The following is a 56944-nucleotide window of genomic DNA, read 5'->3' on the forward strand; positions in this document are numbered from 1 at the left end:
GCCCACCATAGAAAAGCTGTCCGCATCCGGCAGTGCCAGCGGTTCGCGGAAGATCGCTTTGCGGGTTTTGAAACTGTTGATGATGATGATGAACACCGGGAACAGCGCGATCAGCATATAGATGATCAATGCACCATGCATGGCGAACAGGTTAAAGCGGTTGGAGCGTGCCTTGTTCATATCGCGGCCCTCACATCTGGTAGCGGCGCATCCGGGTCTGGATGCCAAAGAGGTAGATACAGACGCCGATCAGGATGATCACGAACATGGCCGAGGCAATGGCAGAGCCCATATGTGGGTCCCCCAGTTGCAGCTGGAAGCCAAAGAACGTCCGGTACATAAACGTGCCGAGGATATCGGTGGAGAAATCCGGCCCCGCCAGCGCGCCCTGTGAGGCGTAGATCAGGTCGAAGGCGTTGAAATTGCCCACAAACGTCAGGATTGAGATGATCCCGATCGAGGGCAGGATCAGCGGCAGCTTGATCTTCAGGAAGGCGGACATGCCGGTGATACCGTCAATTTCGCCGGCCTCCAGCACCTCTTCGGGGATCGACAGCAGCGCGGCGTAGATCAGCATCATCGGGATACCCACAAACTGCCAGACCGAGATCAGCGCCAGCGTGGTCAACGCGTATTCTTCTTTGCCCAGCCAGGGGGCGAAGAGGGATTTCAGGCCAACTGCATCCAACATTGAGGGGGCAATGCCCCAGATCGGCGACAGGATCAGTTTCCAGGCAAAGCCCACGATCACGAAGCTTAGAATGGTCGGGATAAAGATAGCCGAGCGATAGAGCGCAGCAAACCGCAGGCGCGGGTGGCTCAATATCGCGGCAAGCACGATCCCGATGGGGTTCTGCACCAGCATGTGGATGATGAAGAACCAGAAGTTATTGCCAAGCGCGTTCCAGAACTGTTCCGACCAGATCGGGTCCAGAAACAGGGTCTGAAAATTCTGCATACCGACATAGATGCGTTCCTGATCCACCCGGCTGTAAAGCGCCAGTCGCAGCGTGTTGAACAGCGGGAAAATCATCACCGCAGTGTAGACGAGGACGGCAGGGGCGAGGAAAACAATGATGTGCCAGGGAAAGCGGCGCTTTTGCATGGGAAATCTCCGGCTGGGGGGATCCGGGCGACAGCGGCGCCGCCCGGATCAATGGGTCACTTGAGATCAGCTTACTGCTGCGGGGCGTACCATGAGGCCAGGCCAGCCTGCAGTTTCGCGCCCAGAGCTTCGGGGGTCTCGGTGCCTTTGATAGCTGCAACCGAGGCGCCCCAGGTGTCGTTTTCCAGGTTCGGAGTGCCACGCGACAGGATCTGGTAGGTCGAACGGATGGTCGACTCACACTCACCACGCCAGGACACGAACTCTTTGGCCAGTGGATCGTTCAGCTCAACCGGGGTGTTCGACAGCGGGAAGAAGCCCGGCAGCGCGTTGCCGAAGATCGCCGCGAACTCAGGCGAGGCTACCCAGTTCAGGAAGGCTTTGGCCGCTTCGGGGTTGGCGCTCTTGGCGTTCATGCCGATGCCGATGTCGGTGTGATCCGAGATGTAGCAGGTGTCACCAGCGTTCATAACCGGCGGCTTGAAGGCGCCCATTTCGAAGTCAGCCTGGGTGTTGAAGCCGGCAATTTCCCAGCTGCCTGCCGGATAGATCGCGGCGCGGCCCAGGGTGAACAGGTTCTGGCTGTCAGGGTAGGTCTGGGCTTCGTAGCCGTCACCCAGATAGGCGCCCCATTTGGCCAGGGTGGCGTAGGGGGCAACCCACTGCTCATCGGTCAGCTTCTGCTCACCGGCGATCAGCGCACGACGGCCTTCTTCACCTTTCCAGTAGTTCGGGCCGATGTTGTTGTAGCCCATGGTGGCCGCTTCCCACTGGTCATTGGTGCCCATGGCCATCGGGATGTAGCTGCCGTCTGCTTTGAACGCTTCCAGCGCGGCAAAGAACTCAGCTTCGGTGGTCGGAACCTCTACACCAACTTCGGCGAAGGCGTCTTTGTTGTAGATGAAGCCGTGGATCACCGAGGCCATCGGCACACAGAAGCTGGCCGAGCCATCGTCGCTCTGCCATGCGGACTTCGCAACATCCGAGAAGTTGCTCATGCCGTCGGCGTCGCCCAGATCGGCCAGGTGGCCCGCATCATAAAGCGCCAGCGAGGCGTCAAACGGGCGACAGGTGATCAAGTCACCGGCCGAGCCTGCTTCCAGCTTGGAGTTCAGCACGGCGTTGTATTCTGCCGGGGCGGTGGGGTTGAAGTTCAGTTTGATGCCAGGGTTTGCGGCTTCAAAGGCGGGTATGATCTTGTCCTGCCACAGGGTCAGGTCATCGGTACGCCAGCTTTCGATGTTCAGCGTTACATCGGCGGCCAGTGCGCCGGATGCAGCCAAAGCGGTGCCCGACAAGAGGGCGCCAAAAATCGTCTTTTTCATTGTGGTTCTCCCGGTTGGTTATTTGACTTTGGGTCTTGCTTCCAAATGGCGCAGCGCGGGGCGCAGATGTCCTTCGCTGCGGGAAAGCAGGTCGGCAGCTTGGGCAGGGCCCTCGGCACCGGCTGCAATGAGAATGGCGGGTTTCAGCGCGCCACCGGTCTGACGCAGGGCGTCATTGGCGGTGTCTGCGTCTGCGCCGGTGATGGTGCAGACGATGCTGCGGGCGCGGCCGTGCAGCTTGATGTTATCGGCGTGCATGTTGACCATCATCCCGTCATGGATATGGCCCAGATGCCGCGCCATCAGCGTCGACAGCATGTTCAGCGCGATTTTCTGCGCAGTGCCCGCGCCCATCCGGGTGGAGCCTGAAATGACCTCAGCCGGGGTGGGCAGCAAAATGGCGTGAACGGCTATGTTCAGCAGCGGCGTGTCGGGGTTGTTGGCAATCCCGATCACCGTGGCCCCGGCCTGGGCTGCCAAGCGTGCAGCCTCCATCGGGTAGGGGGTGGTGCCGCTGGCAGATAGGGTCAGGACCGTATCGGCGTCATTGAGATCTGCCAGTGCGGTGGCCAGACCGTCGGTGGCATCTTCGGTGTCGCCGGGCATCGAGGCTGTTGTGGGGATGCCCCCGGCCATCAGAATGCGGATGCGGCTTTCAGGTATGCCGAAGGTGCCGCCCAGTTCCATTGCGTCGGCTGCGGCCATCAGACCAGAGGATCCGGCCGCCACGTAGAACAGTCGGCCGTTGCCGCGCAGGCTGTCAGCCATGGCTTTGGCGCCGTCACAAATCGCGGGAAGGGCGCTGCGCACGGCGCCTGCGGCTTCGATCTGACCAAGCGCCAATACCTCACCCATCGCTTCCACCGGAAGCAGGTCCAGGCCCATGGCGTCCTTATGAAGCTGTTCTGTGGCTTTGGTCGTCAATCGAATCTCTCCCCTTTCCGGCAATCATACCTATACAATACCATTAGTCTACCATTTTGTGACGGTTTCGTTAAAGTCGATTGAATTGGCGTGAAATTTTCGAAATTTACGGTATTTGGTCTTAGTTGGGTATTCAAATTGGAATGCGGTTATTATAAAGGTGTCACTATGGTTGAGCTGAGACATGATTCCATTCTGGCGGTTGATGGCGGCGGCACGCGGTGCCGTCTGGTGTTGTGCGCAGGTGCGGCTGGGCGCTGGTCTGTTGAGATGGGCTCGGCAAATGTGTCCTCAGATTTTGATGGGGCCGCGGCGCAGATCCGCGCTGGGCTGACGGCGCTAGCCGCAGAAAGCGGCACGTCAGAAGAGGCGCTGCGCGACGTGCCCGCCTATCTGGGGCTGGCTGGGATTACCGGCCCGGCCCTAGCGGAGCGGCTGCAAAATGCCCTGCCTTTCAAACATGTGCGGATCGCGGATGATCGCCCCATTGCCCTACGTGGTGCGCTGGGCGCGCAGGATGGCGCGGTGGCCCATTGCGGCACGGGATCGTTTTTTGCCCTGCAGGCTGGCGGCGATATGCGTTTTGCCGGTGGCTGGGGGCTGGTTCTGGGTGATGAGGCCTCGGCAGCCTGGTTGGGGCGTCTTGCCTTGAGCCGGGTGTTAATCATTGTTGACGGGCTGGCCCCGGCCACAGACCTCAGCGCGGATATTCTGGCTGACTTTGGTGGGCCTGCCGAAATTGTTGCTTTCGCGGCGCGCGCGAAGCCGGTTGAGTTTGGCCGTTTGGCGCCGAAAGTCAGCGCGGCGGCTGAGGCGGGTGATGACTTGGGGCGCAGTCTGATGCAGGCGGCAGCCGATCACATCGCCACAACGCTGGCGCTTTTGGGCTGGCAGCCGGGGCAGGCGCTGTGCCTCACCGGCGGTATCGGGCCGCTTTATGGCGCTTTTCTGCCAGAGATGTTGCAAGCCGCCATTGGTGCGCCACAAGCCACCCCATTAGAGGGGGCACTGGCCCTGGCACGGCAGTTTTCAGAGGAGTTGCAGGCATGACAGTTGCGGATTTTCTGCGCCCTGACGGGTGGTTGGGTAAAGACAGCGGACCACGCTACGTGCAGCTGCGCCGCCGGCTGGAAGAGGCGATCAACACCGGTCTGTTGCAGCCCAACAGTTCGCTGCCGCCGGAACGTGAGATTGCTGATCTGACCGACCTGTCGCGCGTGACCGTGCGCAAGGCCATTCAGGAACTGGTGAAAAAGGGCGTTGTTGTTCAACGGCAAGGCTCTGGTTCCTTCGTGCGTGAAGCTGAGCCAAAGGTGGAACAATCGCTGTCGCACCTGACGTCCTTTACCGCCGACATGAAACGGCGCGGTCTCGACACCACCTCCAAATGGCTGGAGCGCGGCATCTTTTTGCCTTCGCCCGAAGAGGTGGTGGCGCTTGGCCTGGCCTCGGATGCATCGGTGGCCCGGATTTATCGCCTGCGTGAGGCGGGCGGGCGCCCGATGGCGCTGGAAAAGGCAGCGCTGCCGCTGGATATCCTGCCAAACCCGCTGGATGTGACGACATCGCTTTATGCCCTGCTGGAACAGCACGGCAACCGGCCGGTGCGCGCGGTGCAGAAAATCTCGGCGGTGAATTTGGAAAAACCCGAATGTGATCTGCTGGGCGTGCCCGAAGGCACCGCGGGCCTGTCGATCCAGCGGACCTCTTATCTGGAAAGCGGCCGCGTGGCCGAGTTCACCCAATCGCTTTACCGCGGTGACGCCTATGACTTCGTGGCGGAACTGCGTCTCTCCTCCTAACTGATCTAACTGATAAGGTTCAGACATGACCCACCCCACCCAGATGCGCCGTGAAATCGAAGAAATCCCACAGGCGGTTGAGCGCCTGTTGAGCGAAGGGGCAGGGGCGGTGACCGGTGCGGCCAAAGCCGTGCGCGATGGTGACATCCGCTATCTGATTTCGGTGGCGCGCGGCTCCTCGGATCATGCCTGCACCTATCTGAAATACGCATCTGAACTGATGCTGGGCCTGCCGATTGCCTCGGTCGGGCCCTCTGTGGCCTCAATCTACGGGGCGCCGCTGAAGGCGCAGGATGCGCTGTGCATCGCCGTCTCGCAGTCTGGTGCCAGCCCGGACATCGTGCAGCTGACCCAGCAGCTGACCGATGCCGGGGCCTATTCGGTGGCGATCACCAACAATGCGCAATCCGCGCTGGCCGGTGCCGCCTCAACCACGCTGCCCATTCACGCAGGCCCTGAACTGTCGGTCGCGGCCACCAAAACCTATGTCACCTCGCTGGTGACTGGCCTGTGGCTGCTGGCGGAGATTAAGCAGGACGCCGCATTGCTGGCGGCGATCAAGGCACTGCCCGCACAGCTGGAGGCGGCGACCAAATGTGATTGGTCGGCAGTGGTCGATACGATTTCGGGCGAATCGCTTTACACACTGGGCCGCGGGCCAAGCTGGGCGATTTCCAATGAGGCGGCGCTGAAGTTCAAAGAAACCTGCCAGATCCACGCCGAAAGCTTCTCCTCTGCTGAGGTGCTGCATGGGCCGGTGTCGATTGTTGATGCCGGGTTCCCGGTGATCGGCTTTGCCGCGGCAGATGCGGCGGAACCTTCGCTAGTTGAGGTGGCGGATACCATCGCCGGCAAAGGGGCCAAGGTCTTTGTGACCTCTGACAAGGTAAAGGCCGCCAACACGCTGGAGCATGTGCGCACCGATCACTGGCTGGCCGATCCGATCCCGCTGGTGGTCTCGTTCTATGCTATGGTGGAACAGGTGGCGGCCAAGATGGGCATCAACCCGGATGCGCCGCGCCACCTCAAGAAAGTGACGGAAACGGTATGAGCACCACCACCTATCACGGCGGGCTGATCTTTGACGGCGAGGTCCTGCATGACGGCGCAGCCGTGACGGTGCAGGATGGCACCGTCGTGGCGCTGGGGCCTGAGACTGGGGCGGACAGCAGCGGCGATCAGGTGGATCTGGCCGGTGATATCCTCAGCCCCGGATATGTCGATCTGCAGGTGAACGGCGGCGACGGCCTGATGCTGAACGACGCGCTGGAATTGGACACGCTGCGCCGGATGGGGCAGGCACATCGTCGCCTAGGGGCAACCCATATCCTGCCAACGTTGATCACCAACACGCTGGCCAAAACCGAAGCCACGATTGAGGTCACCAAAGAGGCAATCGCTGCAGGTGTGCCGGGCATTGCCGGCCTGCATCTCGAGGGGCCGCATCTGTCTGTCGCGCGCAAAGGCGCCCATGACGCCGCCCTGATCCGGCCGATGGAGGACAGCGATGTTTTGATGCTGACCGCCGCAGCGCGGGACTTGCCGGCGCTGATGCTGACGGTTGCGCCTGAAAACGTCACGGTGGATCAGGTGGCCGCACTGGTCGAGGCCGGTGCTGTCGTCTCGCTGGGCCACACGGACGCGGATTTCGCAACCTGCACGGCCTATTTTGAGGCCGGCGCGCGCTGTGTCACCCATCTGTTCAACGCGATGAGCCAGATGGGCAACCGCGAACCGGGGCTTGTGGGGGCGCTGCTGAACAGCGGCTTGGCCTCCGCCGGGTTGATCGCCGATGCGGTGCATGTGCACCCGGCCACCATCCGCAACGCCTGGGCGGCCAAACAGGGCCCGGGGGAGATTTTCCTGGTCTCAGACAGTATGGCGCCCGCAGGCACCGATCAGGCTGAATTTACCCTGGAGGGACGCCGCATTGCCCGCCGCGATGGGCGGCTGACGCTTGAGGATGGCACCCTGGCTGGGGCGGATCTGGATCTGACCACCGCGGTGCAGGTGATGTGTGATCAGGTCGGTGTGCCTCTGGCCGCAGCCCTGCGCGCCGCCACTTCGGTCCCTGCAGCCCTGATGGGGCTGGGCAATGGGATCGGGCGGCTTGAGGTCGGTGCAGCCAGTGAGCTGATCCGCATCCGCAGCGACCTTTCAGGCTGCGCTGCGGTATAGGCTCAGGACCCATTGATTTTTCCGCACCGGCGCCAAAATCTCAATGGTTTGAGGCGCGCCGGAAAGAGTGGTTCTCTTTTCAAGCGCCTCACGCCGTTGAGATGCAGCGATTTGGACGTCTTCGATTTGGCGGTTTTTCGAACTGAGCCGCGTCACATGGCCTTGAAATAGATCACTATTCCTGCGGCCTTGTTCCTTGTCCGTTCGAAAATCTGCCAAACCGGTGCGGAAAAAATTAATGGGTCCTGAGCCTAAGCGGCTTATTCGGCCACTGTCAGGATTTCCTCCAGCGGCTTTTTCATCTTGGCCACAGCGGGCACCTGCGCATCTTCGCGTGGGTGACCCACGGCCACGATCATGATGGGCTTTTCCGATTCCGGACGGCCCAGCATCCCGTTCAGAAAACGCATCGGGTTCGGCGTATGGGTCAGGCTGACCAGCCCGGCGTGGTGCAGCGCCGCCAGCAGGAAGCCCGAGGCGATGCCGGTGCTTTCCGGCACGTAGTAGTTTTTGAACCTGGTGCCATCGTCAAACTGGCCCCAGCGTTGGGCAAAGATCACGATCAGCCAGGGGGCCTCCTCCAGATGTGGTTTGTGGTCATTGGTGCCAATCGGTTCCAGCGCTTTCAGCCATTCATCGCCTGCACCCCCATCATAAAAGCGGCGCTCTTCCTCTTCGGCGGCGTCGCGAATGCGGCGCTTCATCTCGGGGTTTGAGATGGCCACGAAATGCCAGGGCTGGTGGTTGGCGCCGGAGGGCGCGGTGCCAGCGGTGCGGATACAGTCCTCAATCACCTCACGTGAGACATCCCGGTCCGAATAATCCCGCACCGTATGGCGGCGTTTCATATGTTCATAAAAGGCATGGGCCGCTGCCTGCATTTCGGCATCGGTCATCTCGGCACGGTCTGGCAGGTTGACGGGCTGGTATTCAATGTGGTCGCGGGCGAACATGCGGGCTCCTCCTCTGGGTCTTTGAGGGCGCAGGGTATGTGGCTCTGGTCGGGGTCGCATTCCTCAGCTATGAGGAAGGCCTGATTGGATCCAAACGCCACACTGCCCCAACGCGGCCGAACTGCGGCCCCTCTACGGCCCAAGTACTGCACAGGACAATTAACATGCGCGAAGACTTCGCTTTGCAAGCCCCTCTGCCAGATCTGGCAGCGCCGCTGTCGGCGGTGACCCCGTTGATCGAGGCTATTGGTCAACCGGTGTTTATTCAGGCTGCGATGCAATTTGCTAAGCAGATGACCGGCGCCGATTTCACCTCGCTCTACTGCGAAGGGGACCGGGATGCGCCGCTGCTGATGGGCACCGCTTCCCACCTGGGCCAGTTGCGCGCCGATCGTGCAGCGGTTGGTTATCAGCGCCATTGGGGCGAAGACCGCAATGCCGCGCTGTTGCTAGGGGCCGAAGGCGAGGGCGATTTTTTCAGCCATCATGAGGCGGAGGATCTGACCTCCTTCACCTATCGGCGGGATTGTTATGATCTGCCCGGGATCACCAGCCGGGTCAGTATGGTGCGGCGGCGGCCGGGCTTTGGCCTGGCGGTCAGCCTTTATAGCTCGACCGAGTTCGGCACCTTTCCGATCACGGCCCGCGATGGGTTGATCGCCACAATGGCCACGATCATGGCCGCGGCGGAGCGTCATGTTGGCTTTACCCTGAAAGAGGCTGAGGCCGGCGATCAGGATGTGCAAGCGCGCCTTGCGCTGAACCATCCGACGCTGACGAAACGTGAACGCGAAGTGGCGGCGATGACCATCAAAGGGCGCACCGCGGCGGAGATTGCTGCGATTTTGGGGGTGGCAGAGACGACGGTGATCACCCACCGCAAAAAGGCCTACAAGCGGATGAATGTCACCTCAATGCGCGAATTGCTGGCGCGGATGTGACCATCAGGCGGCGGCGTGCAGAACCTGTTCCAGCACATCTGAGGGCAGGGCAACCGGGTTCGCCTTCATCGAGGAGGAGGCCGCTGCCGCATCGGCAATCGCGGCAAAGGTTTCCGGCGATACCCCCATGGCCGCCAGCCCCGGCAGGCCGTGCTGCGCACTCCATTGTTCCAGTGTGCTGCGACGTTCGGTCAGGCTGCCATCGATCCAATCCTGCACCTCATCAAACCGGCCCAAGAGATCCGGCTGGTCTGCGCAGGCCTCTCGGTTGGCCGTTAGCACGTGGGACAGCAGCGCGCCGCAGATCGCGCCATGTGGTGCGGTGGGGGCAACGCCCCCGATCACACCGGCCAGCCCATGCACGGCGCCAAGGCCCGCGTTGGCCAGCGCCAGACCACCGCAGAGGCTGGTGAAGGCCAGATCGTCCCGCGCCGCCGGGTCTTCGTCTTGCATCAACTGCCGCAGGGCCGACAGGCCGCGGGGAATGGCGGCGCGGCACAGCGCGTCGGTCAGTGGGTTGGCGCGGGCGCTGAGGTAGGGTTCGATCACTTGCGTCACGGCATCAAGGCCCGAGGCCAGCGTCACCGCCTTGGGGGTGTTATCCGTCAGGCCAGGATCCACCAGCGCCAGATCGGCCAGCATACGGGCATCGCGCAAGGACACTTTGCGGGCATGTTCGGGCACGGTGATCACGGCGTTTTTTGTGACCTCGGCGCCGGTGCCTGCGGTGGTTGGGATGGCGACGAAGGGCAGAGGATCGGCGGTCAGCGGCTGCCCTTTGCCCACCACCTCCAGATGGTCCATCGCGCCGCCCGGGGCAGGGATCAGTGCTGCCACCGCCTTGCCCAGATCAATCGCTGCCCCGCCGCCGAGGGCGACCACGCAATCCACGCCTGCGGCCTGTGCCTCGGAAATGGCTGCGTTCAACAGGGGCAGATCGGGTTCTTTGGCGCAGGTAAAGGGCACCACCTGGACCCCCAGGGCGCTGAGCGCCGGTATCAGCGCGCCGCCGTGGCGGGCGCTGGCCCCTTGCACTAGAAAGACGCGGCGCCCAAGGGCCGCGATGGCCTCGGGCGCCTCGGCGATCACGCCGCGGCCAAAACGGATCCGTCCGGCGCTGGCGAAATCGAAGGGGCTCATACGCTAAGGGTTGCCTGAACCGCGCGCTGCCAGCCGGCGTAGCGTTCATCGCGCGCCTCAGCCGCCATGTCCGGGGTGAAGCGGTTTTCCAGCGCCCAGCTATCTGCAAAGCCTGCCATGTCAGGGTAGATCCCCGCCTGCATACCGGCCAGCCAGGCCGCACCTAGGGCTGTGGTTTCCAGAACCTCAGGCCGGTCCACCGGGGCGCCAAGAATGTCGGACAGGAACTGCATTGCCCAGTCCGAGGCACTCATGCCGCCGTCTACCCGCAGCACCTGTTCGCCGCCCTCATGACCAGCCCAGTCGGCGGTCATTGCTTCCAGCAGATCGCGGGTCTGGTAGCCGACGCTCTCCAGCGCCGCCTTGGCAAATTCCGCCGGGCCGGAGTTGCGCGTCAGCCCGTAAACCGCACCGCGACATTCGGCGTTCCAATAGGGGGCACCCAGGCCGGTGAAGGCGGGCACCATGATGACGTTCTGCGCTGGATCGGCACTTTCGGCGAGGGGCTGGGTTTCCTTGGCTTCGCGGATGATCTTCAGCCCATCCCGCAGCCATTGCACCACGGCGCCTGCGATAAAGATCGATCCTTCCAGCGCATAGGTCGGCTTGCCATCCAGCTGGTAGGCGATGGTGGTCAGCAGGCGGTTGTTTGACTGCACCGGCGTGTCGCCGGTGTTCAGCAGGGCAAAGCAGCCGGTGCCATAGGTCGATTTCAACATGCCGGGCTGGAAGCAGGCCTGACCCACCGTGGCGGCCTGCTGATCGCCAGCCACCCCGGTGATCGGGATTTCGCGCCCAAAGAGATCGGCGCGGGTGACACCGAAATCGGCGGCGCAATCCTTGACCTCGGGCAGCATCTGCATCGGGATGTTGAGCAGATCACAGATTGTCCGGCTCCAACGGCCTTTGCGGATATCGTAAAGCAGGGTGCGCGCGGCATTGGTGGCATCGGTGGCATGCACCTTGCCGCCGGTCAGTTTCCAGATCAGGAAGCTGTCCACGGTGCCAAACAGCAATTCACCCGCCTCGGCGCGGGCCCGCGCACCCTCCACATTGTCCAGCAGCCAGGCCAGTTTGGTGCCTGAGAAATACGGATCCAGCAGCAGGCCGGTGCGGTCGGTGAACATCGCCTCATGACCCGCCTCACGCAGGGCGGCGCAGGTATCGGCGGTGCGCCGGTCCTGCCAGACAATGGCGTTGTGGATCGGTTTGCCGGTGGCCTTGTCCCAGACCACGGTGGTTTCGCGCTGGTTGGTGATGCCGATGGCGGTGATGTCTTCGGGCGCGAGGCCCGCGCGTTCGATGGCGGCGCGGCAGGTGCCGGCGGTGGTGGACCACAAATCGGCCGGGTCATGTTCCACCCAGCCCGAGGCAGGGAAATGCTGCGGGAATTCTTCCTGCGCTGAGGCGGTGATCTTCAGATCTTTGTCAAACAGGATCGCCCGCGATGACGTGGTGCCCTGATCGATGGCCAATACATATGTCATGTGTCCCCCCAAGGCAGCCTATCCATCTGGCTGCCGGTAGCTGTGCACTCTCATTTCTTTGCGTTGCGCCCAAGGTCCCCGGCATTCGGGGTCTCCACCCTGTGGGGCGCAACGGGTTCTGGCCAGAGTGGCCGGAATTCTTAATCCGTTTCAAGCCGTGTTTATACGGGGCCATGACGGCCCCAATACGGCCCTAACATCTCCTGCGGCGGTTAGGCGCGGGTGGCCTGCATCCAGTCCTGCAGGGTGGCCACCTGATCCTTGTCCAGCCGCAGCCCCAGTTTGGAGCGGCGCCAGATCACATCTGCGGCCTCCACCGCAAATTCGCGATCCATCAGCCAGCGCACCTCACGTTCGGTCAGGGTGGCGCCAAAATCCTGGCCCAGATCCGCAGCGCTTTCGGCGCCGTTCAGGATCTGCGCGGCTTCGGTGCCATAGGCTTTGATCAGGCGCAGGGCCCATTTCTGGGTCAGGAACGGATAGTTGCGCTGCAGATCCTCCACCAGGAAATCGCGGTTCTTCACCTCAAAGTTCCCGCCCGGCAAAGGCACGCCTGCGGTCCAGTCGCCCTGACGGGTGGGCAGGTGTTTGTTGATCTTTTCCAGCGCGCTTTCGGCCAGTTTGCGATAGGTGGTGATCTTGCCGCCAAAGACGTTCAGCAAGGGCGCACCGCCGGTGGCATCCACCGTCAGCGTGTAGTCGCGCGTGGCTGCAGTGGCCGAGCTGGCACCGTCATCATAAAGCGGGCGCACACCGGAATAGGTCCAGACCACATCGTCGCGGCTGACCGGCTGTTTGAAGTAACGGCTGGCAAAGGCGCAGAGGTAATCCTGTTCCGCTTCGGTGCAGACCGGCGGGTTTGACGGATCCTCATGGTCCTGATCGGTGGTGCCAATCAGGGTGAAGTCATTCTCATAGGGAATGGCAAAAATGATGCGGCCGTCTTCGCCCTGGAAGAAGTAGCATTTGTCGTGATCGTAGAGCTTCTTGGTCACGATATGGCTGCCGCGCACCAGCCGGACCCCTTCGGTCGAGTTGCTGCGGATTTTCTGTCGGATGATGTCACCGACCCAGGGGCCGCCGGCATTGACCAGCATCCGGGCCTGATGGGTGATCTCTTCGCCGCTGTCGCGATCGCGGGTGGTGACGCGCCACAGATCGCCGCTGCGTTCGGCGTTCAGCACTTCGGTGCGGGTCATCACCTTGGCACCGCGCGCTTCTGCGTCGCGGGCATTCAGCACCACCAGACGGCTGTCTTCGATCCAGCAGTCCGAATATTCAAACGCTTTGGCAAAACGCTGCTGCAATGGCGCCCCTTCCGGACCATTGCTGAGGTCAACAGAACGGGTGCCGGGCAGGATTTCACGGCCACCCAGATTGTCATACATGAACAGGCCCAGACGGATCAGCCAGGCCGGGCGGCGCCCTTTCATCCACGGCATGACAAAACTCAGCAGGCGCGAGGTGGGCGTTTCAGATTCAAACCGCATATCAGGGTGATAGGGCAGCACAAACCGCATCGGCCAGGAAATGTGCGGCATGGCCTTCAGCAGGGTTTCACGCTCAATCAGCGCTTCGCGCACCAGCCGAACCTCAAAGTATTCCAGATAGCGCAGCCCGCCATGAAACAGTTTGGTTGAGGCCGAAGAGGTGGCCGAGGCCAGATCGTTCATCTCAGCCAGTTTCACGCTCAACCCGCGGCCTGCTGCGTCCCGGGCGATGCCGCACCCGTTGATGCCCCCTCCGATGACGAAAAGGTCGGTGATCTCGGGTTTGGTTTCATGCACGGACACGGGCGCTTCTCCTGACTGTCTGAAAATGGGGAATACTCTTTTGCCCAGCGGAGTCAACGTAATTTTTCGTTTGTGTTCGTTTGTGTTCGCATGTGCGTGCCGCGAAGATCCTTCTGTATCCGGCCCTATAGAGGCGCCGAGGCGTTGCGGGTGCGCTCTGGATCGGGGTGCGACTGCGCTGAAATGTTCGTTTTTTCTCTTTGCCGTTCGCCTGCTTGCACCGGCGCGCAGTTTCGCGCACTGTCGGCAAAACAGTTGGGGGCCGGATGAAACTCTCTTTTCGTCAGTCAGATATCTTGGAAATTGCCCGGGTCGAAGGGCGTGTGGTGGTGGAAAATCTGGCCGACCGGTTTGGTGTCACCGTGCAGACCATTCGCCGTGACCTGTCCGAACTGGCGGATGCCGGCAAATTGGAACGGGTGCATGGCGGGGCGGTGCTGCCCTCAGGCGTGACCAACCTGCACTATGAAGACCGGCGCGCGCTGAGTGCGGAGGCAAAAACGCGTATCGCCCGCGCCTGTGCGGCCGATATTCCCGATGGCGCGTCGCTGTTTTTGAACATCGGCACCACAACCGAAGCCGTGGCGCGGGAGTTGTTGAGCCACCGCAACCTGATGGTGGTGACCAACAATATCAACATCGCCAACATCCTCGTGGCCAATGAAAGCTGCGATATCGTGGTGACCGGCGGCAGCCTGCGCCGGGTGGACGGTGGCCTGCTGGGGGACCTGGCGGTGACCACCATTCGGCAGTTCAAGTTTGATCTGGCGGTGATCGGCTGTTCAGCGGTGGATGCCAGTGGGGACCTGCTGGATTATGATCTGCAAGAGGTCAGCACCAGCCGCGCCATCCTCGAATCAGCGCGCTCTGCCTGGCTGGTGGCCGATCACAGCAAGTTCCAAAGACAGGCCCCGGCGCGTATCGCATCCCTCAGTCAGATCGATCGTTTTTATACTGACGTTGCGTTGCCACAGCCCCTGTCGCAGCAGTGTTCTGAGTGGGATACACAGCAAGTTGTGGTGTCTAACCCCTCGTAATCGTACACAAACCCACAAAATGAGGGGTGCGACGATAAAACCAAGCGGTTTTGCAAGAACCATACCAATGGCTATCTAAAATCGCGCATTTGGAGGGGCGGCGCCTATTTCTGCAAGGAAACAGGTAAACTAGCCGCCATGAAAGCTTTGCCTGCATATTGTCTCATGGCTGGTGGCGTCCTGACCGTACTGGGTCTGGAGGTCGCCGGATTCGCCATGGCTGCCGAAATGGTCCCGGGTGAACCGGTCCTGGTGGTGGCACCGCCGTGGTCCGGTGGGGCCGAGGCTGTTGTCGCGTCAGCAGGTGGCGCAATTGTGGGGCCGACACAGGCCCCCCTTTCCGTTCTTGCAACGGGCGCAAGTGAAGAAGCTTTCCGCGAGAGTGGCGCCTGGTTCCTGCTGAGCCCAAGCGCCCTTAGCTTTTTCTGTGTAACGAAGGATACGGTATAATGTCGGTTAATAAACAGGAGAAATCGAAGGATTTCTCGGGCACGGCCCGTCTGGTGGCCCTGGGGATGATGCCCCTTGGGCCAATTTCTGCGTTTGCGGTGGGTGGACCACTGCTGACGGTGGTGGCTGCGGCCCTGATCTTTGCGGGTCTGGCGCTGATCGCCCCCAAGCTGGATGGTAAAACGCGCCCGATGATGATTGCGGTGGCGCTGATCGGTCAATGTGTGGCCTTCACCTCAGCCTTCTCGGGCCATGCCTGGCAAATCGACACACATATGATGTTCTTCGCCGTACTGGCGATTGTTGCAACCATGGGCTCACTGCCCGCGCTGATCGTGGGTGTCGCGGTCACCGCCGTGCATCACCTCAGCTTTGGCCTGTTCCTGCCGTCACTGGTGTTCCCGGAGATGTCTCTGGTTGAAACGCTGGGTCGTGTTGTGCTGCACGCCGTGATTGTTCTGTTCGAAGCGGGCATTCTGGCCTGGTCGATGATCCGTTCTGCTGCCGCTGACGCGGAAATCCGTCAGGCCCGCGAAGATCTGGCTGAAAGCGTTGCTCAGGCGGAGCAGGCGCAGGTTGATGCAGAAGAGGCCCGCGAAGCTGCTGTGGCTGTGGCCGATCGCACCCGTCGCGAAGGTCAGCGTGCGGCAACGGCTGTTGAACAGATCGCCTCGGCTGCAAACGCCGCCGCCGATCATGCGGGCAGCGCCCAGAATGTGATGGCCCGCACCCGCGAAGAGGCGGAACGTTCCAGCGGTGTTGTAACCCGTGCCCATGACGCCATGGATGCGATCAAGGCCAGCTCGGAGAAAATCACCACCATCATTGGTGTGATTGATGAAATCGCCCGTCAGACCGACCTTCTGGCGCTGAACGCAGCTGTTGAATCGGCCCGTGCCGGCGAAGCAGGTCGCGGCTTTGCCGTGGTGGCCACCGAGGTGCGCAAACTGGCGCAGCGCTCGGCCGATGCCAGCAAGGAAATTCGCGAGTTGGTCATCACCTCGTCTGAGCAGGTGGATCACGGTGTGGAACTGGTTGGTGAAACCGGCAGCGCCCTGACCCGTATCGCTGACGCGGTGGCTGAGCTGAACGAAGTTCTGACCGAAATCGCTGCAGGTGCTGCGGATCAGTCCGAAGGTCTGGCCCAGGTGAACATCGCCATCTCGCGCATCGATACCCTACGTGATGAAAGCGAGGTTCCAGCCGGGGAAGAGGTGCCAAGCTTTGACCTCAGCATGGACGATGATGATGGGGAAGAGGTGGATTTCACCGCCAAAGCGGCCTGATCCAACCCTCAAATCCCTGACCCCGTATCAAGGAAACGCCTCACGCAAGTGGGGCGTTTTCTTGTGTTTTCGGCAGGGGTCTGCAGTGCGGGAGATGGTTGCACCCGTCTTGCAATATGATTGCAACCGGTTGCAAATTTTGCTTGACGCTGTCCGGTCAAACCGGCACCCTAACGAAAACGCTCAGCACCTGCGGAACGGAATCCCCGTACCGCTACCACTGGGTTGGACTAGGGAAGGGGCCGCCAGAAGAGGCGGCCAAAGGAATGAATATGTCTGTGAAATTTGCCGTTTTGGGGGCGGGCCGTATTGGTCAGGTCCACGCGTCGACCATTGCTGCCGTGCCGGGGGCTGAACTTGTCGCAGTGGCTGATGCAATGCCCGCCGCCGCTGCCGCAGTTGCTGCTGCCCATGGCTGTGACGTGAAAACCATCGATGACATTGCGGCAGATGCCGGGGTGGATGCCGTGATCATTGGCACCCCAACGGACACTCATGCCGATCTGATAGAACAGTTCGTGCGCGCCGGCAAAGCTGTGTTCTGCGAAAAACCGGTCGACCTCAGCCTTGAACGGGTGAAATCCTGTCTGGAGGTTGTACAGGCTGAGGGTGGCAAGCTGATGGTGGGCTTCAACCGCCGCTTTGATCCCGATTTCCGCGCCGCCCATGCCGCCATTCAGCAGGGCCGCATCGGCAAGGTTGAGATGGTCACCATCACCAGCCGCGATCCCGGCGCGCCGCCGCCGGAATATATCACCCGCTCTGGCGGGATTTTCCGCGATATGACTATTCATGATTTCGATATGGCGCGTTGGCTGCTGGGCGAAGAGGTGACTACGGTTCAGGCGGCAGCCTCGGTTCTGGTCGATCCTGAGATTGGCAAACTGGGGGATTACGACAGCGCCAATGTGATCCTGACCACCGCTTCGGGTCAGCAATGTGTCATCACCAATTCCCGTCGCGCGACCTATGGCTATGACCAGCGCATTGAGGTGCATGGCTCCGAAGGATCGGTGACGGCGGAAAACCAGCGGGAGGCACGCATTGAGATTGCGGATGAAAAGGGTGCGCATCGCCCGCCTTTGCTGAACTTCTTCATGACCCGCTACACGGCAGCCTATGCCAATGAAATCGCCGAATTTGTTGATGCGCTCAACACCGGCGGCGCGATGCCCACCACGGGGCACGATGGGCTGATGGCGCTGGCGCTGGCAGATGCCGCGCTGTTGTCCGTGGCTGAGGGCCGTGTGGTCCAGGTGTTGGAGGTGCTGGGCGATGGCTGATCTTCTGCGCAAACCCAATGGCGCAACCGGCAAGGTGCATGACATTTCCCCGGGCGATGCGGGGTGGTCTTATGTCGGCTTCACCCTCTACCGGTTGCACCCCGGCGACAGCGCGTCAGAATACACCGGATCCGAAGAGGTCATATTGGTTCTCGTCGAAGGCAAGGCCGCGATCCAAGCCGCCGGTCAGGACTTTGGCGTGCTGGGCGATCGCATGAACGTTTTTGAAAAGACGCCGCCGCATTGTGTCTACGTGCCCGGCGCCAGTGATTGGTCCGCCGTGGCTGAAACAGATTGCACCCTTGCCGTCTGCAAGGCGCCCGCCCGCGGGGACTATCCGGTACAGCAGATCGGTCCGGCAGATATCGCCTTGGAAGAGCGCGGCACCGGCACCAACCTGCGCCATATCAACAACATCGCCATGGAAGGCCGGGACGTGGCCGGCAGCCTGTTGGTGACCGAGGTGTTCACCCCCGCAGGCCATTGGTCCAGCTATCCGCCGCACCGTCATGACGAAGATAACTTCCCTGAGATGACCTATCTTGAGGAAACCTATTATCACCGCCTGAACCCCGATCAGGGCTTTGGCATTCAGAGGGTCTATACCGAAGATGGGGCTCTGGATGAAACCATGGCGGTCAGCTCGCATGATGTGGTGCTGGTGCCCAAAGGCCACCACCCCTGCGGATCACCCTATGGCTATGAGATGTATTACCTCAACGTGATGGCCGGTCCGCTGCGCAAATGGCGGTTTGAAAACGATCCGGCACATCACTGGATCTATGAACGGGACAATTGAGCCGCAGTTCAGCGGTGAAAACGGTGCAAAAGGGCAGGTTGCCTTGAAATACGGATCTGAATGGGGTTGAACGCAGAGAAAGGATAGGCGGGCGCTGGTGCGGACGGTTGAAACCGTCAGATACAACAGCGGTCCGGATAAGATGAGGTCACGATGGGTGTCACACTGAAGGAAGTTGCCGAACGCGCCGGGGTCTCCCGGTCGGCTGTGTCGCGCACTTTCACTGATGGTGCCTCTGTCTCGGACAAGATGCGGCGCAAGGTCGAAAAGGCGGCGGCGGATCTGGGCTATCACCCCAATGCGCTGGCCTCAAGCCTGACCACCGGGCGCACCAAGTTGATTGGTCTTGTCTCCAACAACTTCCACAACCCGCTGTTTCTGGAAATCTTTGATCTCTTCACCCGGGGCCTGCAGGACAAGGGCCTGCGCCCGCTGCTGGTGAACCTCTCGGATGAAACCGATCCGCAGAATTCGGTCCGGATGCTGCGGCAGTATTCGGTGGATGGGGTTGTTGTGGCCTCCTCCACATTGCCCCCCAGTTTTGCCCAGGCCTTCCGCGATGCAGGCGTGCCGGTGGTGCACAGCTTCGGCCGCTCCTCCGCAGCGACGCAGGTGCATGTGGTCGGCATCGACAACGTCGAGTGCGGCCGGATGGCGGCACGTACCCTGGTCGAACGCGGTTACGGCAGCGTCGGCTTTCTGGGCGGTCCTGTCACCGCGACCTCGACCCAGGACCGTCTGACCGGGTTTCTGGAACAGATGGAAAACTACCCGGATGTGGCGCACAGCCATTCCTATGCTGAGGCTTATTCGTTTGAGGCCGGGCGCGCAGAAATGCAGCGGTTGCTGGCCAGCGGCGCCCGCGCCGATGCGTATTTCTGTGGCGACGATGTTCTGTCAATCGGTGCCCTGTCCGCAGTGGCCGATGCCGGGCTGAAAGTGCCCGAAGAGATCGGGATCATTGGCCTCAACGATATGGAAATGGCGGCCTGGGAAAACATCGACCTGACCACGATCCGCCAGCCGATCAAGGAAATCGTCAGCGCCTCCATCGAGATGATGAGCGCCATGCTGGATGATCCCAGCCGCTACCCCGAAGCGCGGATTTTCCCCTGCTCCGTCGTAGAACGCGGCACGCTACGGCGGGGGCAGTCAGGGTGACACGCCGGGCGCGAAGCAACATTGCCTGATCTTGCCTGATCCGGGCTGCGCGTTAAGGTGCCGGCATGAAACCTGAGTTTACCGGAAGATGCCTTTGTGGCGCATTGCAGTTCAACGTGACCGCCGCGCCCGTTGTTGTGGCGCAATGCCATTGTGAGGAATGCCGCCGCCTGTCCGGCACCGGCCATAGCATTGGCGCGATGTTTCCGCGTGCGGGTGTTCAGATCGAAGGCGAGATTGCCGAACACAGCTATAAAGGCGCGTTAGGGGCGACGGTGACGAAGGGGTTCTGCCCCCGCTGCGGCAGCCCGATATTCGGACGCAATACCCGGGCGCCGGATCATATCACCCTGCCGCTGGGCGCTTTTGAAGATGCGACGGATCTGTCGGTGCAGGTGGTGATCTTTGAACGGGATCGGCCGCATTGGGACCAGCTGGGGCCGGGGGTTGCCCGGTTTGATACGCAGCCCGATTGGACGCCGAATTGAAAAAGGCCGGGGGGTTCCCCGGCCTTTGATGTCGTCAGTCTCGTAGGCGATCAGCGGAACATTGGCGGGCGCGCGTCCATCCAACTACCGTCAGCCTTGGCTGAGGCCACCGCGGTTTCCACCGCCGCCATGGAGCGCAGACCATCCGCGGCACCGGGCAACCCGTCGCGCACCTCACCCGCAATTGCATCGGCCAGATCGCAGTAGATGTTGGCCACCGCCAGCGGGAACCCTTCGGGGTGGGCGATGGCGACGCGGCTAAGGCGCTGAGCGTCTTCGTAAAGCCCACCTTCGCCTTTTTCGATCACCTGCGTGCGGCCGCCAACCGGGGTATAGATCAGCTGGTTCGGCTGTTCAGAGGCCCAGCGTAGACCGCCGGTTTCGCCAAAAACCTGAATGTCAAACCCATGCTGCCGCCCGATCGCCACCGAAGAGGTCCAGAGCCGCCCAACCGTGCCGCCGCTCATGCGGAAGTTCAGCATGGCGTCATCTTCCAACTCACGCGAGGCGATGGTGGAGGCAAAATCGGCCGAGAGTTTTTCAACCTCATCATCACAGATGAAGCTGGCCATATGCAGCGCGTGGATGCCGCAATCGGCAAACTGGCCCGAGACGCCGGCCATCGCCGGATCATAACGCCAGCGCACCCGCGGATTGTCCGCATCCGTGGCATCGCCGTGGTGGCCGTGGGCAAAGTTGGTCACCACAAGCCGCACCTTGCCGATCTCACCGGCGCGCACCATCGCGCGGGCCTGACGCACCATCGGGTAGGCGGAATAGCAGTAGTTCACCGCGCAGATCTTGCCGGTCTTTTCGGCAACCTTCACGATCTCTTCGCCTTCCTCAACCGTCATGGTCATCGGCTTTTCGCACAGCACGTTGAAACCCGCCTCAAGGAAGGCTTTGGTGATTTCAAAGTGTGTTGCATTGGGCGTGGCCACGGTGACCAGATCAATCCGATCCTCGCGTGTTTTTTCACCGGCCAGCATGTCCTGCCAGTCGCCATAGGCGCGGTCTGCAGCGATTCCCAGACGTTGCGCATAGTCGCGCCCCACCTCTGGGCGGTGATCCAGCGCGCCGGCCACCATTTCAAAACGGCCATCCGCCAGGGCGCCCAGACGGTGGGCCGGGCCGATCTGGCTGCCTTCGCCGCCGCCGATCATGCCCCATTTTAATTTGGTCATGAGGTGTCCTCCCTCAGGTGTCGATCTTCTAAGTCTTGTGCAAAAGCTTCAGGTGAAGCCGATGCTTTCCAGATATTCACGGTTCACTTTGGCATCGCTCACAGGATCAGGATCCAACAGCGGATCGCAGTCCTGTTCAACTGTGCACCAGCCTTCAAACCCGCTGTCCAGCAGCAGCTGCCGCACGGCCGGGAAGTCCACGTCGCCATCGCCAAGGTTACAGAAAATCCCCTGACCACAGGCATCATAGAAACCGGTGCGGTTGGCGATCACTTCGGCCTTTACCTTGGGATCGATGTCTTTGAAGTGCATGTAAGAGATGCGGTCGATATAGCGCTTCATGAAAGCAACCGGATCAAAGCCCGCGTAGGAATGGTGGCCGGTGTCAAAGCAGATCTTCAGGATCTTTTCGTCAACCTCATTCAGCAGACGCTCCAGCTCGGGCTCAAAATCCATGAAGCCGGCTGCATGGGCGTGGATGCCGACGGTCAGGCCATATTCCTCGGTGCCGATGCGGGCGCTTTCGGCCAGACGGTCGCGGAAGGCAGTCCATTCGGCCTTGTCCATCTGCTCGGCCTCAGCCGCGCGACCCGCGGTGGGGGCGCGCCGTTCTGAGATCGAGTCAATCAGCACCAGATGTTTGGCACCATGCGCCACCAGCGCCTTACAGGTGCGGTGAGTGCCGTCCAGCACATCGTCCCATTGGGCGGGATCGTGATAGGCGCGGAACACCACGCCGCCGATCAGCTCCAGATCATGTTCTGCCAATGCCTCACCCAGCACGGCCGGATCTTCGGGCATGAAGCCAACAGGGCCCAGTTCGATGCCCTTATAGCCTGCGGCAGCGCAGTCTTTCAGCACCGACTGCCAGCTGGGATTGCGCGGATCGTTGGGGAATTCCACACCCCAGGAACAGGGGGCGTTGCCAATGCGGATACTCATGGTCAGGATCTCTGTAAGTGGTTTTCAGGGGTTTCTGTGACGGCCGACAAATCACTTTGCAACCGGTTGCAAAAAACTGTAGCTTGGGATTCGAAAACGCGCAAGCGGCAATCGGCATGGTCGGATAAATGGGAGTTCCGGCGATGACATCGGGAGGACATAACGGTGAGTGACAAGACGGTTCAGCTGACCACGGCGCAAGCCATCATTCGCTGGCTGGAAAACCAGTATATCGTGATCGACGGGCAGGAAATGCGTCTGTGCGGCGGTGGCTTTGGCATCTTCGGGCATGGCAATGTGACCTGTCTGGGGGAGGCCCTGCATGAGGTGCAGGAAGAACTGCCGCTTTATCGCGGCCAGAATGAGCAGAGCATGGGCTTTGCTGCCGCCGCTTATGCGAAACAATGGCTGCGTCAGCGGTTCATGTTCTGCACCGCCTCGGCGGGGCCGGGCACGGCGAACCTTGTGACCTCGGCTGCATTGGCGCATGCCAACCGGCTGCCGATGCTGATGCTGTGCGGCGATACCTTCATCACCCGCCTGCCGGATCCGGTGTTGCAGCAACTGGAACACTTTGGCGATCCCACCTACGGGGTCAACGACGCCTTCAAACCGGTGGTGCGCTACTGGGATCGGATCACCCATCCGGCGCAGATCATCCAATCGCTGCCCAATGCCATTGCCACCATGCTGGACCCTGCTGATTGTGGCCCGGCGTTCCTGGGGCTGCCGCAGGATGTGCAGGGCTGGACCTATGACTATCCTGAGGTCTTCTTTGAAAAGAAGGTGCACCGCATTCGCCGTCAATCCACCGATGTGGCCGAATTGGCCGATGCGGCGGCGTTGCTGAAATCGGCAAAACGACCGATGATCATCGCCGGCGGCGGTGTGCAATATTCCGGCGCGGTTGCGGAGCTTACAGCCTTTGCTGAGGCGCACCAAATCCCGGTGGTGGAAACCATCGCCGGTCGCGCCAACCTGCTGGATACGCATGTGCTGAACATCGGGCCGATCGGGGTCACCGGATCGGACTCGGCCAACACCATCGCCGAAGAGGCCGATGTGATTGTCGCCGTTGGCACCCGTCTGCAGGATTTCACCACCGGTTCCTGGACCGCCTTTGCCAAAAGCGCGCGGTTCATTTCGGTGAACGCGGCCCGTCATGATGCAGGCAAACACCGGTCGCTGCCGGTGGTGGGCGATGCCAAATTGGCGCTGCCTGCGCTGAATGCCGCCTGCGCCGGATATGTCGCGCCGCAAGAATGGGTCGATCACGCCAAGGCACAGCGGGCGAAATGGGTGGATTATGTCGCTGACAATGTCAGCTATGGCGACAATCGCCCGAACTCCTACGCGCAGGCCATCGGTGTGGTGAACGCGCTCTGTGATTCGCGCGACCGGGTGGTTGCTGCGGCGGGGGGGCTGCCGGCTGAGGTCACCGCCAACTGGCGCACGCTGGATCAGGGCACCGTGGATGTGGAGTTCGGTTTCTCCTGCATGGGGTATGAGATTGCTGGCGGCTGGGGTGCGCGGATTGCGCAGGCCCAGCGGGAGCCGGACAAAGACACCATCGTGTTTACCGGTGATGGCTCTTACCTGTTGATGAACTCGGACATTTATTCCTCCGTCCTCAGCCAGAAGAAGATGATCGTCTTGGTGCTGGATAACGGTGGCTTTGCCGTCATCAACAAACTGCAGAACAACACCGGCAACGAAAGTTTCAACAACCTGCTGGCCGATTGCCCCACGGTGCCGCAGCCCTTTGCGGTGGATTTCGCAGCCCACGCCGCGTCGATGGGCGCCACATCTGAAAAAGTGGCAAACCCTGCGGAGCTGGGTGAAGCATTCAAACGCGCCAAGGCCAGTGACAAGACCTATGTGATCGTGATGGACGTCGACCCTTATGAGGGCTGGACCACCGAAGGCCACGCCTGGTGGGAGGTTGGCACGCCGCATGTCACCAAGTCGGATCGCGTGCGCGAGGCACATGTGGATTGGGAAAGCTCCCGCAGCCGTCAGCGGAAGGGCGTGTGATGGTCGATCTGATCTCTGCCATCAAAGGCAATCGCTTTGCCGTCTTCGGGCGCGCGGGCATGGATGTCTTCGCAACGCCCATCGGCGTAAAAAGCGAAGATGCCGATATGTTCGCCGCCGACCTTGGCGGTTCTTCTGCCAACATCTGTGTCGGGTTGGTGAAGTTCGGCGGCAGCGCAACACTGGTCACCTCGGTCTCAGACGATGCGGTGGGGCGGTTCTGTGTTAACCGGCTGAAGGACTACGGCGTCGACACCAGCTATGTCCGGTCTGTCGGGGGCGAAGCCCGCACCTCGCTTGCGGTGTACGAAAGCTGCATCGAGGATTTCCAGAACGTGATCTATCGTAACGGTGCTGCCGACTTTCAGGTGACGCCCGAGGAGATGGATCAGGTGAATTACGCCGACTGGTCGGCGCTGATCACCGCCGGCACGGTCTTTGCGGCTGAGCCTTCGCGCTCGGCCACCTTCCGGGCGTTTGAAAACGCGCGGAAGGCGGGGCTGCCGGTGATCTTTGACATCGACTATCGCCCTTATAGCTGGCCCTCACCCGAAGTTGCCGCCGAGGTGCTGAGCCGCGCCGGTGAAGAGAGCGACATGATCGTTGGCAATGACGAAGAGTTCGGTTTCATGGCAGGCGGCATGGACAAGGGCCTCGACATGGCGCGGCGGTTGGCGGAACGCGATGGGCGCATCGTGATTTACAAGATGGGCGCGGAGGGCGCGATCACTTTGCATGGCGGCGAAGAGATCCGCACCGGCATCTACCCGGTGGAGGCAGTGAAACCAAACGGCGCGGGCGACAGTTTCCTATCAGGTCTGTTGTCGGCCATCGCGCAGGGGCATTCTTTGCGCGATGCGGTGCTGCGCGGATCAGCCTGCGCCTCGATCGTGGTGTCCAAGCCCGGCTGCGCCGGCGCCATGCCCGACCTCGCTGGGTTGGAGGCCTTCCTTGCCTCACATCCGGGATCGGCGGGATAAATAGGCGTAGAAAATCTGTCGCTACTTTTGCTTGGCTTAACACGGCTAGGCGCAACTGAATGCGGCTATAGGGCTGCGCAACAGGTGGGATCAAACATGCCTCTGGTCACTTTGGCGGATGTGCTGCAACCGGCGCTCAAGGGAAACTATGCGGTGGCGGGACTTGTCACGCTGGGATGGGAAGACATGCGCGCCTATGTGGCCGCGGCCGAGGAAGAGGGCGTGCCGGTGATCCTGCAGGCCGGCCCCAGCTGCCGCGCCCACACGCCGCTGCCGGTGCTGGGCAAGATGTTTCGGCATCTGGCCGAAGGCGCCGCGGTCCCGGTGGTGGCGCATCTGGATCACGGCTACACGTTTGAGGAATGTAGGGAGGCACTGGACAGCGGCTTCACCTCTTTGATGTTCGATGGCTCGCGCAAGCCGCTGCAGCAGAACATCGAAGAGACCCGCGCCATTGTTGAGATGGCGCATGGGGCGGGGATTTCCTGCGAGGGTGAGATCGGCTTCGTCGGCTATTCGGGCGGCGAAGGCTCTGCCGGGACCGATCCGGCGGAGGCGGCCCAGTTCGCGGCGGAGACCGGCGTGGATGCAATGGCCATCTCGGTCGGGAATGTGCATCTGCAACAGGACAAAGAGGGCGGGTTGGATGAGCCGCGCATCCGCGCCATCGAGGCGCTGACCGAGGTGCCGCTGGTGATCCACGGTGGATCCGGCGTGCCAGTAGCGCAGCGCACGGCGTTGGCGCGCGGGTCGAAGATCTGCAAGTTCAACATCGGCACAGAACTGCGCATGGCCTTTGGTCAGGCAATGCGTGCGGCGGTGAACGCTGACCCCGATAGGTTTGACCGCGTCACCATCCTGAAAGAAACCCACGACCCGGTTGTCACCGCGGCACGCCAGGTGCTGCGCGCCTTCAAGGCGGGGTGATCCGTGCGGAGCGCATGCGCCCTAGCCACCTAGGCTGAGTGCGTGACCCCGCCACCACGGGAATTGTCTCGAAACAGACGCTCGAAAACAAAAGGGGCAGGCCGCGCGGGCTTGCCCCTTTGCCGTTCTGCGCCAGTTCAATTGACATGCCAGCCCGTGGAAGCCACCGAAGGAGGACCTGATGACGCCAGCTGAAGTTGCCCGCTATGAAGACTTGGAAGATCGCAAACCCGCCTATGCCCTTGTGGGGGAGGTGGATCTGGTGGTGGTGCGCTGGGATGACAGGGTGTCTGTGTTCTACGGCCGCTGCCTGCATCGCGGCGCGCTGATGGCGGATGGGTTTGTGCGCGGCAAGAACCTGTTTTGCGGCGTTCACTACTGGGATTACCGGTTGGACGGGGGCGTTTCAGGCTACAACAACGCCGAGGCGCTGCCAGAGTTCAAAGCCTGGGTGGAGGACGGGGTGGTTCGGGTGGATGCCGATGAAATCGCCGATTGGGCGCGGGCCAATCCACAGCCGTTTAACCGCGATGCCTATCTGGGCCTTTATGCCGATACCGGGCATGGTACGGCGGAGGAACCGCACAATCAGCTGATCCGACGCTATGCCAAACAGGGGGTGGCCAAAGCCGGGGCGCATGGGCAGACCGCCTCCATGGGGGTGCCGCGGGACGCTTTGCCCACTTGGGACGATCTGCAACTGCTGACCGCGCAACTGCACCGGCTGCCCTTGTTGGAGGAGGACCCGGTTGGCACCGATGTGGTGATCGGGCCAAACGCCGCAAAGCCGTTGCAGTTGGACATACCGCTCTTTGTGTCAGACATGAGTTTCGGCGCCCTGTCGGAGCCTGCGAAACTGGCGCTGGCGGTGGGGGCTGAAAAAGCCGGGACCGGGATCTGTTCCGGTGAAGGGGGCATGCTGCCGGAAGAGCAGGCCGCGAACAGCCGGTATTTCTATGAACTGGCCTCAGGGCGGTTCGGGTTTTCCTGGGACAAACTGGCCAAGGTGCAGGCGTTTCATTTCAAAGGCGGGCAGGGGGCCAAAACCGGCACCGGCGGGCACCTGCCGGGGGCCAAGGTGAAAGGCAAAATTGCCGAGGTGCGCGATCTGCCCGAAGGCACCGCCGCGATTTCACCGCCGCGGTTTCCTGACTGGACCACCCTGCAGCAGATCCGCGATTTCGCTGGGGAAGTACGTGAGCGGACCGGCGGTATTCCGATCGGCTACAAACTGTCCGCGCAGCATATTGAGAAGGACATTGATGCCGCGCTGGAGGTGGGGGTGGATTACATCATTCTGGATGGTCGCGGTGGCGGCACCGGGGCGGCACCGCTGATTTTCCGCGACAATATTTCGGTGCCCACCATCCCCGCCTTGGCACGGGCGCGACGGCATCTGGATCATCTGGGACGGCGTGATGTGACCTTGGTGATCACCGGCGGATTGCGCACGCCTGCCGATTTTATCAAGGCGATGGCGTTGGGGGCCGATGCGGTGGCCCTGTCCAATGCGGCGATGCAGGCGATTGGTTGCATCGCCATGCGCGCCTGTCACACCAACAACTGCCCGGTGGGGATCGCGACCCAGAAACCGGGATTGGTGCAGCGGCTGCAGGTAGAAAAATCTGCCGAGCAGCTGGCCAACTTCTTTGCGGTTTCGGTGCAGTTGATGCAGGTGATGGCGCGCGCCTGCGGCCATCATCACCTGTCGGAGTTTACCATGGACGACCTGACGACATGGAAACGCGATATGGCCGCGCTGACCGGTGTGGCCTACGGCGGGGTTGGCCCTGTTTAGCGCCAACCCGTTGTTTTAATGTCTTAACGCAGACGCTGTTCGGTCTTGGGGTCAAAGAACATCGCCGTGCCTTCGGCGATGCTCAGCGTGACCGAAGCCCCTGTTGGGATGTCTTCATCGCCGCGGGTTTCCACCACCAGCGCTTCGCCGGTTGGGGTGGTCAGGTAGTCATAAGCCACCCCGCCCAGACGTTCGCGAATGTCCACAGACAGCGGGCTGTCCCCGGCCGCAACGGCCAGGTGTTGCGGGCGCAGGCCAACAGTGATCTTGGCGCCATCCGCAGGCAGGGCAACGTCCGTTTCGATCAGCTGATCGCCAAGGGCTGCCACCCGGACCTTGCCTGCCTCAACCACACCTTCGAGGAAGTTCATCGAGGGGGAGCCGATGAAACCGGCGACGAATTTATTGTCCGGGTTCTGATACAGCTCCATTGGTGAGCCGACCTGTTCGATGTGACCGGCGCGCAGCACCACGATCTTGTCGGCCAGCGTCATCGCCTCAACCTGATCGTGGGTCACATAGATCATTGTGGCGCCGATTTCTTTGTGCAGGCGGGCGATTTCCACCCGCATGTCGACGCGCAATTCAGCATCAAGGTTCGACAGCGGTTCATCGAACAGGAATACCTCGGGGCCGCGGACAATGGCACGGCCGATGGCCACACGCTGACGCTGACCGCCGGACAGAGCCTTGGGTTTGCGCTGCAGATAGTCGCCCAGCTGCAGGATCTCCGCCGCCTCATCCACCTTGGCTTTGATCTGGTCCTTGGGAACTTTGTTCATCTTCAGACCAAAGCCCATGTTCTCCTCCACCGTCATATGCGGGTAGAGCGCGTAGGTCTGAAACACCATCGCCACGCCGCGATCGGCCGGATCCGCGCGGGTCACGTCGCGGGCGCCGATCTGGATGGCGCCATCGGTGGTTTCCTCCAGACCTGCGACCATGCGCAGAAGGGTGGATTTGCCACAGCCCGACGGGCCGACGAAGACGCAGAACTCGCCGTCTTCGATTTCCAGATCCACACCGTGGATGACCTGCACATCACCGTATTTCTTGACGACTTTGTCGAGCGTGACACCTGACATGTGAGTATTCCTTCAAGCGAATGGTCGGGCGGATCTTAGGACGGGAACTGCCAGGCCGAAGCGGCCGCGCCGATTTGGGTGGTGGTTTCGATGAGACGTTCCCGGTGGGCCGAGAGCGTCTCGATGGAATTGCGGTTGGTGGAGGAGGCGATGGAGACCGCGCCGATCACTTTGCCCGCATCGGTAAAGATCGGGGCGGCGATCGAGATGATGCCTTCTTCGTGTTCTTCGCGGTCATAGGCCACACCATCGGCGCGGATCTGATCGAACTCGGCGATCATCGTTTCGGCATCGGGGTGTGTGGTGGCGGTGTAGCGCATGAAGCTTTGCTGCTTCAGGGCGCGTTCCAGCCGTTCCGGCGTCATGAAGGCAAGGATTGCCTTACCAACACCGGTGCAATGGGCCGGGGCAACACGACCTGCCTGGGCAAGCGTGTCAAACCGGTCCGTGGTTTTGCGTTTGTCGACAAACAGAACCTGCCCGTTTTCCATCTGCGCCAGGTGTATCGTTTCGCCCACTTCTGCGGCCAGCTGATCCAGCAAAGGCTGCGCCAGAGGCGCCAGACTGGATTGCTGCCAGGCGGAATGGGCCAAGCGCACAAGGCGCAGCCCTAACGAGTAGCACTGCCGGTCTTCGTCGTAAGACAGCATGCCTTGATTCGTCAGGGTCTGCAGAAAACGGTAGAGCGTGGCCTTGGGGTGGGGGCTGTCCTCCAGCAGTTCAGAAAACCGAACAGGGCGGCCAACTTGGGCCACCGCATCCAAAATTTCCAAAGCTTTTCCGACAGTTCCGTCGCCCTTAACCGGCTTGTTCATCAAGGTCTCCTCCCAGCGACGCAGCCCAAAAGGCAACGAAGCTGTTGACTCGTTTAGCTGCATTAGGCAGAATTTTCAATATTTGAGATTAAGTTCCACTATTTGGAACAGGTGTCAACTCCATAATTGGAGCAACAGGGAGGAAGCCATGTTCCATCACCCCAAGAAACTGGTCGCGGGTATTCTGGCCTCGACCATGCTGGCAGGTGCATCATTTGCTGGTGAATTGGTTATCAACACCGATACGTCGGACCCGGCGCCCAAAGCCGCCTTTGAGGCGCTGATCGCGGGCTTTGAGGCAGAAAACCCCGACGTTAAAGTCACCTGGAATCTGTTCGATCACGAAGGGTACAAAACCTCGATCCGTAACTTCTTGACTGCCGACGCGCCGGATCTGGCCAACTGGTATGCAGGCAACCGGATGCTGCCCTACGTCAACGCTGGCCTGTTTGAGCCGGTAGATGATGTCTGGGAAGAAAACGGCCTGACCGAATCTCTGGCCTCGGCGCAGGGATCGATGACCATAGACGGCAAAATCTGGGGTGTGCCCTATACCTACTACCAGTGGGGCGTTTACTACCGCAAAGACATCTTTGAAAACCTCGGCATCGCCGTGCCCACCAACTGGGATGAGTTCAAAGCCGCCGGTAAGACCCTCACCGACAATGGCGTGACCCCGATCACCATCGGCACCAAGTATCTGTGGACCGCAGGTGGCGTGTTTGACTACCTGAACCTGCGCACCAACGGTTATGATTTCCACATGGCGCTGACCAAAGGTGAGGTCGCCTGGACCGACGAACGTGTGGTCGCCACCATGAACAACTGGAAAGAGCTGATCGATGCTGGCTTCTTCCTGGAAAACCACGCCGCCTACAGCTGGCAGGAAGCACTGGCACCGATGGTGCAGGGTGATGCGGCCATGTATGTGATGGGCAACTTCGCCGTTGCGCCGCTGAAAGAAGCGGGGCTGACCGATGACACGCTGGGCTTCTTCCAGTTCCCAGTCATCAACCCGGATGTGCCGCTGGCAGAAGAAGCGCCCACCGATACCATCCACATCCCGGCCAACGCCAAAAACAAAGAAGACGCCAAGAAGTTCCTGGCCTACCTGGCCCGTGCAGACGTTCAGACTCAGATCAACGACACCCTGGGTCAGCTGCCGATCAACAAGGACTCCGAGGTTGGCGACGACAAGTTCCTGCAGGCTGGTTACCAGATGCTGTCCTCGACCACCGGCGGTATCGCCCAGTTCTTTGACCGTGACGCCCCGGCGGAAATGGCCAAAGCAGGCATGGAAGGCTTCCAGGAATTCATGGTGAAGCCTGAGCGTATGGACAAGATCCTTGAGCGCCTCGAGAAGGTGCGCGGTCGGGTTTACAAATAAACCCTTAGGATCGCTGCATTGCGCCCCGGGGGATCTGACCCCGGGGCCTTTGCCCATCCCCTAATGAGAGGCCCCGAACCAACTGGGGCAGCTTTCAGCAAAGAGGCCAATCATGGGCACATATTGGAAAAAGAACCAGCAACGTCTGGCGCCTTGGCTGTTCCTGGCCCCCGGCATCGCGATGTTTGCGCTCTATGTGATCATCCCGATCTTTCAATCGATGAACATCAGCTTTTACGAATGGGACGGTCTGGGCGATCGCACCTGGGTCGGCATGAACAACTATGTTGAGCTGATGGACGATGAGGCCTTCTATACCTCGCTGAAAAACAACGTGATCTGGCTGGTGCTTTATATGCTGGCGATCCCGGCTGGTCTGTTTGTGGCGCTGTTCCTCAATCAGACGGTGCGCGGCATCCGGATCTATAAATCGCTTTTCTTCTTCCCCTTCGTGATCAGCCAGGTTGTGGTTGGTCTGGTCTTCTCGTGGTTTTATGACCCCAGTTTTGGCCTCCTCAATATTGCGCTGATGTCGCTTGGGTTTGAGGCCATTCCAGTGCTGGCGGATGAAACCTGGGTGACCTATGGCATTATCGCCGCCGGCCTCTGGCCGCAGACGGCCTATTGCATGATCCTCTACCTCACTGGTCTGAACGCCGTGGATCCCGAACAGATCGAAGCGGCGCGCCTCGACAATGCCAAGGGTTTGAAAATGCTCTGGTATGTGGTGTTGCCACAGTTGAAGCCCGCGACCTTTATCGCGGTTGTTGTCACCGTGATTGGCGCGCTGCGGTCGTTTGACCTGGTGTCGATCATGACCGATGGCGGGCCCTGGGGCTCCAGCCGTGTTCTGGCCTTTTACATGTATGAACAGGCCTTTGGTGAATATGGCTTCCGCATGGGCTACGGCGCGGCGATCGCTGTGATCCTCTTCCTGATCATGATGGTCTATATCTCGGCCTTCCTGTTCAAAATGTACCGTGATGAGAAAGGGCGCTAAGGATGTTTCCGACCCCGATTGAGAAAACCTCGCCCGCGTCGCAATGGATCTACAAGGTGGCCCTGCCCATTGCGCTGATCCTGTGGTTGCTGCCCCTGCTGGCGGTCGCCATGACCTCGGTCCGTTCCGCCGGTGATATCAACGCTGGCAACTACTGGGGCTGGCCCACCAGCTTTAACCTGATGGCCAACTACACGGCGATCTTTGAAAACACGCCGATTGGCCAATACATCATGAACAGCTTCAAGGTGACGATCCCGACCGTGATCGGCGCTGTGGCCCTCAGCTGCATGACCGGTTTTGCGCTGGGCGTTTACAAGTTCAAAGCCAACCTTTTGTTGTTCTTCATGTTTGTTGCTGGGAATTTCGTGCCTTTCCAGATCCTGATGGTGCCGGTGCGTGACCTGACGCTGAACATGGGGCTGTACAACACCATCTCGGGCCTCGCGCTGTTTCACATCGCGTTCCAGACCGGGTTCTGTACGCTGTTCATGCGCAACTTCATCAAGGCGCTGCCCTTTGAGTTGATTGAGGCGGCGCGGGTCGAAGGGGTCTCGGAAATCCGCATCTTCTGGTTTGTGGTCATTCCGCTGATGCGGCCCGCGATCGCGGCGCTGTCGGTGCTGATCTTTACCTTTATTTGGAATGATTACTTCTGGGCGACGGTGTTGACCCAAGGGGCGGAAACCCAACCGATCACCGCCGGTCTCTACTCATTGAACGGTCAGTGGGTCGCGGCGTGGCATTTGGTTTCGGCAGGCTCCATCGTGGCGGCATTGCCCCCCGTGCTGATGTTCTTCCTGATGCAGAAACACTTCATCGCTGGTCTGACCCTGGGGGCCGTGAAGTGAGCGATTTGCACACATGGCGGTTTGACAGCACCGGGCAAAGCCTGGTGCTGGCGTCAAACGGTGGTGTTCCCATGGTCTGCTACTGGGGGGCACCATTGCCTGCAGATGCAGACCTTGGGGCCATCGCCGCCGCAATAACGCCGGATGTCACCGGCGGCATGATGGATGAGATCGCACCGATCACCCTTTGCCCGCTGGCGCGCGATAGTTTTGCGGGCCAACCCGGCCTTGTGGTCTATCGTGACGGGGCGGAGCTGCATCCGAAGCTGAAACTCACCGCGTCAGATGCGACTGGCATTCAGGTGTCAGATTCCGATCTGGGCCTCAGCCTGCGGTTTGAGTTTACGGTGGTTGATCAGATGATTTCCACCCGCACTGTTCTGGAGTCTGAGGCGCCGATCACCCTGCATTGGCTGGCAGCACCAGTGATGCCCGGGCCGCAACTGGCTGAAGAGATGATCGATTTCTCCGGCCGTTGGATTGGGGAATTTCAACAGGTTAAGACCCCGTGGCGTCGGGGTGCCCATCTGCGAGAGGCACGTGGTGGGCGATCCGGCCATGAACATCCGCCTTTTGCACTGTTCCCGGAAGCCGGATGTCGCAACACTGCGGGCACCAGCTTTGCCATGCATTACGGCTGGTCGGGGGGGCATCGTTTGATCGCCGAAGAGCTGCCCGATGGCCGTCGCCAGATCCAATGGGGCCATGCGGCCGGAACCTGTGGCACGGGCACCCGGTTTGAGACCGCGCCGCTGCTGCTGGCGCGTTCTGACCGTGGGTTCAACGGCACTGCAGTGGCCTTCCAACGCTACATCCGCGACCACCTGGTGGACTGGCCACACCCCGATCGTCCCCGCCCGGTGCATTACAACTGCTGGGAAGCTATCTACTTCGACCACGATCTTGAGGCCTTGAAAGATATCGCAGCGATCGCTGCGGATCTGGGTGCAGAACGTTTTGTGCTGGATGACGGCTGGTTTGGCCGCCGCGATGATGACACCTCCAGCTTGGGCGATTGGCAGATTGACCCGCGCAAATGGCCGGAAGGTTTTGCACCACTGATCGATCATGTGCATGGTCTTGGCATGCGCTTTGGCCTTTGGTTTGAGCCGGAAATGGTCAACCTCAACAGCGATCTGGCCCGCGCTCATCCCGACTGGATCCTTGGCCCCGCCGATCAGGTGGAGGGCCGCCAGCAACGGGTTCTGGACATGAGCAATCCGGCGGTGCGTTCATATCTGTTTACACAGATGAACGAGGTATTGGCCGCCCATGACATCGACTATGTCAAATGGGATCACAACCGCCTGCTGCCGATCCCCGATGCTGCGCAGTGCACTTGCACCTATCAGCTGCTGGCAGAGCTGCGCGCGGCCCATCCCGGGGTGGAGTTCGAAAGCTGCGCCTCGGGCGGGGGCCGGATTGACGCAGGCGTCTTGCAGCATACCCAACGTGTCTGGCTGTCTGACAGCAACGACGCGCTGGAACGTCAGCGGATCCAGCATGATGCTGCGCTGTTCCTGCCGGCTGCAATCACCGGCAGCCACGTCGGGCCGCGCCATTGCCATACCTCGTGGCGGGTACTGCCGATGCCTTTGCGCGCCTGGACGGCGGCGCAGCGGCATATGGGTTTCGAAATGGACCCGCGTGAATTGAGCGCTGAGGAAGCGGCAGTGCTGAAAGAGGTCACCAGTTGGTGGAAGGCCAATCGTGATTGGATGCGCCAGGCCGATATCCTGCGTCTGGATCACATCGATCCGGCGGTGATCGCTGAACAGCAGCTGTGCCCGCCAGGCGATCAGTTTGTGGTTTTTGCAGCGCAGGTTGCGGCCTCGGACCAAATCCTGCCACGCCCGTTGCGCCTGACCCAGCTGACGCCGGACGCGCAATATGAAATCAACCTCCGCACCCGCGATGGCCTGCCGGGCCTGTCGCGCGGCACCCCCGCCCTGAAGCAGGGTCCGGTGCTGCTCAGCGGACAATACCTCATGTCCCACGGGCTGACGTTGCCCTGGGATTTCCCGGACACGATCCGGGTCATCGAAGGAAGACGCCTATGACAAAAGAACGCAGAAACCGCGCGTGGTACGGCAAGCAGGATCGCGATGGCTTTATCCATCGCTCCTGGATGAAAAATCAGGGCTTCCCGGACCATGCCTTTGATGGCCGTCCGGTGATCGGCATTTGCAACACCTGGTCGGAATTAACGCCGTGTAACAGCGGCTTACGCGATTTGGCCGAAGGCGTGAAACGCGGCGTCTGGGAGGCTGGCGGCTTCCCGGTGGAATTTCCGGTGATGTCGCTGGGCGAAACCCAGATGAAGCCGACAGCGATGTTGTTTCGCAACCTCCTGGCCATGGATGTGGAGGAATCGATCCGCGCCTATGGCATGGACGGTGTTGTGCTACTGGGGGGGTGTGACAAGACCACCCCGGGTCAGCTGATGGGCGCGGCCTCGGTCGATTTGCCGACCATCGTGGTGTCCTCAGGTCCGATGCTGAACGGCAAATGGCAGGGCAAAGACATCGGGTCAGGCACAGATGTGTGGAAATTCTCCGAGGCCGTGCGCGCCGGTGATATGACCCTGAAGGATTTCATGGCGGCGGAAAGCGGCATGAGCCGGTCCAAAGGCGTTTGCATGACGATGGGCACGGCCTCAACCATGGCATCGCTGGTCGAAGCGATGGGGATGAGCCTGCCCACCAATGCCGCCCTGCCTGCAGTGGATGCGCGCCGGATGGCGCTGGCCCATATGACGGGCAAGCGTATCGTGGAAATGGTTGAAGAAGAGTTAAAGCTGTCCGATGTCATGACCCGCGAAAGCTTTGAAAACGCGATCATGGCCAATGCTGCGGTGGGCGGTTCCACCAATGCGGTGGTGCACCTGCTGGCAATCGCCGGTCGTGTGGGCATCGATCTGACGCTCGATGATTTCCTGCTTGGCAGCGATATCCCTTTACTGGTGAACTGCATGCCCTCCGGCAAATACCTGATGGAGGATTTCTGCTACGCGGGCGGCATGCCTGTGGTGCTGAAGGAGCTGGGCGATCGCCTGCGCTCTGCCCGCACAGTGCTTGGCGGTGACATCAAAGTTTACGCTGATGAGGCCGAGTGTTGGAACGACGATGTGATCCGGCCCTTTGACAACCCGCTGAAACCTGCGGCGGGTCTGAAAGTGCTGCGCGGAAATCTCGCCCCCAAAGGGGCGATCATCAAACCCTCAGCCGCCTCGGACCACCTGCTGGACCATGAGGGTGAGGCCTATGTGTTTGAAACCATTGAAGACCTGCGTGCCAATATCAACCGTGATGATCTGCCGGTGACCGCTGATACAATCCTGGTGCTGAAAGGCTGTGGTCCGAAGGGCTATCCGGGCATGCCAGAAGTGGGCAATATGCCGATCCCGTCGAAATTGGTGAAACAGGGGGTGCGGGACATGGTGCGGATTTCCGATGCGCGCATGTCCGGTACGGCCTATGGCACAGTGGTGCTGCACGTCAGCCCCGAGGCCCAGGCCGGCGGCCCGCTGGCGCTGGTGAAAACCGGTGACCGCATCCGTATGTCTGTGACCGAGGGCACCCTGGATCTGCTGATCCCGGCTGAAGAACTGGCCGAGCGTCAGGCCGCCTGGACGCCAGAACCCCCTCATTACACCCGCGGCTACGCCAAGATGTATGTCGATCACGTGCTGCAGGCGGATCAGGGGGCCGACCTTGATTTCCTTGTTGGCAAAGACACACGTCCTGTGACCCGCGAAAGTCACTGACCCCTGACATTCGGCCGCCACTGCGCGCCACCTAAGAAGGAGCCAGCCATGGCTGACACCACAGCAACATTTCACGACCTGACCGGCGCCAGCGTTTTTATCACCGGTGGCGGGTCCGGCATTGGCGCGGACCTGACCGAAGGATTTCTGAAACAGGGCGCAAAAGTTGCCTTTGTCCAGCGGTCTGACGCCTCAGGGTTCGCTGAGGGGATGGCCGAAAAACACGGGGTAAAACCCTTGTTTATTCAATGTGATGTGACGGATATTCCCAAATTGCAGGCGGCGATTGAACAAGCTTCGGCCGCGCATGGTCCAGTGACCGTGATGGTCAACAACGCAGCCAACGATCAGCGCCATGCCACATTGGATGTGGATGAGGCGTTCTGGGATTGGAGCCAGGACATCAACCTCAAAAGCTACTTCTTTGGCTGCCAGGCCGCAATCCGCCAGATGCAGCAGGCGGGCCATGGTTCCATCATCAACATCTCCTCTATCAGCTACATGATGGGCAATGCAGGCTACCCGGCCTATACCACTGCAAACGCGGGGATAAATGGCATGACCCGATCGCTGGCACGTGAGTTTGGCCCCGATAAAATCCGGGTAAACGCGCTGGCACCGGGTTGGGTTCTCACCCAGAAGCAGCTTGATATGTGGGCGGACCCCGAGGCGCTGGCTGCCCATCTTGAGCGGCAATGCCTGAAGGAACATTTGGTGCCGCAGGACATGGTGGATGCGGTGCTGTTTTTGGCCTCCAACGCCAGCCGGATGATGACGGGCCAGATGATGGTCGTCGACGGCGGCGTGGTAACCACGGGGTAAAGACGTGCATACCGAGACAGAGGGCAAGATGCCGGCGGAGTGGGTCGCAGTGGACTGGGGCACCAGTCACCTGCGCGCCTGGGTGATGCAGGGGGATCAGCCGGTTCAGGCGCTGCAGTCGGATCAGGGGATGGGGCGGCTCAGCCCTGCGGAGTTTGAGCCGGCATTGCTTGCCTTGATTGACCCATATTTGGACCCGGAACAAAGGACGATGGTCCTGTGCTGCGGGATGGTGGGCGCAGCGCAGGGCTGGCAGGATGCAGGCTATCGCGCGGTGCCTTGCCCGCCGGTGGTTGCGGGTCAGGCGATTTCCGTTGCTGCAAGTGACACGCGGTTGGACGTGCGGATTTTGCCGGGGGTGAAACAGGCGGAACCTGCTGATGTCATGCGGGGGGAAGAGACGCAGATCTCCGGTTTTCTGGCTGATCAACCTGAGTTTTCCGGCGTCCTGTGCCTGCCCGGGACCCATAGCAAATGGGTGCAGATCGCGGACGGGCAAGTCACCCGGTTTACCAGCTTCATGACTGGGGAGGTTTTTGCGCTGCTGGCGGGGCATTCTGTCCTGCGCCATTCTGTGGGCACAGCAGATGATTGGGATGAGGCGCAGTTTCTTGCTGCTGTAGGTGAAAGCTTGAAACAGCCCGAGGCTTTGCTTGGCGATCTCTTTGCCGTGCGGGCGGGTATGTTGCTCCATGGGGCGGGCGCGGGGCAGGGCCGTGCGCATCTGTCTGGCCGCTTGCTGGGGCAAGAATTGGCCGGCGCTGCGGCCTATTGGCGGGAACAGGAGGTCGTGCTGATCGGCGCGATGGCCTTGTGCCAGCATTACCAACTGGCCCTTGCCGAGGCCGGGGCGACAGTGCGCCGGGTTGTTGGCGATGCATTGGTGCTTGCCGGGTTGACCCGGGCGCGCCACGATCTCACGACATTTATCAAAGAGGGCTGAGATGAGCCGTAACATCATTGCAATCCTGCGCGGGATCACCCCGCCTGAAGCTGTGGACATTGCTGGCCGCCTGATTGACGCGGGTATCACCCGGATCGAGGTGCCGCTCAACTCCCCCGATCCGCTGCAGTCGATCGCCTCCATGGTTGAGGCACATGGGGACAAGGCCCTGTTTGGGGCGGGCACGGTTTTGCAGCCGGAGCAAGTGGCTGATGTCGCTGCCGCAGGGGGCCGTCTGATCGTGTCGCCAGATTGCCATGTGCCGGTGATTGAGGCGACCAAACGTCTGAACATGCTGAGCTATCCTGGCGTGATGACACCAAGCGAGGCCTTTACTGCCTGGCGTGCAGGGGCTGACGGATTGAAGTTTTTCCCGGCCAGCCTGATCGGTCCGGCGGGGCTGAAAGCCTACCGGGCGGTTCTGCCGAAAGATTTGCCCTGCTATGCTGTGGGCGGTGCGGGGCCTGATAACTTTGCAGAATGGCGCGCTGCGGGGGCAGATGGGTTTGGCATTGGAACAGCCCTTTATAAACCGGGTGAGTCGCCAGGTAGCATCAGCCAGAAAGCTGAAAAAATCGTTAAGTCCTACGATGAGGCAATGACATGAGCGCCGAAGTCTTTGACAATCGAAGCTGTACCTTGGGCGAGGGGCCGCTTTGGCACCCGTTGCGCAAGCAGTTGTTTTGGTTTGATATTCTGGGTAAAAAGCTGCTCTCCCAACAGGATGGGCGGCCGCTGGAATGGCGGTTTCGCGATCATGTGTCCGCCGCTGGCTGGATCAGCAAGGACGAGTTGCTACTGGCCTCGGAAACTGGTCTGTCGCGGTTCAATCTGAACAGCGGTGAGCGTCAGCACCTTGTGGATATGGAAGCGGACAATCCCAAAACACGTTCAAACGACGGGCGTGCGGACCCTTTTGGTGGCTTTTGGATTGGCACAATGGGCTTTCAGGCAGAGCCTGGGGCAGGGGCGATTTACCGGTTTTATCAGGGTAAGCTGACCCGGTTGTTTGATAATATCACCATTTCCAACGCCATCTGTTTTGCGCCTGATGGCAGCTGCTCCTATTTCACCGATACGGTAACCAAGATGATCATGAAGCAGCCCCTGGATTCAGAAGGTTGGCCGCTGGGTGCGTCAGAAGTGTTCATCGATCTTAACGCCGGAAACCTGAACCCCGATGGCGCTGTTGTGGATGCGGAGGGTCGTTTGTGGAACGCGCAATGGGGGGCGTCGCGCGTGGCGTGTTACGGGCCGGATGGGGCGTTTCAACGTGCGGTGGAGGTTGGCGCGACACAGGCGTCTTGCCCTTCTTTCGGGGGCGCGGATCTGAACCAACTGTTTGTCACAACCGCAGCAGAAGGCCTGCCCGCTAACAGCGATCCGCTGAAGGGGCAAGTCTTTGTTACGAAAATGAATATCACCGGTCAGCCGGAACATCAGGTGAAAGTCTGAGACATGAAACGTACGCTTGGCACTTGCTACTATCCCGAACATTGGCCGCGTGAGATCTGGCGCGAAGATGCGCGCCGGATGGCCGAAATTGGCCTCACCTGGGTCAGGATTGGTGAGTTCAGCTGGTCGCGGCTGGAGCCACGGCCGGGCGAGTTGCAGTTTGGCTGGCTGGATGAGGCGATCGAGGTGCTGGGCGCCGCTGGTCTGCGCGTTGTTTTGGGCACGCCAACCGCGACACCGCCGCGCTGGATGCTGGACCGTCATCCCGACATGCTGGCGGTGGATGCCGAGGGGCGACTGCGGAAATTTGGCTCCCGTCGACATTATTGTTTCAGTCATGAGGGGTATAAGCAGGAGTGCGCCCGGATCGTGACGCTTATGGCGGAAAGATATGGGCGCAACCCGCATGTGGCGGCCTGGCAGACGGACAATGAATATGGCTGTCACGATACCACGATTTCCTATTCTGATGCTGCACGACAGGGATTTCAGCGCTGGCTGGCGCAGCGTTATCAAAATATTCATGATTTGAACCGAGACTGGGGCAATGTCTTCTGGTCGATGGAGTATGATTGTTTTGAAAACATAGACTTACCAAACCTAACGGTGACAGAGCCCAACCCGGCGCATAGCCTGGCGTTCCGGCGCTTTGCCTCGGATCAGGTGGTTGCGTTCAATCGTCTGCAGGTGGAGATCATCCGGCAGCATTCCGCCGCGCCGATTGCGCATAACTACATGGGGCGGATCACGGATTTTGATCACTTCAAGGTCGGCGATGATCTGGAAATTGCCAGCTGGGATAGCTATCCGCTGGGCTTCCTGGAGGATCGCGTTGGCGCGGATGCGGACCGACAGCGCAAATATGCCCAACAGGGGGATCCAGACTTTCAGGCTTTCCACCACGATCTTTACCGCGCTGTTGGCAGGGGCCGTTGGTGGGTGATGGAACAGCAACCCGGGCCGGTCAACTGGGCACCTTACAATCCGGCACCCTTGCCGGGGATGGTGCGGCTTTGGTCGTGGGAGGCGTTTGCCCACGGCGCTGAGGCTGTGTGCTATTTCCGCTGGCGGCAGGCGCCGATGGCGCAGGAGCAGATGCATGCCGGCATGTTGCGGCCGGATTCCGTTGACGCCCCCGCGGCGGAGGAGGCGCGTGTGGTTGCAGCTGAACTGGTCGATGCGCCGGAGGTTTCAACCGGTCAGGCCCGGGTGGGGCTGATCTTTGACTATGATGCGGATGCCGCCTGGGCGGTGCAGCCGCATGGTGCAGGGCTGAGCTACTTTGGCGTGGTCTTTGACTGTTACCGTGCGCTGCGCAGCCTGGGGCTTTCGGTTGATATTCTGCGGCCTGAAACCGTGGATTTCTCGGGCTATCAGCTGGTGCTTGCGCCCGGCCAGATGCATATGCCTGAAGCGTTGAAAGCAGCCTTGGCAGAGCATGCCGGGCAGGCGCAGGTGTTGATTGGGCCGCGTTCGGGGGCGCGGGATCAGGATATGAACCTGCCCAATCCGCTGCCGCCAGCGATGCCGGGGTTGGATGTGACGGTTGCGCGGGTCGAAAGCCTGCGGCCAGATCTGCCAAGGAGCCTCGCCGCCAATGATGCCGGGATGGTTGGCCAGATCGAAGGCTATCAAGAGGTGCTGGAAGGTAGCGCTGAGGTCACCCTGCGGGACGCCAACGGTGCGCCTGTTGCGATGCGCGCGGGCAATGGCACCGGTGCGCTGACCTATCTTGGCGCCCTGTTGGATCAAGCGGGCTGGCTGCGGGTGATTGCACCGCTGTGTCAGGCCGCTGGGATTGAGACGGAGGCGTTGCCAGATGGGCTGCGCCGCCGCGATTGTGGCGAAGAACGGTTCTGGTTCAATCACTTGCCGGAAGAAATCACCCTTAACGGGCGCAAGTTTGCGCCGCTTTCGGTGACACGCGAAGAGATCTGATAGGGCGCATTGCGTGTGATCATATTTGGAAGGCGGGTGAGAGAAATCGCACCCGCCTTTCTGATTGTCTTGGGGTTATTGATCCAGCGGCAGCTTGCTGGGCACTTCACTTGGGATTTCAAAGCTTTGAGCCGCCGCCGCGGTGCCGGTCAGGCTGTCCAGAAAGGCGAGGATATCCTCAACCTCATCTTCGGAAAGGCGTGGCAGATCAATCTCTTGGCTGGCAGCGAGGCGGGCCATTTCCAGCCGGTCGGCCTGTGCCACAAAATCGATTGGCGCGAGCCATGGGGCAGACACCAGTTGCGCATCCTCTGGCTGCCAATCCGCGCGCATGCCACTGGGGTCCAGGTGGTGGGCCAGCATCTGGCGCAGGGTTTGATAGGCGCCGTTGTGACCGTAAGGGGCCGTCAGCGCGACGTTGCGCAGGGGCGGGGTGCGGAAGCGGTAGGCGTCTTCCAACCGATCACTTTCGCCCATGCGGCCAACATCGCGCACCATCGGATCAAACCGGCGGGTCCGACCAGGGCCAAAGGCGGGCAGGGCGAGGGCGTGGAATTTCTGATCGCTAAGCAGCGGGCCTGAGTGGCAGCTGGCGCAGACCGCCTTGCCGTAAAACAGATCCATGCCGCGTTCGGCGGCGGGGGTTAGTGCTGTCTTGTCCCCAGAAAGATAACGATCTAACGCGCTGTCATAGCTGCGAAATTCAGTGCCGACAAAGGCGGCCAGCGCGTTGGCAATCTCGGTAATTGTGACCTGATCGGGGGTCTTAATATGGTCGAAGGCCTCAATGAACATCTCCCCATATTGCGGCAGGGTGCGGACCCGTTTGGCAACGATGGGCCAGCCGTAATCGATCCGGTCATTGACCGCGCCTGCAACCTCATTTTCTTCAGACCCGCCCGCCATTTCGGTAGCTGAGGTCAGCGGAAACAGCGCCTGTGCTGCCAAAAGTGAATTCAGCCCCTCGGGCAGCCATTCCTCACCCGGGGTGTTGAAGCCATTTTCATAGTCATCCCCGATCGAAATCCGACCGTCATGCATCAGGATCGAGACCTCTTTGGCCCCAAGGTTCCACAGCGCCGGCGCGTTGCGCGGCACCCGTTTTTCGATCCGGGCCGCCCCTGTGCCGCTGGTGCGTTTTGGACCCAGTCCAACACCGCCTTCACCGACCCCAAGTGACAGGCCGTCAGAGGTGCCAAGACTGGGGTGGTGACAGGTGGAGCAGCTGATATTTTTGTTTCCTGACAATATTTTATCAAAAAACAATAGGCGGCCAATCTCTGCTTGCTTTGCGTCGAATTCTATAAAATCCTGTGGTCCAAGCGGCACCGGTCCGGCCTCGGAATGGGCGGGATGTGACAGTGCCAAAAGCGACCCGAACCCGAGGAGAAGACCCCAATGCGCCGCCTGATTTTTGCCCTTGCGCTTGCTGCCACCCCTGCCGTTGCCGAGATCGAAAAAGCGCGAGATCTGATGGAGGCGGGGGAATTCCCGGCCGCCTATGATGCGCTGTGGCCGGCGGCGCGGTCGGGCAATGCCGATGCGGAAGAGCTGATCGGCATCATGTATGCCATGGGACTGGGGGTTGAGCGCGATGATGAGCGGGCGTTTGAATGGTATTTGCGCAGCGCGATGAAGGGCCATCCCGGCGCGCAGTCGGGGGTGGGCTGGTATTATGAGATCGGGCGCGGCATGCCCACGCCGGATCTGACCCGCGCCTATATGTGGTATACGCTCAGCGCGATTGGCGGCGATCCCGACGCGGCGATCAGCCTGGAAGAAGTGATTAAGAAGATGACGCCGGAGCAGATTGAAAAAGCGCATATCTTGGTCGCCGATTATAGGGCCTGGATGTATCCGTTCCGTTAACAGACGAAACGGGTGATAGAAAAAGGGCGGCCCCGAGGAGCCGCCCTTGTCTTTGCTTATTGCAGGTCAGCGTCGCGGGCGCCGTTGATGTCTGCCTCAGCCGCGGCAACCGCTTCGGTCAGCGCGTTGAAGGCCATCTCACCCTTGTCGACGTTGGTTTTGAACCAGTCGTAAACGGGCGAAGCGGCTTCTTTGAAGGCCGCTTTCTGGGCCGGGGTCGGCACGTAAAGGTCCCCGCCACCAGCAACGAACTCTTCATAGGCGGCGATGGATTTACGCTTGGGCGAGGCAAAGGTTGCCTGTTGCAGCGCGTAGAAGCCATCCACCACCACGCGGCGCATATCTTCGGGCATGCCGGTGAAGGTTTCGTTACTCATCCACCACAGCGCACCCATGTAGGCGTGGCCGTCCAGGGTGACATACTGCAGGCCGGCATCGGGGAATTTCATGCCCATGATGTCGGTGATGCCGTTTTTAGACCCTTCAACCACACCGGTCTGGAACGAGGTGAACAGTTCAGGCCACGGGATCGGGGTGGGCGAGGCGCCCAGTGCCTTAACCAGTTCCTGCGGCAGGTCGGCAACCACGGTACGGATCTTCAGACCTTCCATATCGGCAGGTTCCGCCACGCGGCGTTTGGTGTTGGCAAAGTTGCGCCAGCCGCCGGTGTTGCCGATGGTCATCAGGCGGATGGTGTCGCCGCTGTCTGCCAGCGCCATCTGGCGCAGGGTGCGGGTGAACTCACCCGACAGCACATGTTCCGCAACACGGTCGTCCGCCATCAGGTAAGGCAGGTCCAGCACCTGAACATAGGGGAATAGGCCAGCGGCCCCGCCCGAGGTCGAGATGTAGACGTCGATCGAACCGTCAGCCACACCCTGCAGACATTCCGCACCGTTCGAGCACAGCTGGGTGCCGATGAACAGCTCTACCTCGATGGCGCCGTTGGAGGCAGCCTCGACGTAGTTTTTGAACACGACCAGACCGTCATAGTCTTCGTCGTTTTCGTTCGAGTTGGCGGTGGCCCGGATGGTGTAATCCGCAGCCTGCGCCGCAGAGAGTGCGGTGCCAGCCATCAGGCCCGCGAGGGCCAGGGTTTTCAGTGTTTTCTTGAGCATGCGTGTTCCTCCCTGAGTGCTCATATTTTGTCTGAAATGGTTAAGGTTTAATTGGCGAACCCCGTCAGACGCGGGATCGTCATGGAGATTGCGGGGAAGAAGGTGATCAGGAAGATCACCACCACCTCCACCGCAAGGAAAGGCAGAATGGCGCGGGCAATGGTGGTCACCCGTTCACCGGAAACGGCGGAGGCCACAAACAGCACCAGCCCCATCGGCGGTGTCGCCAGACCGACGGTCAGGTTCACACACATGATGATGGCAAAGTGGATGCTGTCGACGCCAAGGCCGGCAAAGACGGGGCCCAGGATCGGGCCCAGAATGATGATCGCGGGGCCTGCGTCCAGGAACATGCCGACGACAAACAGCAAGAGGTTGATCAGGAACAGCAAAAGCAGCGGGTTCTCTGTCAGTGCCAGAATAAAGGCGGCCAACTGTTCAGGCGCATGGCTGAGCGACACAACGGTTTTGAACGACATGGCCGCGCCCACCAACAAGAGCACCACGGCTGAGGTCAGGCCAGCGCGGGTCAGCACATCGGGCAGTTCCGAGAACTTCAGCGTCTTGATCACGAAGAGGCCGATGAACAGCGCATAGGCCACGGCCACAGCGGCGGCTTCGGTCGGGGTGAAGACGCCAGCCAGGATACCGCCCAGAATGATCACCGGGGTCAGCAGCGGGAAAAACGCCTTGAGGCTGGCCTGACCACGTTCGCCCCAAGTCGCCTTTTGTGAGGCAACGGGGAAGTCATAGCGGTCTGCCATGACCTTGATCATCACCATCAAGCCAATGCCAACCATCACACCGGGCACGATGCCGGCCAGGAACAGCGCGGCGACGCTTTCGCCCATGACATAGGCGTAGATGATCATGATGCCCGAGGGTGGGATGATCGGGCCGATCACCGAACTTGCGGCGGTGATGGCGGCGGCAAACTTGCGGCTGTAGCCCTGTTTTTCCATCGCGGGGATCAGCATCGATCCCAGCGCCGAGGTATCCGCCACGGCAGAGCCGGAGAGGCCTGCAAACAGGATCGAGGACAGCACGTTCACGTGCGCCAGTCCACCGCGAAGGTGCCCCATCAGGGCCTGTGAAAACTCCACTAGCCGCAGTGTGATGCCACCGCGGTTCATCAACTCACCCGCCAGCATGAAGAAGGGGATCGCCATCAGCGGGAAGCTGTCCATTCCGTTGTAAAGGTTGCGGTACAGCAGCGTGATGTCACGCTCTTGCCCGTTCAGCCACAGCAGCGCGCCGGGGGCGAACAACAGGGCAAAGAACACCGGTAGACCGATGAGAAGAAGCGCCAGAAAGAGGGGCAGGAACCAGATGAGCATTATTCGGCGCCTCCCGAGACGACATGGGGCAGGGCAGGCAGCGCGTCGCCGCGGCCCAACAGGCGGATAAATCCGCGCAGGATAAGTTCGATGTTCACAGCAATAAGCATCGCCACCCCAATAAGGAGCGACAGCATCATCCAGCTGCGGGGGATGCGGTACCAACTGTCAAAGCTGAGCGAAGTCGGCAGGTAGAGCGAGGCGGTGGCGAAACGGCCGCCGATGCCGGTGACCTCTTTGTAGCCGATTTGCACAGCGATCACCAAAACGGTGAGGGACACGCACAGCAGCGCCAGCGACAGCAGGCGAATGGCGGTTTTGGGCAGCAGGGCCTCGATCGTATCAATCGCCACAAAACTGCCAGCGCGAAACGCGGTGGGCGCCATCAGGCCAGCCATCCACAACATGCAGAAACGCGCGGCCTCATCCGGCCAGGGCAGGGCGTTGTTCAGCACATAGCGGCAGAACACCTGCACCAGAATGACCACCACCATCGTGGCAATCGCAAACACGCCAATCCAGCGCCCCAGCGCAAGCAGGGGCGTGAGTATCCCGTTAAAGACGCGGGCAAGCGTGATCAGTGCGCCCATGCAGTTCCTCCCTTGCCGGGCCTCATTGGACCCTGGCATTTCGCCTCAGCTGTTGGCCCCGCTCCGCAACAGGGCCAGCGCGTTTTAATTCGTGGCCATTTTGCCCATCTGACCCTTGAAGAAGGTCAGGGCGTCGCCGTCGTCACGCATCTCAGCGCGCAGCACCTCGCCCAGAACGATGGCGTGGTCGCCACCTTCGTAGATGGCGGTCTGGCGGCATTCGAAACGGGCCAGACATCCATCCAGCACCGGCACACCTTCGTTGTTCAGTTTCAGGCTTTCGCCTTTCAGCCCGGCAACATCCTTGGCCACGCGCCAGCACAGCTCATCCTGATCAGCGGCCAGAATGTGGATCGCGTAGTGCTGGGCCTTCTCAAAGAAGGGGAAGCGGCGCGAGTTCTTGTCGGGCGACCACAGCACCAGCGGCGGATCCAGCGAGACGCTGGAAAAGCTGTTGGCGGTGATGGCAACCGGTCCGGCCTCAGACGGGGCGGTGACGATGGTCACGCCGGTGGCAAAGCGGCCAAAGGCATCGCGCAGCAGGCGGGTGTTGTTGGGATCAGGCACAAAGCTCTGGCCTGAGGGGGCGAAATCCATATGCATCAGGGCACCTCCGTTCCCAGTGCGGCCTCATAAAGCAGGAACCAGGTTTCCCGATCCAACTGCACCTTCAGCGCGTCGGAAATGGTCTTGATCCGGTCCAGATTGTTGGTGCCCATCACCGGCAGGATCTTGGCCGGATGACGCAGCAGGAAGGCCACCGCCACCGCAGCGCGGTCGACACCCTGATCGGCGGCAATTGCGTCCAGACGCTGGGCCAATGGGCTGTCCCCGGTCATCAGGCTGCCACCGCCCAAGGGCGACCATGCCATCAGCGGTGTTGCCTCTTTCTGGTGGAAGGCCAGATCGCCATTGGTGAAGGGGCTGATTTCGGCCAGCGAAATTTCAATCTGGTTGGTGACCAGCGTGGTTTTCATCGCCGATTGCAGCAGCTCCCAGTCCCAGGGGCGGAAGTTGGACACCCCGACCGAACGCACCTTGCCTGATGCGACCAGATCATCCAGCGCGGCGCCGGTTTCATTGTGGTCCATCAGCGGGTCCGGGCGGTGGATCAGCAGCAGATCGATATGGTCAATCGCCATATCCCGCAGCGACATCTCAACCGAGGCTTCGATATGCGCGCGCGAAGTGTCGTAGTATTTCACCTTCTTATCCGCGTAACGGCCGATCGGCGCGACGATGTCACATTTGGTGACGATCTCCATCTGGTTGCGCAGGCCCGGGTTGGCTTTCAGCGCGCCGCCCAGGATCGCCTCGGCGACATAGCCGCCGTAGATGTCGGCCTGGTCAAAGGTGGTGATGCCCTGATCCAGACAGGCCTGGATTTTGGCCTCAACCGTGGCGGGCGAGGTGTCTTCGACATCGCCGATGCGCCACATGCCGTAAATCAGCTGGCTAAAGGACAGATCAGAGGTGAGGGAAATGCGGTCCATTAGCGACGAACTCCTGCGCCAAGGGGGGTGAGGGGGGTAGCGGCCGGAACCCGGCCATATTCATGCGGCAGCGAACAGGTTTTGAGGTTCGGCAGAACCCGCTGGCCAAAGTGTTTCGCTTCTTCTTCATGCGGATACCCCGACAGGATGAAGGCCCGGATGCCCATTTTCTGATAGGCTTCCAGCTTTGACATAACCTGATCGGTGGAGCCGACAAGCGCCGCACCGCAGCCCGAACGGGCCCGGCCAACGCCAGTCCAGAGGTTGGGCTCGATGTAGCCGTCATCATCAGCGATATCGCGGTTCTTGGCCTGATGGCTGACACCCAACGATTTGGCGTCCAGCGCCCGTTCCCGGATCGCCTTGCCCTGATCGTCATCCAGTTTGGAGACGATGTAATCGGCGTATTCGCGCGCCTCTGCCTCGGTGTCGCGCACGATCACATGGACACGCAGACCGTAGTCCAGCGTGCGGCCGTGTTTCTCGGCAACGGCGTGGACGGCCTTCATCCGGCCTTCCAGCTCTTCCATCTTTTCCGGCCACATCAGGTAGACGTCGCAATGTTCGCCACACAGCTCCAGCGCGTCGGGCGAATAGCCCCCGAAGTAGAGCAGCGGACCGCCGGTCTGATAGGGGCGCACCGGATCCGTGGTCAGGCCGGAGAAGTTATAGACCTGACCGGCGTGGTTGATCTCATCCAGGGTCCAAGCCTGTTTCAGGATCTCCACCACTTCACGCGAACGCTGGTAACGGTAGGGGCTGTCAGCTTTTTCACCGGGGAAGTCCGAGGAGATGATGTTGACCGTCAGGCGGCCTTCCAGCATGTGATCCAGCGTTGCGATGGTGCGGGCCAGCATGATCGGCTGCATCTCACCGCAGCGCACCGCGGCCAGCATGTTGATCTTTTCGGTGATCGGTGCACAGCCCGCGACAAAGCTGAGCGTGTCCTGACCCACCTGATAGGACGAGGGGCACAGGATATTGCGGAAGCCCTGCGCCTCGGCGGTTTTTACGATGTCTGAGCAATGCGACCAGGATGACCGCAGGTCCCCCTCAGGCACGCCCAGAAACTGATAGTCGTCGGAACAGAGTGCGGCGAACCAAGAAACCTCGGCCGCATCCAGGCCAGCTGAGGTGATTGGGACAACTGTCATGCGAATTCCTCCCGAGATTTCGCGGTTATTCGTTTTCGTTCGATTTGCCCTTGCATAGCAATCGCTTTGATGTAGATCAATGGTGCATCAATTTTCCTGAGACGAGGGAGGAAGGTCACAGGATGTATGAGAAAGGCGATCGGCCCTCTGCGCTGCCGATCTATCTGCAAATCTCTGAAGTGCTGATCCGTGAGATCGCTGCGGGCCGCCTGGTAGATGGCTCACGCCTGCCGCCGGAACGTGAATTGGCCAAGCAACATGGGACCACCGTACGGACCCTACGGAAGGCGCTTGCAGAGCTAGAGAAACAAGGCCTGTTGGAACGGGTCCAGGGTTCGGGCAATTATGTCCGGGCGGGCGGTGATGTGGACAGCGTCTATTCGATGTTCCGGCTGGAACTTGTCAGCGGCGGTGGCCTGCCCACGGCGGACATTCTGTCGATCGAGGAATGTGATAAAAGCGAAAGTTTCCGCACATTCGGGACGTCAAAACGCGGCACGCGAATCAGACGCCTGCGATTCTTGGACAAGCGTCCCATCGCGGTGGAGGAGATCTGGCTGGACCGGGATGCCGGGGCGGTGGAGCCCGCCCATGTCTCAGATTCGCTATATCGCTACTACAAGATGAAGCTGGGGTTCTGGGTCACCCGGGCCGAGGATTACGTCAGCATTGGTACCACGCCGGATTGGGCGCCCGCAGGGTTTGGCAAACCGGCCGGGGCGCCGGTGGGCTATATCGAACGGTTGAGTTGGGCGCAGGCGCCCGCGCCGGTCGAATTTTCGCGAACATGGTTTGACACGGATGTTGCGCATTACGTGCAGCGTCTGAAATGAGGAAGACAAATGAAGAAACAGGTTAACTACGGCATCATCGGCTGCGGCATGATGGGGCAGGAACATCTGCGCAATATCGCACTTTTGGAGGGGGCAGAGGTCGCTGTGATCTTTGAACCCGATGCCGAGATGGCCGCGAAATCGCAGGCCATCGCGCCAAAGGCGCGGATGGCGGCGGATGTGGTCGATCTGCTGTCTGAGCCGGATTTGGATTGCGTGCTGATCGCCAGCCCGAACTACCGCCATGTTGAGCAGTTGGAACAGATGGCGGCTGAGCGTCCGGTGCCTGTGCTGGTGGAAAAACCCCTGTTCACCGATCCCGCGGATGTGGCCCGGCTGGACCAGTTTATTGCGACCTATCCCGCGCCGGTCTGGGTGGCGATGGAATACCGTTATATGCCGCCCATCGCGGCCCTGCTAGAGGCGGCAAAAGGCGCAACCGGGGGCATCAAAATGCTGACCATCCGCGAACACCGATTCCCGTTTCTGGAAAAAGTTGGCGATTGGAATCGATTCAACCGCTACACTGGTGGCACCTTCGTGGAAAAATGCTGCCACTTCTTTGACTTGATGCGTCTGGTTCTAGGGGCGGAGCCGATCCGCGTGATGGCGTCGGGCGGTCAGGATGCCAATCACTTGATTGAGGAATATGAAGGCGAGCGCCCCGATATCCTTGATAATGGCTATGTCATTGTGGACTTCGCCGGCGGCGCCCGCGCCATGCTGGAACTGTGCATGTTCGCCGAAGGCTCCCGCTATCAGGAAGAGGTCAGCGCGGTTGGCCCTGAAGGCAAGATTGAAGCGCTGGTGCCCGGGCCAGGCCGGTTCTGGCCGGACCACCTGGGCGCCCCGCCTGTGCCGCAACTGATTGAGAGCCCACGTGATCCCAAAGGCCCTGTTGTGCGGGAAATCCCAGTGGACCCGGAACTGCTGGAAGCGGGCGATCACAACGGCTCGACCTTCTATCAGCACCAGAAGTTCCTGGAACTGGTGCGCGGTGAACGTGACGGGCCCGAGGTCAGCTTCAACGACGGCAAAATGGCCGTACTGATGGGGATGGCTGCCCAAATCTCGATGAAAGAGGGCCGCGTGGTGGAGATGGCTGAGCTGCTGTGAGCCAGCTCCCGCGTTAAGACAACAAAAGCCGCCCCTCAAGGGCGGCTTTCTTTGTTCCGAGGGGATCTGATTTGGCTGCGCCCGTATCGCGCCCACGGGGCGGGTGTGACGCAGGCTCAAAGGCGAGCCTTTGCCATCAAACCTCGCTCAGGATCTGGTCCAAGGCGTCGAGGATCATCTCGATCCCTTCTGCGTCGACAGACAGGGGCGGGCGGATTTTCAGGATGTTGTCCTTCGGCCCTTCGCTGCCCAAGAGGATCCGATGCGCCCGCATGCGGTTCTTGACGTAAGAAGCAATCTCGGTCCCTTCACGGCGGCTGTCTGCGTCGGTGATCAGCTCCACGCCAACAAACAGGCCCATGCCGCGCACGTCGCCCACGACCTCATACTTGGCTTCCAGCGCCTTCAGCCCCATCATCAGCTTGTCGCCCATGGCCTTGGCGTTCGCTTGCAGTCCTTCGTCATCGACGATGTCCAGAACCTCCTTGCCGATGCGGCAGGACAGGTTGGAGCCGCCGAAGGTTGAGAAGAACTCAGGTCCCTCAGCGAAGCTTTCGGCGATGGCTTTGGTGGTGACCAACACGCCCAGCGGATGGCCGTTGCCGATCGGTTTTCCCATGACCACGATGTCGGGCAGGGCGCCCTGATGTTCAAAACCAAAGTAGTAGTCACCCAGACGGCCCAGCCCGGTCTGCACCTCATCGGCAATACAGACCCCGCCAGCGGCACGGATTTTCTCATAGACCGCAGGCAGGTAGCCCTTGGGCGGGATGATCTGCCCACCGACGGAGGGGAAGGTTTCCGCGATAAAGCCCGCAACGCCATGGCCCTTGTCCTGCAGCGCGGCAATCGCGGGATCAACCAGATCGGCGTATTTCTGGGCGCGGTCTGCGTCATCCCGACCAAAGCGGCCGCGATAGTCATCAGCGACCTCAACAAGTTCCACCCAGTCAGACTGCCCAACGCCGCCCTTGGCGTTGAATTTATAGGCCGAGATATCGATCACCCCGGTGGTGTTGCCATGATAGCCGTGATCGGGCGTCACCATGCCCTTCGCACCGGTGTGGGCGCGGGCCAGACGCAGGGCTAGCTCATTAGCCTCTGTGCCGGAGTTCACAAAGAAACAGACCTCAAACGGTTCCGGCAGTTTCGACAGCACTTTTTCGGCAAAGGCGGTCTGTGCAGGATGCAGATAGCGGGTGTTGGAGTTCATCCGCTTCAGCTGATCTGCTGCCACGGCCTGAATGCGCGGATGGGCATGGCCCACATGTGGCACGTTGTTATAGGCATCCAGATAGGGGCGGCCCCATTCGTCAAACAGGTGGTGTTTCCAACCACGCACCAGCATCACCGGATCCTTGTAGGTCAGGCTGAGGTTGCCGCCGAAATGCGCTTTGCGACCGGCCAGAACTTCGGCCTTGTTGGTCGGCTCATAGCGCACCTTGTCCGCCGGCAGATTGAGCAGCGCAGCCGGGTTGGGGCAGACCCCTTCCCACAGGTACATCTCATCCGGATCGCCCACACCGGGCCAGTCATGGCCCATGCCGTCGGTGGTCAGCGCCAGCTGGAAATGGATATGTGGCGCCCAACCGCCGTTCTGGCTGGGGTCACCAAGGCGGGCAAACACCTCACCCTTGGTCAGCTCCTGCCCGATGGTCAGCGTGTCGACCACATCCGCGGCCAGATGGCCATAGAGCGTGTAAAACGTATCGCCCTCAGGCGTTTCATGGCTGAGGATCACCACCCCGCCATAATCCAGATGGCCGGTGCGGTTTTCCACCACATGCACCTTGGCCGCCATCGGCGTGGCCACGGGGGTGCCTGCGGGCGCAAAGACATCCACCGCCAGATGCACCGTGCGCCGGTTCGAAGCCTTCCACGGCCCTTTGCGGAAGGCGGGTTCGGCGTAGATCAGGCGTGGTTCGTTGTAGTAGCCGATCCACCAGCCGTCCTGGTCGCCATACTCTGCGCCCAGCTGGGCGGCTTCCTCAATCGGCATATCAAAGGGGTTCTGCGGCTCCGCGCAGTTTTCAACTGAGAGGGAGCCCATCGGCACATCGGTTAGATCGCGGCCCATAACAGGGGCAAAATTGCCCTGTTCGGCGGCCAGGAAGGCATGGATGCGCTCGGCCGCATTGGTTACCGGCAGGCCACAAGCAGCGCGAAGGCGGGCCTTCAGCAGGCCGGGGTGTTCATTGTCACGCTCCAGATAGCGCCAGGCCGGGGCCTGCGAGATGGTCACATAAGGATCATCGGGGTTGTCTGCCGCCTCAATGGTGGAGTTCACGACCGAAACCGCCAGCCGCAACCGCAAGAGCGGCTCGACCATGTCGACCTCGGCCGCGCTCAGCGGGTTTTGGATGTGATAGCCTGCCACCAGATGGGCCAGCGCCACCTCAGGCGCGGGATGATCCAGCACGATATAGGCGGCGGCAATGGCAAGGTTGCAGATCCGCGGCGCGGCGCACATATCGCCAAAGTCGATCACGCCTGACACCTGTAGTGGTTCATAGGCGCCGCCGGTGACCAACACATTATAATCATTGACGTCGTTGTGGATCGCCTGTTTCGGCAGGGTCATCAGGCGCGGCCAGATCAGCGCCACGTCAGACAGGATGCCATGCAGAATACCCTGACGTGTTAGGTCACTGATAACCTGCGTGTGCCCGCCGATCCATTGGCCCTGCATCAGATCCCATTTGAAATCACGCGTCAGCGCCGGGTGCTGGAAATCCGCCATCGCCAGATCGGTCGCGCCCAGGATCTGGCCCAACTCCTCGATCAGTTCGGGTGTCTTGGGGCTGTGTTTGGCGTAGCACTGGCCCGGCAGCTTCTCCAGCAGCCAGCACAGGCGATCCTGGCCCTGTTCATCCTGCAGCGTGGCAATGGTGGCGCCGTCTTTGGTGGCGATCACCTTGGGGTAGGGCAGGGCATCGGATTTTTCGGCAATATGGGCCATGGCGGCGACCTGCATCTCAATCAGATCGGCCGCACAACCGGGGCGCATGACCTTCAGCACAAAATCGCCCCGCGCGCCGGCCTCAGCCAGAATGTTCAGGTCATATTCACCGTCGAGCCCAGTCAGCTCAGCCTCAATACCCCAGGCCGCTTTCAGGGCCGCTTGCCAATGTGTCATGCCATCCTCCTGACATCTGCCCAATGCCGGAGTGTGCGGCGGATTTGGGCAAAACCTCTTTGGCCACTTGGTAGACGGTTTTGTAAACGATCCCAAGGCAGAATGGATAAAATATCCACCAAGCACTGTGCGATTTGATCAAAGCACCGTGGAGGGCGCGGATCAGATCCGCCAGCCCAGCAACCGCCGTTCAATCCAGCCGATGACGGTCGAGACGACAACCCCCAAAAGCGACAGGATCACCACCCCGGCAAAGAGCCGTTCCAGATCGTAAAGCGAACCGGCCTCAAGGATATAGGCACCAATGCCGTATTCCGCGCCCAGCATTTCGGCGGCGACCAGCAGGATGATCGCGATTGCCAGCGAAATGCGCAGCCCCGACAGGATGCCGGGCATGGCGCCGGGCAGGACAATCTTACGCACGATGCTTTGCCAGCTGAGGCCAAAGCTCTGCCCCATGCGGATCAGCGAACGGTCCACATTGTCCACCGCGCCATAGGTGGCCACCACGGTGGGGGTGAAGGTGCCAAAGGCGATCAGCGCATATTTGGAGCCTTCATCAATGCCGAACCAGATCACAAACAGCGGCAGAAGCGCGATTTTCGGGATCGGGAAGATCGCCGCCACCAAGGGCACCAACCCGGCGCGGATGTAGCTGGACAGGCCGATGAGGATGCCGACCGACACCCCAACCGAGGCGCCAATGGCCGCGCCCACCGCCAGCCGGGTGAGGGAGGGCGCCAGATGTTTGAACAACATGCCGGTCGACCAGAGATCCTGAAACGTTGCCAGCACATCCGACGGGCGCGGCAATGTCAGCGCGGAAATCCAGCCACTGCGCGTGCCCCATTCCATCAGCGCAATCAGCACAACAAACACCAAGGGGCCAACCCAGCGGCGGGATTTGGGGGCAAATCCACCGCCGCGGAACCGCACTTCGATGCCGCTTTGGGGTTTCATTTGTTCAGACATCCAACAGTTCCTCATCCGCGGCGCGGGCCTCATCGCGCATCAGGGTCCAGAGGTGTTTTTGCACCTCTTCCAGATCGCGGTCGCCATAGCCACGCTCCGCCAGGGGTTTGTCGATTTCAACCACCTCGCGGATTTCGCCGGGGCGGCGGGATAGCACCACGATGGCATGGCCCAGGCGCACCGCCTCGGCCAGATTGTGGGTGACATAGACAGCGGTAAACGGTTGCCGCGTCCAGAGCGCCACCAGATCGTCCATCAGCAATTCACGGGTCTGGCTGTCCAGCGCCGACAGCGGCTCATCCATCAGCATCACCGAAGGGTTCACCGCCAGCGCCCGGGCGATCGCCACCCGCTGCTTCATGCCGCCCGACAGCTGTTTGGGCAGCGCCTTGGCAAAATCGCTGAGCTTGGTGCGGGCCAGCACATCCTCGATGATCTGATCCGCCGCCGCACCCTTGATGCCGTGATCTTCCAGCACGAGGGAGATATTGCCGCGCACCGACCGCCAGGGCAGCAGAGCGAAATCCTGAAATACATAAGTCAGAGGGTTCAGGCTGTCCTTGGGCGGCTCCCCAACCTGTAACACCCTGCCAGCGCTGGGCCGTTCCAACCCGCCGATCATCCGCAGCAATGTGGATTTGCCACAGCCCGACGGGCCGACAAGGCAGATGATGCGCCCCTGCGGGATCTCAAGTGAGATATCGCGCAGCACTTCGGTGTCGCCATAGGCATGGCAGATCCGGTCCAGTTGCAGATCCATAGGGACGCATCCTTTGCGTTATACATCTGCGCCCGGCCATTTCCGTGAGCGGTGGGGCCGGGCGCAGCGGGGGTCAAGCTTCAAACGTGTCGACGTAGCTGGTGTCCACCAGCGTCTCCAGCGTGATGCTGTCTTTGACCAGGCCTTCGCTCTGGAACCAGTTCAGCTGATCGGCCACCGAGGCGACGTTCAACTTGGAACCTTCGTTCAGGCGCATGGTGCCATTGATGATCGACGGTGCTGCCTTTTCGCGCGGCCGGTCAGTGTAGACGTATTTGTGGATCAGATCGACCATCTCATCGACACCGGCATCGCCGCCAGCGCGGTCGATCATGGTGCTGTTGTAGTCGCTGACACCTTTGCCAAACCCGGCAAGGAAATCAGCGGTCTGGCCGCGTTCATCCGCCGCGTTTTTCGCAGAGGTGAAGACGGTGGTGACCTGATAATGCGGCAGGTAATCCGACACATTGCCGATGATATGCACGGC

The 56944-nt window shown here is 60.8% G+C and carries 52 protein-coding genes (2 of these 52 cut by a window edge); 29 read left to right on the plus strand and 23 right to left on the minus strand.

The window, feature by feature from the left end; translation table 11 throughout:
• The 4 genes from TL5118_RS15275 to TL5118_RS15290 form a co-directional block, all read right to left on the minus strand.
• Positions 1-180 carry the beginning of a carbohydrate ABC transporter permease gene (locus TL5118_RS15275; RefSeq protein WP_058244799.1) on the minus strand. It extends 660 nt beyond the left edge of the window, so 180 of the gene's 840 nt are visible here — the first part of the coding sequence; its start codon is at positions 178-180; its stop codon lies off the left edge, out of view.
• 10 nt (positions 181-190) lie between these two features.
• A complete protein-coding gene (locus TL5118_RS15280) occupies positions 191-1105 on the minus strand; it encodes a carbohydrate ABC transporter permease (protein ID WP_058244798.1) in 915 nt (304 codons plus the stop codon).
• Between the two features lie 71 nt (positions 1106-1176).
• Positions 1177-2430 carry an ABC transporter substrate-binding protein gene (locus TL5118_RS15285; protein WP_058244797.1) on the minus strand — a complete coding sequence of 418 codons (1254 nt, stop codon included), beginning with the start codon at positions 2428-2430 and terminating at the stop codon, positions 1177-1179.
• 18 nt (positions 2431-2448) lie between these two features.
• Entirely contained in the window at positions 2449-3354 is a 906-nt protein-coding gene (locus TL5118_RS15290) for an N-acetylmuramic acid 6-phosphate etherase (RefSeq protein WP_058244796.1), read from the minus strand.
• A 168-nt stretch (positions 3355-3522) separates the two neighbouring features.
• On the opposite strand from TL5118_RS15290, the gene TL5118_RS15295 reads away from it, so the two are divergent.
• From TL5118_RS15295 to nagA, 4 genes are read left to right on the plus strand one after another with little or no spacing between them, the layout of a single operon-like run.
• Positions 3523-4404: a glucosamine kinase nucleotide-binding domain-containing protein gene (locus tag TL5118_RS15295; RefSeq protein WP_058244795.1), complete on the plus strand. Its 882-nt coding sequence runs from the start codon at positions 3523-3525 to the stop codon at positions 4402-4404.
• On the plus strand, positions 4401-5156 hold the full coding sequence (locus TL5118_RS15300; RefSeq protein WP_058244794.1) for a GntR family transcriptional regulator: 756 nt from the start codon (positions 4401-4403) through the stop codon (positions 5154-5156). Before TL5118_RS15295 ends, TL5118_RS15300 begins: the two co-directional genes overlap by 4 nt.
• Before the next feature lie 25 nt (positions 5157-5181).
• Positions 5182-6207 (plus strand): SIS domain-containing protein, encoded by a 1026-nt coding sequence (locus TL5118_RS15305; RefSeq protein WP_058244793.1) that lies wholly within the window; start codon positions 5182-5184, stop codon positions 6205-6207.
• The gene (gene nagA / locus TL5118_RS15310) at positions 6204-7334 is read left to right on the plus strand and encodes an N-acetylglucosamine-6-phosphate deacetylase (protein ID WP_058244792.1); all 1131 of its coding nucleotides are present in this window, start codon (positions 6204-6206) and stop codon (positions 7332-7334) included. Before TL5118_RS15305 ends, nagA begins: the two co-directional genes overlap by 4 nt.
• A 260-nt stretch (positions 7335-7594) precedes the next feature.
• Here nagA and TL5118_RS15315 read toward each other — a convergent pair whose 3' ends face one another.
• Positions 7595-8287 (minus strand): nitroreductase family protein, encoded by a 693-nt coding sequence (locus TL5118_RS15315; RefSeq protein ID WP_058244791.1) that lies wholly within the window; start codon positions 8285-8287, stop codon positions 7595-7597.
• 164 nt (positions 8288-8451) lie between these two features.
• Between TL5118_RS15315 and TL5118_RS15320 the strand changes: the two genes are divergently transcribed.
• Positions 8452-9228 carry a helix-turn-helix transcriptional regulator gene (locus TL5118_RS15320; protein ID WP_058244790.1) on the plus strand — a complete coding sequence of 259 codons (777 nt, stop codon included), beginning with the start codon at positions 8452-8454 and terminating at the stop codon, positions 9226-9228.
• Positions 9229-9231: 3 nt separating this feature from the next.
• Here TL5118_RS15320 and TL5118_RS15325 read toward each other — a convergent pair whose 3' ends face one another.
• The 3 genes from TL5118_RS15325 to glpD all read right to left on the minus strand — a co-directional run bounded on the left by TL5118_RS15325 (position 9232) and on the right by glpD (position 13648).
• Positions 9232-10368 carry an iron-containing alcohol dehydrogenase gene (locus TL5118_RS15325; protein ID WP_058244789.1) on the minus strand — a complete coding sequence of 379 codons (1137 nt, stop codon included), beginning with the start codon at positions 10366-10368 and terminating at the stop codon, positions 9232-9234.
• Positions 10365-11855, minus strand: coding sequence for a glycerol kinase GlpK (gene glpK / locus TL5118_RS15330; protein WP_058244788.1), 1491 nt, complete (start codon positions 11853-11855; stop codon positions 10365-10367). Before glpK ends, TL5118_RS15325 begins: the two co-directional genes overlap by 4 nt.
• 212 nt (positions 11856-12067) lie before the next feature.
• Positions 12068-13648, minus strand: coding sequence for a glycerol-3-phosphate dehydrogenase (gene glpD, locus TL5118_RS15335; RefSeq protein ID WP_370701683.1), 1581 nt, complete (start codon positions 13646-13648; stop codon positions 12068-12070).
• A 266-nt stretch (positions 13649-13914) separates the two neighbouring features.
• On the opposite strand from glpD, the gene TL5118_RS15340 reads away from it, so the two are divergent.
• The 7 genes from TL5118_RS15340 (at position 13915) to TL5118_RS15370 (ending at position 20152) form a co-directional block, all read left to right on the plus strand.
• Positions 13915-14685 (plus strand): DeoR/GlpR family DNA-binding transcription regulator, encoded by a 771-nt coding sequence (locus TL5118_RS15340; protein WP_058244787.1) that lies wholly within the window; start codon positions 13915-13917, stop codon positions 14683-14685.
• A gap of 165 nt (positions 14686-14850) precedes the next feature.
• A complete protein-coding gene (locus TL5118_RS15345; protein ID WP_131727450.1) occupies positions 14851-15135 on the plus strand; it encodes a hypothetical protein in 285 nt (94 codons plus the stop codon).
• Positions 15135-16421, plus strand: coding sequence for a methyl-accepting chemotaxis protein (locus TL5118_RS15350; RefSeq protein ID WP_058244785.1), 1287 nt, complete (start codon positions 15135-15137; stop codon positions 16419-16421). The genes TL5118_RS15345 and TL5118_RS15350 overlap by 1 nt, the downstream gene beginning before the upstream one ends.
• Positions 16422-16693: 272 nt before the next feature.
• Positions 16694-17704, plus strand: coding sequence for an inositol 2-dehydrogenase (gene iolG, locus TL5118_RS15355; protein ID WP_058244784.1), 1011 nt, complete (start codon positions 16694-16696; stop codon positions 17702-17704).
• The gene (iolB, locus tag TL5118_RS15360) at positions 17697-18503 is read left to right on the plus strand and encodes a 5-deoxy-glucuronate isomerase (protein WP_058244783.1); all 807 of its coding nucleotides are present in this window, start codon (positions 17697-17699) and stop codon (positions 18501-18503) included. Before iolG ends, iolB begins: the two co-directional genes overlap by 8 nt.
• A 153-nt stretch (positions 18504-18656) precedes the next feature.
• Positions 18657-19664 carry a LacI family DNA-binding transcriptional regulator gene (locus TL5118_RS15365; RefSeq protein WP_058244782.1) on the plus strand — a complete coding sequence of 336 codons (1008 nt, stop codon included), beginning with the start codon at positions 18657-18659 and terminating at the stop codon, positions 19662-19664.
• Between the two features lie 65 nt (positions 19665-19729).
• Positions 19730-20152 carry a GFA family protein gene (locus tag TL5118_RS15370; protein ID WP_082626393.1) on the plus strand — a complete coding sequence of 141 codons (423 nt, stop codon included), beginning with the start codon at positions 19730-19732 and terminating at the stop codon, positions 20150-20152.
• 50 nt (positions 20153-20202) lie between these two features.
• On the opposite strand, the gene TL5118_RS15375 is transcribed toward TL5118_RS15370, so the two are convergent.
• Positions 20203-21336: a Gfo/Idh/MocA family protein gene (locus TL5118_RS15375; RefSeq protein ID WP_058244781.1), complete on the minus strand. Its 1134-nt coding sequence runs from the start codon at positions 21334-21336 to the stop codon at positions 20203-20205.
• 48 nt (positions 21337-21384) lie between these two features.
• Positions 21385-22278: a TIM barrel protein gene (locus TL5118_RS15380; protein ID WP_058244780.1), complete on the minus strand. Its 894-nt coding sequence runs from the start codon at positions 22276-22278 to the stop codon at positions 21385-21387.
• 165 nt (positions 22279-22443) lie between these two features.
• Between TL5118_RS15380 and iolD the strand changes: the two genes are divergently transcribed.
• From iolD to TL5118_RS15400, 4 genes are all read left to right on the plus strand, one after another.
• Positions 22444-24312 (plus strand): 3D-(3,5/4)-trihydroxycyclohexane-1,2-dione acylhydrolase (decyclizing), encoded by a 1869-nt coding sequence (iolD, locus tag TL5118_RS15385; RefSeq protein ID WP_370701684.1) that lies wholly within the window; start codon positions 22444-22446, stop codon positions 24310-24312.
• A complete protein-coding gene (gene iolC, locus TL5118_RS15390; protein ID WP_058244778.1) occupies positions 24312-25292 on the plus strand; it encodes a 5-dehydro-2-deoxygluconokinase in 981 nt (326 codons plus the stop codon). Before iolD ends, iolC begins: the two co-directional genes overlap by 1 nt.
• Before the next feature lie 96 nt (positions 25293-25388).
• On the plus strand, positions 25389-26219 hold the full coding sequence (locus TL5118_RS15395; RefSeq protein ID WP_058244777.1) for a class II fructose-bisphosphate aldolase: 831 nt from the start codon (positions 25389-25391) through the stop codon (positions 26217-26219).
• Between the two features lie 181 nt (positions 26220-26400).
• Complete coding sequence (locus TL5118_RS15400; protein WP_058244776.1) at positions 26401-28017, plus strand: glutamate synthase-related protein; 1617 nt, start codon at positions 26401-26403, stop codon at positions 28015-28017.
• A 23-nt stretch (positions 28018-28040) separates the two neighbouring features.
• On the opposite strand, the gene TL5118_RS15405 is transcribed toward TL5118_RS15400, so the two are convergent.
• Together TL5118_RS15405 and TL5118_RS15410 are read right to left on the minus strand one after the other, a co-directional pair.
• Positions 28041-29102, minus strand: a complete 1062-nt coding sequence (locus tag TL5118_RS15405) for an ABC transporter ATP-binding protein (RefSeq protein ID WP_058244775.1) — start codon at positions 29100-29102, stop codon at positions 28041-28043.
• 35 nt (positions 29103-29137) lie between these two features.
• Entirely contained in the window at positions 29138-29917 is a 780-nt protein-coding gene (locus TL5118_RS15410; protein ID WP_058244774.1) for an IclR family transcriptional regulator, read from the minus strand.
• A 148-nt stretch (positions 29918-30065) separates the two neighbouring features.
• On the opposite strand from TL5118_RS15410, the gene TL5118_RS15415 reads away from it, so the two are divergent.
• The 10 genes from TL5118_RS15415 (at position 30066) to TL5118_RS15460 (ending at position 42079) form a co-directional block, all read left to right on the plus strand.
• Complete coding sequence (locus tag TL5118_RS15415) at positions 30066-31304, plus strand: ABC transporter substrate-binding protein (RefSeq protein WP_058244773.1); 1239 nt, start codon at positions 30066-30068, stop codon at positions 31302-31304.
• Between the two features lie 112 nt (positions 31305-31416).
• Positions 31417-32304, plus strand: coding sequence for a carbohydrate ABC transporter permease (locus tag TL5118_RS15420; protein ID WP_058244772.1), 888 nt, complete (start codon positions 31417-31419; stop codon positions 32302-32304).
• 2 nt (positions 32305-32306) lie between these two features.
• The gene (locus TL5118_RS15425; protein WP_058244771.1) at positions 32307-33155 is read left to right on the plus strand and encodes a carbohydrate ABC transporter permease; all 849 of its coding nucleotides are present in this window, start codon (positions 32307-32309) and stop codon (positions 33153-33155) included.
• Positions 33156-33226: 71 nt separating this feature from the next.
• Positions 33227-35215, plus strand: coding sequence for an alpha-galactosidase (locus tag TL5118_RS15430; RefSeq protein ID WP_082626405.1), 1989 nt, complete (start codon positions 33227-33229; stop codon positions 35213-35215).
• A complete protein-coding gene (locus TL5118_RS15435; RefSeq protein WP_058244770.1) occupies positions 35212-36921 on the plus strand; it encodes an IlvD/Edd family dehydratase in 1710 nt (569 codons plus the stop codon). Before TL5118_RS15430 ends, TL5118_RS15435 begins: the two co-directional genes overlap by 4 nt.
• Before the next feature lie 48 nt (positions 36922-36969).
• Complete coding sequence (locus TL5118_RS15440; protein WP_058244769.1) at positions 36970-37743, plus strand: SDR family NAD(P)-dependent oxidoreductase; 774 nt, start codon at positions 36970-36972, stop codon at positions 37741-37743.
• Positions 37744-37747: 4 nt separating this feature from the next.
• A complete protein-coding gene (locus TL5118_RS15445; RefSeq protein WP_242601795.1) occupies positions 37748-38686 on the plus strand; it encodes a 2-dehydro-3-deoxygalactonokinase in 939 nt (312 codons plus the stop codon).
• A 1-nt stretch (position 38687) separates the two neighbouring features.
• Entirely contained in the window at positions 38688-39293 is a 606-nt protein-coding gene (locus tag TL5118_RS15450) for a 2-dehydro-3-deoxy-6-phosphogalactonate aldolase (protein ID WP_058244767.1), read from the plus strand.
• Complete coding sequence (locus TL5118_RS15455; protein WP_058244766.1) at positions 39290-40141, plus strand: SMP-30/gluconolactonase/LRE family protein; 852 nt, start codon at positions 39290-39292, stop codon at positions 40139-40141. Before TL5118_RS15450 ends, TL5118_RS15455 begins: the two co-directional genes overlap by 4 nt.
• A 3-nt stretch (positions 40142-40144) precedes the next feature.
• Complete coding sequence (locus TL5118_RS15460; protein WP_058244765.1) at positions 40145-42079, plus strand: beta-galactosidase; 1935 nt, start codon at positions 40145-40147, stop codon at positions 42077-42079.
• A gap of 75 nt (positions 42080-42154) precedes the next feature.
• On the opposite strand, the gene TL5118_RS15465 is transcribed toward TL5118_RS15460, so the two are convergent.
• Positions 42155-43408, minus strand: coding sequence for a cytochrome-c peroxidase (locus TL5118_RS15465; RefSeq protein ID WP_242601800.1), 1254 nt, complete (start codon positions 43406-43408; stop codon positions 42155-42157).
• A gap of 69 nt (positions 43409-43477) precedes the next feature.
• On the opposite strand from TL5118_RS15465, the gene TL5118_RS15470 reads away from it, so the two are divergent.
• The gene (locus TL5118_RS15470) at positions 43478-43948 is read left to right on the plus strand and encodes a tetratricopeptide repeat protein (RefSeq protein WP_058244763.1); all 471 of its coding nucleotides are present in this window, start codon (positions 43478-43480) and stop codon (positions 43946-43948) included.
• 56 nt (positions 43949-44004) lie between these two features.
• Here the strand turns inward: TL5118_RS15470 and TL5118_RS15475 are convergent, their stop codons facing one another.
• From TL5118_RS15475 to TL5118_RS15500, 6 genes are all read right to left on the minus strand, one after another.
• Entirely contained in the window at positions 44005-45066 is a 1062-nt protein-coding gene (locus tag TL5118_RS15475; protein ID WP_058244762.1) for a TRAP transporter substrate-binding protein, read from the minus strand.
• 47 nt (positions 45067-45113) lie between these two features.
• Positions 45114-46403 carry a TRAP transporter large permease gene (locus TL5118_RS15480; protein ID WP_058244761.1) on the minus strand — a complete coding sequence of 430 codons (1290 nt, stop codon included), beginning with the start codon at positions 46401-46403 and terminating at the stop codon, positions 45114-45116.
• Positions 46403-46993 carry a TRAP transporter small permease gene (locus tag TL5118_RS15485; RefSeq protein WP_058244760.1) on the minus strand — a complete coding sequence of 197 codons (591 nt, stop codon included), beginning with the start codon at positions 46991-46993 and terminating at the stop codon, positions 46403-46405. Before TL5118_RS15485 ends, TL5118_RS15480 begins: the two co-directional genes overlap by 1 nt.
• Before the next feature lie 84 nt (positions 46994-47077).
• Positions 47078-47596, minus strand: coding sequence for a flavin reductase family protein (locus TL5118_RS15490; RefSeq protein WP_058244759.1), 519 nt, complete (start codon positions 47594-47596; stop codon positions 47078-47080).
• On the minus strand, positions 47596-48486 hold the full coding sequence (locus TL5118_RS15495; protein WP_058244758.1) for an aldo/keto reductase: 891 nt from the start codon (positions 48484-48486) through the stop codon (positions 47596-47598). Before TL5118_RS15495 ends, TL5118_RS15490 begins: the two co-directional genes overlap by 1 nt.
• Entirely contained in the window at positions 48486-49640 is a 1155-nt protein-coding gene (locus TL5118_RS15500) for an LLM class flavin-dependent oxidoreductase (RefSeq protein ID WP_058244757.1), read from the minus strand. Before TL5118_RS15500 ends, TL5118_RS15495 begins: the two co-directional genes overlap by 1 nt.
• Positions 49641-49762: 122 nt before the next feature.
• Between TL5118_RS15500 and TL5118_RS15505 the strand changes: the two genes are divergently transcribed.
• Positions 49763-50473: a GntR family transcriptional regulator gene (locus tag TL5118_RS15505; RefSeq protein WP_058244756.1), complete on the plus strand. Its 711-nt coding sequence runs from the start codon at positions 49763-49765 to the stop codon at positions 50471-50473.
• Between the two features lie 9 nt (positions 50474-50482).
• The gene (locus TL5118_RS15510; RefSeq protein WP_058244755.1) at positions 50483-51589 is read left to right on the plus strand and encodes a Gfo/Idh/MocA family protein; all 1107 of its coding nucleotides are present in this window, start codon (positions 50483-50485) and stop codon (positions 51587-51589) included.
• Between the two features lie 136 nt (positions 51590-51725).
• On the opposite strand, the gene TL5118_RS15515 is transcribed toward TL5118_RS15510, so the two are convergent.
• The 4 genes from TL5118_RS15515 to TL5118_RS15530 all read right to left on the minus strand — a co-directional run.
• Positions 51726-54725 carry an aminotransferase class III-fold pyridoxal phosphate-dependent enzyme gene (locus tag TL5118_RS15515; protein ID WP_058244754.1) on the minus strand — a complete coding sequence of 1000 codons (3000 nt, stop codon included), beginning with the start codon at positions 54723-54725 and terminating at the stop codon, positions 51726-51728.
• A 162-nt stretch (positions 54726-54887) separates the two neighbouring features.
• The gene (locus TL5118_RS15520; RefSeq protein ID WP_058244753.1) at positions 54888-55697 is read right to left on the minus strand and encodes an ABC transporter permease; all 810 of its coding nucleotides are present in this window, start codon (positions 55695-55697) and stop codon (positions 54888-54890) included.
• On the minus strand, positions 55690-56457 hold the full coding sequence (locus TL5118_RS15525; RefSeq protein WP_058244752.1) for an ABC transporter ATP-binding protein: 768 nt from the start codon (positions 56455-56457) through the stop codon (positions 55690-55692). The genes TL5118_RS15520 and TL5118_RS15525 overlap by 8 nt, the downstream gene beginning before the upstream one ends.
• 73 nt (positions 56458-56530) lie before the next feature.
• A protein-coding gene (locus TL5118_RS15530; protein WP_058244751.1) for an ABC transporter substrate-binding protein crosses the window boundary here: on the minus strand, positions 56531-56944 show its 3' end. It continues 618 nt past the right edge of the window; only the last 414 of its 1032 coding nucleotides appear in the window; the start codon falls outside the window, past its right edge; it ends in the stop codon at positions 56531-56533.

The organism is Thalassovita autumnalis (genome assembly GCF_001458255.1).
Lineage (GTDB): Bacteria > Pseudomonadota > Alphaproteobacteria > Rhodobacterales > Rhodobacteraceae > Thalassobius > Thalassobius autumnalis.

Excerpts from the sequence above, each read along its gene's own strand:
- TL5118_RS15415 (WP_058244773.1), top strand. The coding sequence starts at position 30,066 with ATGTTCCATCACCCCAAGAAACTGGTCGCGGGTATTCTGGCCTCGACC.
- TL5118_RS15510 (WP_058244755.1), top strand. The coding sequence starts at position 50,483 with ATGAAGAAACAGGTTAACTACGGCATCATCGGCTGCGGCATGATGGGG.
- TL5118_RS15300 (WP_058244794.1), top strand. The coding sequence starts at position 4,401 with ATGACAGTTGCGGATTTTCTGCGCCCTGACGGGTGGTTGGGTAAAGAC.
- TL5118_RS15295 (WP_058244795.1), top strand. The coding sequence starts at position 3,523 with ATGGTTGAGCTGAGACATGATTCCATTCTGGCGGTTGATGGCGGCGGC.
- TL5118_RS15480 (WP_058244761.1), bottom strand. The coding sequence starts at position 46,403 with ATGCTCATCTGGTTCCTGCCCCTCTTTCTGGCGCTTCTTCTCATCGGT.
- iolB (WP_058244783.1), top strand. The coding sequence starts at position 17,697 with ATGGCTGATCTTCTGCGCAAACCCAATGGCGCAACCGGCAAGGTGCAT.
- TL5118_RS15475 (WP_058244762.1), bottom strand. The coding sequence starts at position 45,066 with ATGCTCAAGAAAACACTGAAAACCCTGGCCCTCGCGGGCCTGATGGCT.
- TL5118_RS15305 (WP_058244793.1), top strand. The coding sequence starts at position 5,182 with ATGACCCACCCCACCCAGATGCGCCGTGAAATCGAAGAAATCCCACAG.
- TL5118_RS15400 (WP_058244776.1), top strand. The coding sequence starts at position 26,401 with ATGACGCCAGCTGAAGTTGCCCGCTATGAAGACTTGGAAGATCGCAAA.
- TL5118_RS15320 (WP_058244790.1), top strand. The coding sequence starts at position 8,452 with ATGCGCGAAGACTTCGCTTTGCAAGCCCCTCTGCCAGATCTGGCAGCG.
- TL5118_RS15470 (WP_058244763.1), top strand. The coding sequence starts at position 43,478 with ATGCGCCGCCTGATTTTTGCCCTTGCGCTTGCTGCCACCCCTGCCGTT.
- TL5118_RS15425 (WP_058244771.1), top strand. The coding sequence starts at position 32,307 with ATGTTTCCGACCCCGATTGAGAAAACCTCGCCCGCGTCGCAATGGATC.
- TL5118_RS15435 (WP_058244770.1), top strand. The coding sequence starts at position 35,212 with ATGACAAAAGAACGCAGAAACCGCGCGTGGTACGGCAAGCAGGATCGC.
- TL5118_RS15340 (WP_058244787.1), top strand. The coding sequence starts at position 13,915 with ATGAAACTCTCTTTTCGTCAGTCAGATATCTTGGAAATTGCCCGGGTC.
- TL5118_RS15490 (WP_058244759.1), bottom strand. The coding sequence starts at position 47,596 with ATGCATATGGATTTCGCCCCCTCAGGCCAGAGCTTTGTGCCTGATCCC.
- TL5118_RS15450 (WP_058244767.1), top strand. The coding sequence starts at position 38,688 with ATGAGCCGTAACATCATTGCAATCCTGCGCGGGATCACCCCGCCTGAA.
- TL5118_RS15525 (WP_058244752.1), bottom strand. The coding sequence starts at position 56,457 with ATGGATCTGCAACTGGACCGGATCTGCCATGCCTATGGCGACACCGAA.
- TL5118_RS15350 (WP_058244785.1), top strand. The coding sequence starts at position 15,135 with ATGTCGGTTAATAAACAGGAGAAATCGAAGGATTTCTCGGGCACGGCC.
- TL5118_RS15515 (WP_058244754.1), bottom strand. The coding sequence starts at position 54,725 with ATGACACATTGGCAAGCGGCCCTGAAAGCGGCCTGGGGTATTGAGGCT.
- TL5118_RS15410 (WP_058244774.1), bottom strand. The coding sequence starts at position 29,917 with ATGAACAAGCCGGTTAAGGGCGACGGAACTGTCGGAAAAGCTTTGGAA.
- TL5118_RS15495 (WP_058244758.1), bottom strand. The coding sequence starts at position 48,486 with ATGGACCGCATTTCCCTCACCTCTGATCTGTCCTTTAGCCAGCTGATT.
- TL5118_RS15345 (WP_131727450.1), top strand. The coding sequence starts at position 14,851 with ATGGCTGGTGGCGTCCTGACCGTACTGGGTCTGGAGGTCGCCGGATTC.
- nagA (WP_058244792.1), top strand. The coding sequence starts at position 6,204 with ATGAGCACCACCACCTATCACGGCGGGCTGATCTTTGACGGCGAGGTC.
- TL5118_RS15280 (WP_058244798.1), bottom strand. The coding sequence starts at position 1,105 with ATGCAAAAGCGCCGCTTTCCCTGGCACATCATTGTTTTCCTCGCCCCT.
- TL5118_RS15395 (WP_058244777.1), top strand. The coding sequence starts at position 25,389 with ATGCCTCTGGTCACTTTGGCGGATGTGCTGCAACCGGCGCTCAAGGGA.
- TL5118_RS15430 (WP_082626405.1), top strand. The coding sequence starts at position 33,227 with ATGGTCTGCTACTGGGGGGCACCATTGCCTGCAGATGCAGACCTTGGG.
- TL5118_RS15370 (WP_082626393.1), top strand. The coding sequence starts at position 19,730 with ATGAAACCTGAGTTTACCGGAAGATGCCTTTGTGGCGCATTGCAGTTC.
- TL5118_RS15315 (WP_058244791.1), bottom strand. The coding sequence starts at position 8,287 with ATGTTCGCCCGCGACCACATTGAATACCAGCCCGTCAACCTGCCAGAC.
- TL5118_RS15455 (WP_058244766.1), top strand. The coding sequence starts at position 39,290 with ATGAGCGCCGAAGTCTTTGACAATCGAAGCTGTACCTTGGGCGAGGGG.
- TL5118_RS15365 (WP_058244782.1), top strand. The coding sequence starts at position 18,657 with ATGGGTGTCACACTGAAGGAAGTTGCCGAACGCGCCGGGGTCTCCCGG.
- TL5118_RS15505 (WP_058244756.1), top strand. The coding sequence starts at position 49,763 with ATGTATGAGAAAGGCGATCGGCCCTCTGCGCTGCCGATCTATCTGCAA.
- TL5118_RS15520 (WP_058244753.1), bottom strand. The coding sequence starts at position 55,697 with ATGTCTGAACAAATGAAACCCCAAAGCGGCATCGAAGTGCGGTTCCGC.
- TL5118_RS15380 (WP_058244780.1), bottom strand. The coding sequence starts at position 22,278 with ATGAGTATCCGCATTGGCAACGCCCCCTGTTCCTGGGGTGTGGAATTC.
- TL5118_RS15500 (WP_058244757.1), bottom strand. The coding sequence starts at position 49,640 with ATGACAGTTGTCCCAATCACCTCAGCTGGCCTGGATGCGGCCGAGGTT.
- iolG (WP_058244784.1), top strand. The coding sequence starts at position 16,694 with ATGTCTGTGAAATTTGCCGTTTTGGGGGCGGGCCGTATTGGTCAGGTC.
- TL5118_RS15325 (WP_058244789.1), bottom strand. The coding sequence starts at position 10,368 with ATGAGCCCCTTCGATTTCGCCAGCGCCGGACGGATCCGTTTTGGCCGC.
- TL5118_RS15460 (WP_058244765.1), top strand. The coding sequence starts at position 40,145 with ATGAAACGTACGCTTGGCACTTGCTACTATCCCGAACATTGGCCGCGT.
- TL5118_RS15375 (WP_058244781.1), bottom strand. The coding sequence starts at position 21,336 with ATGACCAAATTAAAATGGGGCATGATCGGCGGCGGCGAAGGCAGCCAG.
- TL5118_RS15485 (WP_058244760.1), bottom strand. The coding sequence starts at position 46,993 with ATGGGCGCACTGATCACGCTTGCCCGCGTCTTTAACGGGATACTCACG.
- TL5118_RS15405 (WP_058244775.1), bottom strand. The coding sequence starts at position 29,102 with ATGTCAGGTGTCACGCTCGACAAAGTCGTCAAGAAATACGGTGATGTG.
- TL5118_RS15285 (WP_058244797.1), bottom strand. The coding sequence starts at position 2,430 with ATGAAAAAGACGATTTTTGGCGCCCTCTTGTCGGGCACCGCTTTGGCT.
- TL5118_RS15440 (WP_058244769.1), top strand. The coding sequence starts at position 36,970 with ATGGCTGACACCACAGCAACATTTCACGACCTGACCGGCGCCAGCGTT.
- iolC (WP_058244778.1), top strand. The coding sequence starts at position 24,312 with ATGGTCGATCTGATCTCTGCCATCAAAGGCAATCGCTTTGCCGTCTTC.
- TL5118_RS15420 (WP_058244772.1), top strand. The coding sequence starts at position 31,417 with ATGGGCACATATTGGAAAAAGAACCAGCAACGTCTGGCGCCTTGGCTG.
- glpK (WP_058244788.1), bottom strand. The coding sequence starts at position 11,855 with ATGACATATGTATTGGCCATCGATCAGGGCACCACGTCATCGCGGGCG.